This is a genomic window from Lysobacter antibioticus (assembly GCF_001442535.1).
Taxonomy (GTDB): Bacteria; Pseudomonadota; Gammaproteobacteria; order Xanthomonadales; family Xanthomonadaceae; genus Lysobacter; species Lysobacter antibioticus.
Genome location: NZ_CP013141.1, coordinates 5059009 through 5101330, shown reverse-complemented (window position 1 = coordinate 5101330; position 42322 = coordinate 5059009). Strand labels below are relative to the sequence as shown.

Annotated in this window: 26 protein-coding genes, 1 tRNA gene and 3 pseudogenes; 18 read left to right on the top strand and 12 right to left on the bottom strand. The window is 65.3% G+C overall.

Features of this window, described 5'->3' with window-relative positions; translation table 11 throughout:
* Position 1: 1 nt before the first annotated feature.
* A pseudogene (xseA, locus tag GLA29479_RS20580) lies at positions 2–1138 on the bottom strand (exodeoxyribonuclease VII large subunit); the annotation flags it as partial.
* A 224-nt stretch (positions 1139–1362) separates the two neighbouring features.
* Here xseA and ispG point away from each other — a divergent pair.
* From ispG to GLA29479_RS26240, 17 genes and pseudogenes are all read left to right on the top strand, one after another.
* Complete coding sequence (gene ispG / locus GLA29479_RS20575; RefSeq protein WP_057920125.1) at positions 1363–2634, top strand: flavodoxin-dependent (E)-4-hydroxy-3-methylbut-2-enyl-diphosphate synthase; 1272 nt, start codon at positions 1363–1365, stop codon at positions 2632–2634.
* Positions 2609–3349 carry a phosphatase PAP2 family protein gene (locus GLA29479_RS20570; RefSeq protein WP_082638855.1) on the top strand — a complete coding sequence of 247 codons (741 nt, stop codon included), beginning with the start codon at positions 2609–2611 and terminating at the stop codon, positions 3347–3349. The genes ispG and GLA29479_RS20570 overlap by 26 nt, the downstream gene beginning before the upstream one ends.
* Positions 3350–4218: 869 nt before the next feature.
* A complete protein-coding gene (locus tag GLA29479_RS20565) occupies positions 4219–7518 on the top strand; it encodes a S8 family serine peptidase (protein ID WP_057973292.1) in 3300 nt (1099 codons plus the stop codon).
* Positions 7519–8072: 554 nt separating this feature from the next.
* Positions 8073–11363, top strand: a complete 3291-nt coding sequence (locus GLA29479_RS20560) for a S8 family serine peptidase (RefSeq protein WP_082638854.1) — start codon at positions 8073–8075, stop codon at positions 11361–11363.
* A gap of 73 nt (positions 11364–11436) precedes the next feature.
* A pseudogene (locus tag GLA29479_RS20555) lies at positions 11437–12444 on the top strand (hypothetical protein); the annotation flags it as partial.
* A gap of 93 nt (positions 12445–12537) precedes the next feature.
* Positions 12538–12774: pseudogene (locus tag GLA29479_RS26175) on the top strand (YadA-like family protein); the annotation flags it as partial.
* A gap of 299 nt (positions 12775–13073) precedes the next feature.
* Entirely contained in the window at positions 13074–16358 is a 3285-nt protein-coding gene (locus tag GLA29479_RS20550; protein WP_057972693.1) for a S8 family serine peptidase, read from the top strand.
* Positions 16359–16852: 494 nt separating this feature from the next.
* Entirely contained in the window at positions 16853–20173 is a 3321-nt protein-coding gene (locus GLA29479_RS20545; protein WP_057972692.1) for a S8 family serine peptidase, read from the top strand.
* A 344-nt stretch (positions 20174–20517) separates the two neighbouring features.
* Positions 20518–25080 carry an RHS repeat domain-containing protein gene (locus GLA29479_RS20540; protein ID WP_144436656.1) on the top strand — a complete coding sequence of 1521 codons (4563 nt, stop codon included), beginning with the start codon at positions 20518–20520 and terminating at the stop codon, positions 25078–25080.
* Positions 25077–25850, top strand: coding sequence for a hypothetical protein (locus GLA29479_RS20535; RefSeq protein WP_057972690.1), 774 nt, complete (start codon positions 25077–25079; stop codon positions 25848–25850). Before GLA29479_RS20540 ends, GLA29479_RS20535 begins: the two co-directional genes overlap by 4 nt.
* A gap of 14 nt (positions 25851–25864) precedes the next feature.
* Positions 25865–26812: an RHS repeat domain-containing protein gene (locus GLA29479_RS23955; protein WP_082638852.1), complete on the top strand. Its 948-nt coding sequence runs from the start codon at positions 25865–25867 to the stop codon at positions 26810–26812.
* Positions 26813–26937: 125 nt separating this feature from the next.
* Positions 26938–27306, top strand: coding sequence for an OmpA family protein (locus GLA29479_RS23950; protein ID WP_169795703.1), 369 nt, complete (start codon positions 26938–26940; stop codon positions 27304–27306).
* 45 nt (positions 27307–27351) lie between these two features.
* Positions 27352–27810: an OmpA family protein gene (locus GLA29479_RS23945; protein ID WP_082638850.1), complete on the top strand. Its 459-nt coding sequence runs from the start codon at positions 27352–27354 to the stop codon at positions 27808–27810.
* A 36-nt stretch (positions 27811–27846) separates the two neighbouring features.
* Positions 27847–28350 (top strand): OmpA family protein, encoded by a 504-nt coding sequence (locus tag GLA29479_RS26170; protein WP_082638849.1) that lies wholly within the window; start codon positions 27847–27849, stop codon positions 28348–28350.
* A 187-nt stretch (positions 28351–28537) separates the two neighbouring features.
* Positions 28538–29065, top strand: coding sequence for a hypothetical protein (locus GLA29479_RS24875; protein ID WP_144436655.1), 528 nt, complete (start codon positions 28538–28540; stop codon positions 29063–29065).
* 218 nt (positions 29066–29283) lie between these two features.
* The gene (locus tag GLA29479_RS23935) at positions 29284–29871 is read left to right on the top strand and encodes a DUF416 family protein (RefSeq protein ID WP_082638848.1); all 588 of its coding nucleotides are present in this window, start codon (positions 29284–29286) and stop codon (positions 29869–29871) included.
* Positions 29872–30104: 233 nt separating this feature from the next.
* Positions 30105–30431: an OmpA family protein gene (locus GLA29479_RS26240; RefSeq protein ID WP_057972689.1), complete on the top strand. Its 327-nt coding sequence runs from the start codon at positions 30105–30107 to the stop codon at positions 30429–30431.
* Positions 30432–30684: 253 nt separating this feature from the next.
* Here the strand turns inward: GLA29479_RS26240 and GLA29479_RS20525 are convergent, their stop codons facing one another.
* On the bottom strand, positions 30685–31053 hold the full coding sequence (locus tag GLA29479_RS20525) for a hypothetical protein (protein WP_057972688.1): 369 nt from the start codon (positions 31051–31053) through the stop codon (positions 30685–30687).
* A 338-nt stretch (positions 31054–31391) separates the two neighbouring features.
* Between GLA29479_RS20525 and GLA29479_RS20520 the strand changes: the two genes are divergently transcribed.
* Complete coding sequence (locus GLA29479_RS20520) at positions 31392–32462, top strand: GGDEF domain-containing protein (RefSeq protein ID WP_425599955.1); 1071 nt, start codon at positions 31392–31394, stop codon at positions 32460–32462.
* A gap of 30 nt (positions 32463–32492) precedes the next feature.
* Here the strand turns inward: GLA29479_RS20520 and GLA29479_RS20515 are convergent, their stop codons facing one another.
* The 10 genes from GLA29479_RS20515 to GLA29479_RS20470 form a co-directional block, all read right to left on the bottom strand.
* Complete coding sequence (locus GLA29479_RS20515) at positions 32493–33107, bottom strand: hypothetical protein (RefSeq protein WP_057972686.1); 615 nt, start codon at positions 33105–33107, stop codon at positions 32493–32495.
* Positions 33108–33136: 29 nt separating this feature from the next.
* On the bottom strand, positions 33137–34540 hold the full coding sequence (locus tag GLA29479_RS20510; protein ID WP_057918574.1) for a pectin acetylesterase-family hydrolase: 1404 nt from the start codon (positions 34538–34540) through the stop codon (positions 33137–33139).
* Between the two features lie 436 nt (positions 34541–34976).
* Entirely contained in the window at positions 34977–35864 is an 888-nt protein-coding gene (locus GLA29479_RS20505; RefSeq protein WP_057973291.1) for a DMT family transporter, read from the bottom strand.
* A gap of 20 nt (positions 35865–35884) precedes the next feature.
* The gene (gene murB / locus GLA29479_RS20500; RefSeq protein WP_057972685.1) at positions 35885–36925 is read right to left on the bottom strand and encodes a UDP-N-acetylmuramate dehydrogenase; all 1041 of its coding nucleotides are present in this window, start codon (positions 36923–36925) and stop codon (positions 35885–35887) included.
* A gap of 57 nt (positions 36926–36982) precedes the next feature.
* Complete coding sequence (locus GLA29479_RS20495) at positions 36983–38041, bottom strand: quinone-dependent dihydroorotate dehydrogenase (RefSeq protein WP_057918572.1); 1059 nt, start codon at positions 38039–38041, stop codon at positions 36983–36985.
* A gap of 164 nt (positions 38042–38205) precedes the next feature.
* Positions 38206–38496 carry a DUF4190 domain-containing protein gene (locus GLA29479_RS20490; RefSeq protein ID WP_057972684.1) on the bottom strand — a complete coding sequence of 97 codons (291 nt, stop codon included), beginning with the start codon at positions 38494–38496 and terminating at the stop codon, positions 38206–38208.
* 172 nt (positions 38497–38668) lie between these two features.
* On the bottom strand, positions 38669–38890 hold the full coding sequence (locus GLA29479_RS20485) for a hypothetical protein (protein WP_144436654.1): 222 nt from the start codon (positions 38888–38890) through the stop codon (positions 38669–38671).
* A gap of 158 nt (positions 38891–39048) precedes the next feature.
* The gene (locus tag GLA29479_RS20480; protein WP_057972682.1) at positions 39049–39240 is read right to left on the bottom strand and encodes a hypothetical protein; all 192 of its coding nucleotides are present in this window, start codon (positions 39238–39240) and stop codon (positions 39049–39051) included.
* A 123-nt stretch (positions 39241–39363) separates the two neighbouring features.
* Entirely contained in the window at positions 39364–40896 is a 1533-nt protein-coding gene (gene amaB / locus GLA29479_RS20475) for an L-piperidine-6-carboxylate dehydrogenase (protein WP_031373777.1), read from the bottom strand.
* A gap of 98 nt (positions 40897–40994) precedes the next feature.
* Positions 40995–41071, bottom strand: a tRNA-Arg gene (locus tag GLA29479_RS20470).
* Between the last annotated feature and the right edge of the window lie 1251 nt (positions 41072–42322).

Sequence of the window (42322 nt, the reverse complement as noted above, 5' to 3'; positions counted from 1 at the left end):
GCAGGCGCCGGGCGATCGCCGCCTGCGGGCGGTGGGCGAGGGCGCTCAGGCGTTCGCGCAAGCGGGCGATGCGGCGCTGCGGTTGGTGCGCGCGCAGCACGGCGTCGGCGTGGCGCAGGCGCGCGCGTTCGCGTTCGAGCTGGCGGCGCCAGGCCTGTTCGAGACGGCGCAGCGCGTCCTGTTGACGGACGCGCAAGGTCGCCAGTCGTGCCTGTGGACGCAAGGCGTTCAAGCGCAAGCCGGCGCGGTCGGCGCGTTGCATGGCCTGGCGCAGGCGCTGCAGTTGCAGGTTGCGCAGGCGGGCCTCCAGCACGCGCAGGCGGTGCAGCAGGTCTTCGCGTTGCGGCACCAGCAGCTCGGCGGCGACCGAAGGCGTCGGTGCGCGCACGTCGGCGGCGAAATCGGCGAGGCTGAAATCGGTCTCGTGGCCGATCGCCGAGACCACCGGCACCTCGGAGGCGGCGATCGCGCGCGCCAGGCGTTCGTCGTTGAAGGCCCACAGGTCCTCCAGCGAGCCGCCGCCGCGGGCCAACACGATGACGTCGTAGCGTTGCGAGGCCTGGGCGCGTTGCAGCATGGCGACGATCTGCGCCGCGGCGGCATCGCCTTGCACCGGTACCGGCAACACCTCGGCCTCGACCAGCGGGAAGCGCCGGGCCAACACGCTGAGCACGTCGCGGACCGCGGCGCCGCTCGGTGAGGTAATCACCGCGATGCGCGAGGGGAAGCGGGGCAGCTCGCGCTTGCGTTCGGCGTCGAACAGGCCTTCGGCGCTGAGCCGCGCCTTGAGTTCCTCGAACGCGCGCCGCAACGCGCCTTCGCCGGCCTCTTCCATATGGTCGAGCACGAGCTGGTAGTCGCCGCGGGCTTCGTATAGGGTCAGCCGGCCGCGCGCCAACACCCGCAGGCCTTCGCGCGGGACGAACTTCAGCCAGCTGCTCTTGGGCTTGAACATCGCGCAACGGACCTGGGCGCGCGCGTCCTTCAGGGTCATGTACAGATGCCCGGACGACGGCCGCGACAGGTTGCCGAGTTCGCCTTCGACCCAGATCACCGGGAAGGTGTCCTCGAGCAGGTTGCGCGCCAGCGTATTGAGCTGGCTTGGCGTGAGGACGTGATCGGGGTCGCTGGGGGGCATGAGGCAGGCAGGGGAGGCAGCTGGCAGGCGAGGCGAGGGCGCGGCGCCGCAAGGGCATCGACAGTCGCAGGCGCCGATAGTATCGCGCTGGGCCGCCCCGGTCTCCGCGCCCGTTCGCGGCTTCGCAACGCGCCAGGGCCGTTCATGCAACGCTTCACCTGCGCGACACGTAAGTCCGGCCCTCGGCGCTACAAAGTCCGGCCCTCGGCGCTACAATGGCGGGCATGAATTCAGACCTCGTCCTGCCCTGCGCTCATTCCGGTTTTGGCCCCCTCCCGCGCCGTCTGACCCGTACGGTCAAGGTCGGCGGCGTCGAAGTCGGCGGCGGCGCCCCGGTGGTGGTGCAGTCGATGACCAACACCGATACCGCCGACGTGGCCTCGACCACCAAGCAAGTGGCCGAACTGTGGCGCGCGGGCTCGGAGATGGTGCGGGTGACCGTCAACACCGCCGAGGCGGCCGCGGCGGTGCCGCGCATCGTCGACAAGCTGGCGATGATGGGGATCGAAGTGCCGATCATCGGCGACTTCCACTACAACGGCCATCAACTGATGACCGCCGAGCCGGCCTGCGCCGAGGCCCTGGCCAAGTACCGCATCAACCCCGGCAACGTCGGTTTCGGCAAAAAGAAGGACAGCCAGTTCGCCACCCTGATCGAATTGGCGATCAAGCACGGCAAGCCGGTGCGCATCGGCGCCAACTGGGGCTCGCTCGATCAGGCCCTGGCGGCGAAGCTGATGGACGAAAACCATGAGCGCGCCGAGCCCTGGGATGCCGGCCGGGTGTTGCGCGAGGCGCTGATCCGTTCGGCGCTGGACTCGGCCGCCCGTGCGGTCGAACTCGGCCTGGCGGCCGAGCGCATCGTCCTCAGCGCCAAAGTCAGCGGCGTGCAGGAATTGATCGCGGTGTATCGCGAACTCGCCAACCGCAGCAACCACGCCCTGCACCTGGGCCTGACCGAGGCCGGCATCGGCAGCAAGGGCATCGTCGCCTCCAGCGCCGCGCTCGGCGTGCTGCTGCAGGAAGGCATCGGCGACACCATCCGCATTTCGCTGACGCCCGAGCCGGGCCAGGCCCGCAGCAATGAAGTCATCGTCGCCCAGGAACTGCTGCAGACCATGGGCCTGCGCGCGTTCACGCCGATGGTCACCGCCTGCCCGGGTTGCGGCCGCACCACCAGCACTTTCTTCCAGGAACTCGCGCAGAAGGTGCAGGAACACGTGCGCGCCAAGATGCCGGAGTGGAAGATCACTCATCCGGGCGCGGAGAACCTCACCCTGGCGGTGATGGGCTGCATCGTCAACGGCCCGGGCGAATCGCGTCACGCCAACATCGGCATTTCGCTGCCGGGCACGGGCGAAGCGCCGTCGGCGCCGGTGTTCGAAGACGGCCAGAAGACCGTGACCCTGCGCGGCGAGAACATCGCCACCGAATTCGTGGCCTTGATCGACACTTACGTCGAGCGCAATTATGGCGCCCGCTCCGCAGGCGTCTGAGTCCAGCGTCGCCGCCCGCGAGGGCGACGACACCCTCCGTCAGGAAGCGCGCTTCGGCGTCGCGCTGCTGCGCCGCCATGGCTGGTTGCTGTTGCTGGTCTTCATCGGCCTGCTGATGCCGTTATGGGGCTTCGCCGAACTCGCCGACGAGATCCACGAGCAGGAAGCGATCGTCTTCGACGTGCCCATCCTCGAATTCGCCCACGGACTGGCGCGCGAGGGCTACGACCAGTTCTTCGTGCTGATCTCCCGGATCGGCTACCTGCACGGCGTGGTGCCGTTCGACATCGCCCTGGTCGCGGCGCTCATCGCGCGGCGCCGTTTCCGCGAAGGCAGTTTCGCCGCGCTGGCGCTCGGCGGCTCGGCCCTGCTGAACATCGCCGCCAAGCAGTTCTTCGCCCGCGAGCGGCCGTCGCTGTGGGAGTCGATCGCGCCCGAGCACAACTACAGTTTTCCCAGCGGCCACGCGATGGGCTCGATGACGCTCGCGGTGACCTTGATCCTGTTGAGTTGGAACACGCGCTGGCGCTGGCCGGTGCTGGCGATCATGGCGCCCTTCGTGCCCCTGGTCGGCTTCTCGCGCCTCTACCTCGGCGTGCATTTCCCCTCCGACATCCTCGCCGGCTGGGCGGTCGCCACTGCCTGGGTGGTGGCGGTGTACCTGATCGTCTACCGCGGCGCACAGCTGCGGCCGTGGACGCTGAAGCGCTCTTGAGCCGCCAGCGCTGCGACATACACCCGTGCCGGCCTGACAGGCGCCTGCGCCATCACTCCGGTCCGATCCCGGGCGGTTCCTTGGCCGTGTGAGACGCATGGCGGTTTCGTCGTGTCGGTATCGGCCGGCCCGGCTTCGGCAGGCTCAAGTTCGTCTTTCTGCATTGCATTGGAAATACCGATTTCACGGTTAGTGGATTGGGCTGCCCTTCGCATGCGTGCCGACTATCGCGGAAGCCGTCCAATTTCCCGGCTGAGGCATGAACGAGCTTCGAGCAGCTACGCGATCGTTTTCATTTTGTTACCGAGCCCTCAGGGTGATGCTGAGGCCATCGAGAAATCTCCGCCGCCCCCGTTTCATCTGCGCCAAATATCGCGCATGCGATGGAGCATGGCTTCGCATCGGGCGGGGTCGGGCCGCCAGGCGTTTCGAACACGCCAGCATTTCGGTTTGTTTTCCTCTAAGAAAAAACAGAAGGTTTTGTGGGGTCGGACAGATCTTCATCTGCGCCATATATCGCACAAGCACTCTGTTGCAGCATCGCGTAAGTGGCTGAATCGACGAGTTCTTCATGGAAATATGCGTTTTTCAGACTTCATTCTCTCCGAAAAGTAAATGTCACACTTTCGCGTATTCGTATCGATGTCCTCCGCATGTGTGATGTGCGCTGAGAAATAAGTTTTTCCCCTGGGTAGGGTGATCGCGCGACGCCGGCGTTGTTCAAGTAGTGGGGAATATGCCGGCGAAGTTGCGAATGCGGTGCAAGACGATCGCAAGCCTGGAATGTTCCCTGCGTGCGCGACTGCGCGCTTCCGCGGAAACGGAGCGGTGCACTCGTTCTTATGGGCAACTTGCAGGGGTTCTTGGAAATGCCGAAGGTATTCAACAGGACATCGATCGCGATTGCGATCGCGGGGGCGGCTGCGATCGCCGGCGCGACGGTGGGCTTGTCGGGCAGCGATTCCGATCGTGGCCTGGCGATAGGCGGGGCTCCGATGCCGAGCCGTCAGACCGACACCGCGGTGGCGCAATACGAGCGCTACATCGTGGTCTATGACGAAGCGCCGTTGAGCACGTACAAGGGCGAAGTGGCGGGATTGCCCGCGCCCGGGCGGCTGGCCGGCGTCGGCCGCATGCGCGGGTCGAAGGGCCGCGATCGCATCGACGTGCGCAGTCCTGCAGCGATCCAGTACGTTCAGTATCTGGGCCACGTGCAGGCTCGCCACGAGCGCAGGATCGACGCCTTGCTTGGTCGCCGCATCAAGGTCCAACACCGCCTGCGCCATGCGCTGAACGCGGTGGTGACCGAACTGACCGTGGCCGAGGCCAAGCGCCTGTCGGTCTTGGCGGAAGTGCAATTGGTCCAGCCCGATGTGGCGTACGAACCCGCGACCGATACCGGCCCCGCGCTGGTCGGCGCGCCGGCCTTGTGGAACGCGAGCCCGAGCCAGTACCGCGGCGAAGGCATCGTGATCGGCATTCTCGATACCGGCATCAACTACGCCAGCCCGGCATTCGCGGCGGTGGACGAGAGCGGCTATCGCCACGTCAATCCGCTCGGCGCAGGCAAGTATTTGGGCACCTGTGCGCCCGGCGGCGCCGACGAGGGCCGTTGCAACGACAAGTTGATCGGCGGCTACGACTTCATCTGCGGCGAGCCCGGCAACCAGTGCGACAAGCCTGACGTACTGGAGGAGCCCGGTTTCGGCGACAACATGGACCATGGCAGCCATGTCGCTTCCATCGCCGCCGGCAATGCCTGGACCGCGCGTTACAAGGACCGGGCGGTTTCCATTTCCGGGATGGCGCCGCGCGCCAATATCGTCGCGTTCGACGTCTGTTCCAAGCCTGCGGTGGGCGGCGGCTGTTTCGAGTCGGCCGCGGCGCGCGCAATCGATCAGGCGATCGCCGACGGTGTCGTCGACGTTCTGAACTTCTCCATCAGCGGCGGCAAGAACCCCTGGGGTAATGCGGTCGCGCTGTCGTTCCTCAACGCCACCGACGCCGGCATCTATGTCGCCGCGGCCGCCGGCAACGACGGCGCGCAGGGGGCTTTCAGCGTGAACCACAACGCGCCCTGGGTCGCCACGACCGCGTCGGTCCAGCACGGCCGCGGCAGCTTCGATTTCCTCTTGCAGCTGACCGGTCCCGGCGCGATTCCGCCGGCACTGCAGGCGGTGTCGTTGACCGAAGGCAGCGGCGGCACCGCTCTGGCGGCGGCATTGCCGAACACCACACCGTTGCGTGTGAGCCCGGGCTTCGATAGCGCCGACGATGGCTGCGCGGCCTATCCGGCCGGCGCTTTCCAGGGCGCGATCGCGGTAATCCGGCGCGGTACCTGCACTTACGTCATCAAGGTCAACCATGCCGCGGCCGCCGGTGCCGCGGGCGTTGTCGTCGTCAACAATGTCGCCGGTACCATCGCGCCGCCGGTGCCCGGCACCGCCATCCCGGCATTCGGCGTGCCGATGGCCGAGGGTAATGCGATCCGCGATTTCGCCGTCGGCAACGGCAATACCTCCACGGCCGGCATCGGCTATCCGCCGACGCCGGTGCCCAACACGCCCGACGTCCTGGCCGCCTCCAGCGGGCGCGGCCCGGCCGGCGAGTACGACGTGGTCAAGCCCGATCTCGCCGCGGCCGGCGTAGCGATCGTGGCGGTGAAGTCCGGAGCCACGCTCGCCGGCAACGAGAATCTGGTCGGTATCTCCAGCGGTACCTCGATGGCTTCGCCGCAGCATGCCGGCGCCGCCGCCTTGGTTCGTCAGGCGCGCCCGACCTGGACCGTGGCCGAGATCAAGTCGGCCTTGATGATGACCGCCAAGCAAGAGGTGTTCAAAGAAGATTCGGTGACGTCGGCCGACGCCCATGCGATGGGTGCCGGCCGGATTCAGGTCGACCAGGCGATCAAGGCCGGCCTGCTGCTCAACGAGACCAAGGCGAACTTTCTCGCCGCCGATCCGGCCATCGGCGGCAATGCCGCGGCCCTCAACCTGGCCAGCATGGGCAAGTTCAACTGCGTCAATTCGTGCACCTTCACTCGTACGTTCCGCAACGTCTTGAACACGCGCCAGAGCTGGACCGCGAAAGTGCAGGGGCTGTCCGCGGTGGTTTCGCCGGCTTTGTTCACCCTCAATCCGGGCGAAAGCAAGGCGGTGAAAGTCAGCGTCAGCGGCGGTTCGCTGGCGACGACCGGGGCCTTCAGTTTCGGCAAGCTGGTGTTGAGTCCGTCCGGCGGCGATACCGCGCAGCCGGTACTGCGCCTGCCGATCGCCGTGGCGATACGGCCGGCCAAGGTGGCCCTCGAGCCCGCGCAGGTCGCCTTGAACTTGCCGGTGGGCGGCAGCGGCAGCGTGAACTTCCGTACCCGCAACGTCGGTGGCGTGGCCCTGGACTATCAGATCGACAACACCGGTTCCGGCGGCCGCACGCTGGTCGCTCAGGGCGTCAATCCGAACCGAAGAGGTTTCTACAGCAACCGCAATACCGATGTGACCACGCGCGGCCGGGCTTCGCTAGCGGCCGACGATTTCACCCTCGACAGCCCGACCGGCATCGCCCGGATCCTCGTCAATGGCTTCACGACCGGCGGCGGCAAACTCGAGAACGCGACGAACCTGGACTGGTCGATCTTCCGCGACCTCAACGGCAACCCGGAAGGTAACCCGGAAACCACACCGCAACTGGCAGTGTGGCGATACACCGCCGCGCCGAACTCGGCCGGCGTGTCGATCAGCGGCGACGCGATTCGCCTGAACCTGGCAGCCGCCGGCCAGAACCTCAACCTGGCTGTCGGCCGTTACTGGCTGGTGGCATCCGCCCGCACGCCGACCGCCACTTCATGGGCCTGGTTCGGTTCGCTGGACGGCGACAACGTGTTGCGCACGCTGTCCGTCGCCGCCGACGGAACCGGCGCCTGGCGGGCGGGCGACGGGCACGCCGGGTTGTCCTACACCCTGGAGGGTACGAACGAGTGCGGCAAGAGTTGGATCGGTGCGCCGAACCGCGCGTTCGGCCGCATTCCCAGCAGCGGAACCGTCGATACGCAGGTGCAGATCAACACCTCCGGCCTGGCTGCGGGCAGTTACGTGGGCTACATCTGCGTGGCCAGCAACGATGCCTCGATGCCCAAGGCGGCCTTGCGCGTCGCCCTGACCGTCACGCCCTGACGCGATGCCTTTGGTGCGGCGTTTCGTCGCCGGACCCTCGACGATCGGCTCGGCCGGGCCCGCGCAGGCCCGGCCGCCTCTCGTTTCCGCGCCTCATCTTCGATCACCACTGTCGATGCACGGTGACGTTGATCGAGGCGTCGGCGGCAAGATCTGGCGCGCTGCGAGGGCGTCGTGGTTTGCACATCCCAAGCGGTCGCCACCAGTCACGCCGTGGTGTCGTATCCGACCGCCAACACGACGGCCGCTGGATGACGGGCTGCTGGTGCCGCGTCTTTACCTGATCTGAAGTCCATCGGCAAGGGTTTCGGCGGCCATCGCTTGGCTGGTTTCGCCAAGAGTGGCAAGGTTATCCTGCAAATAATGTGTGATCTGGGTGGGGGGATCCCGTTCCGTCAGCGTTGTGACTTCAGGGGGAAGGAACAACGCCGCATTTGGCCGTGTCCACGCCGGCGCCGCGACAGATCCACCTCCCCCTACACGAGTGCGCAATGCCGGCCGCATTGGCCAGGCGTTGCGCTTAGCGCATGCGTCAGCAAAGAGGGGCTAGGGGAATGCGGAAAGTGATGAAGAGAACTTCCATTGCGGCGGCGATCGCCGCGGTTGCCGCCGTCGCGGGGGCGAGCGCGCTGATGTCGGGCCGCGATGTCGGCCCGAGCGGGCCGATCGGCGGCGCACCGCCGCCGCCGTTGCCCAGCGAGGCAGCGTTGGACGGTTATCAGCGCTATATCGTGGTTTACCGCGAAGCGCCATTGGGCAGCTACAAGGGCGAAGTGCGCGGTCTGCCGGCGCCCAAGCGCCTGCCCGGTACGGTCGCCGGCAATGGACGCATCGACGTCCAAAGCGCGGCGGCGCGCAGCTACGTGCAGCATTTGGGCGATGTCCAGGCCCAGCACGAGCAGCGCATCCGCGGCGTGCTCGGCCGCAGCCCGCGCATCGACTTCCGCATGCGTCACGCCCTCAACGGCATGGTCACCCAGCTCACCCCGCGCGAGGCCGATCGCCTCGCCCAACTGGACGAAGTGCGCTTCGTCGAGCCGTACAAGGAATACGAGCAGGCCACCGACGTCGGCCCTGCGCTGATCGGCGCGCCGGCGCTGTGGAACGCCGCTCCGACCGGGTTCCGTGGCGAGGGCATGGTGGTCGGCATCATCGATTCGGGCATCAACTTCGGCAGCCCGGCCTTCGCCGCGATCGACGACAGCGGCTATCGGCACGTCAACCCGCTCGGCGCCGGCACCTACCTGGGCAGTTGCGCGCCCGGCGGCGTCGACGAAGGCCGCTGCAACGACAAGCTGATCGGCGGCTACGATTTCGTCTGCAACGCGCCGGGCAACCAGTGCGGCGTGGCCGACATCCGCGAAGAGCCCGGCTTCGGCGACACCAACAGCCACGGCAGCCACGTCGCCTCGACCGCGGCCGGCAACGCCTGGACCGCGACTTACCGTGGCCACAACATCCGTATTTCCGGTGTCGCGCCGCGCGCCAACATCATCGCTTACGACGCCTGTTACACCCAGATCTCCACCGGCCGCGGGCTGTGCCCGAACACCGCCACGGTGCGTTCGATCGACCAGGCCATCGCCGACGGCGTGGTCGACGTGATCAACTACTCCATCGGCGGCGGTTCCAATCCGTGGAGCGAAGCGACCTCGCTGTCGTTCCTCAACGCCACCGATGCCGGCATCTATGTCGCCGCCGCTGCGGGCAACGATGGCCCGGCGTCGTACAGCTCCGGGCATCTGGAGCCGTGGGTCGCGACCACCGCAGCGTCGCAGCACGGCCGCGGCACCTTCGCATGGGTGCTGTCGGTGTCCGGCCCGGGCAACGTGCCCGACGACTTGCAGGCGATCGAACTGACCGAGGGCAGCGGCGGTACGCCGTTCGCCGTCGCCATTCCGGGCAACACCCCGGTGCGTGTCAGCGCCGGCATCGACACCGCCAACGACGGCTGCGCCGCGTTCCCGGCCAATGCCTTCCAGAACTCGGTCGCGGTGGTTCGCCGCGGCACCTGCAACTTCACCGACAAGGTCGCCAATGCCGCAGCCGCGGGGGCCGTCGCGGTGGTCATCGCCAACAACCAAGCCACGGGTCTGACTCCGACGGTGACCGGCGCGACCGTTCCGGCCTTCGTCGCCAGCCAGGCCGACAGCAATCTGCTGCGCGACTTCGCCAACGCCAACGCCAACACCAGCGTCGGCGCGATTCCGTTCCCGTCGGTGATCGTCAACAACACCCCCGACCAGCTCGCCGGTTTCAGCTCGCGCGGCCCGGCCGGCAGCCTGGATGTGATCAAGCCCGAAATCACCGCGCCGGGCGTCGACATCCTCGCCGTCACCGCCGGCACGGCGATCAGCGGCAGCGAAAACCTGGTCGGCCTGAACAGCGGCACCTCGATGGCTTCGCCGCACCATGCCGGCGCCGCCGCGCTGGTGCGCCAGGCACGCCCGAACTGGACCGTGGCCGAGGTCAAGTCGGCGCTGATGATGACCGCCAAGCAGGAAGTGCTGAAGGAAGACGGAGTCACTCAGGCCGATGCGCACGCGATGGGCGCCGGCCGTCTGCAACTGGAGCAAGCGATCCGCGCCGGTCTGGTGCTCAATGAGACCACCGCCAACTACCGTGCGGCCAATCCGGCTACCGGCGGCGAGGTCTCGGCGCTGAACCTGGCCAGCATGGCCAAGTTCAGCTGCGCGGGCTCCTGCTCATTCACCCGCACCTTCCGCAACGTGCTGCCGACCCGGCAGACCTGGACCGGCAAGGTGCAAGGTTTGAGCGCGTTGGTCTCGCCGTCGCTATTCACGCTCAATCCGGGCGAGACCAAGACCGTCAAGATCACGGTCAGCACCAGTTCCTTGCCCTCGAACGGCAACTTCAACTTCGGCAAGTTGGTGCTGACGCCGTCCGGCGGCGACACCAGCCAACCGTTGTTGCGCCTGCCGATCGCGGTCGCGGTGCAACCGCCGCGCCTGGACGCCACCCCGGCCACCGCGCTGACCCTCATCCAAGGCAGCAGCGGCAACGTGACCTTCCGCCTCGGCAACATCGGCGGTTCCAACCTGGATTGGCAGATCGACAACACCGGCAGCGGTGGACGCACGCTGGTCGCCCAGTTGCCGAACAACGCCAATGGCCGTCGTTCCACTCGCTTTACCGACGCGGCCACGGTCGGCGCGCGCGCGCAGCTGTCGTCGGACGACTTCACTCTCAGCGATGCGACCGGTATCACCCGGATCGTCGCCGATGGTTTCGTCAACGGCGGCTCCCTGGCGACTTCGACCAACATCAACTGGTCGATCTTCCGCGACGTCAACGGCAACCCCGAAGGCAATCCGGAATCGACGCCGCAGTTGGCAGTGTGGAGTTACACCTCCACGGCGACCGGCGCCGGCGTGTCGACCTCGGGCTTCGCCACCATCAACCTCAACCTCGCCACCGCCGGCCAGAACGTCGATCTGCCGGCTGGCCGCTACTGGTTGGTGGTGTCGGTGCGCGCGCCTTTGGCGACCAGTTGGTTCTGGTTCAACGGCACCAGCGGCGACAACATCTACCGTAGCGCGATCATCAACCCCGACGGTAGCGGTGATTGGACGGCCACGGCCGGTGCGCCCGGCATGGCCTATCAGCTGCAGGGTGCCAACGACTGCGGCGCCACCTGGATCGGTGCACCGTCGCGCGCGTTCGGTCGCCTCGCGGTCGGCGCCAACGTCGACACGCAAGTGCAGATCAGCGCCGCAGGCCTCGTACCTGGCAGCTACTCCGGCTATGTCTGCGTGGCCAGCAACGATCCGCTGCGTCCCAAGGCGGCGCTGCGGGTTGCCCTGACGGTCACGCCCTCGCCGTAACGCTCCGGGTGCCGGACCCGCACTCGGTCCGGCACCTCAAAACCGGGCGCGGCCGCCTGCGCGGTCCGCGTCGATGCTTCTTTCCGCCGCCGCGCCGATGCACGGATCCGCGGCGGCGCACGACATCCTACTGGGGGACAGTTTGAACATTTCGCACAAGACTCTACTCGCCGCCGCTCTGTCGCTGGCCTGCACCACCGTCTGGGCCGGCGAGCCCTGCGTGCTCGACGACGGCTTCGGCGGTACCACCACCGGCGGCGCCACCGCCGCCGGCGGCAGCGCCATCGCTTGCGGTCAGGGCGCCAGCGCCGACGGCGACTTCGCCGTGGCCACCGGCGCCGGTGCCACCGCCAGCGCGGTCGGCGCCGTCGCGATCGGTGCGGGCACCACGGCCGCGGGCGACCAAAGCACTGCAGTGGGCACCGGCGCGACCGCTTCGGCCGCCAACAGCAGCGCGATCGGCGACAGCGCCACCGCGGCTGGCGAATTTTCCACCGCGAGCGGCTCGGCCAGCACGGCCGGCGGACGTTTCGCCACCGCCAACGGCGCCGGCAGTTCGGCCAGCGCAGACAACACCACCGCGGTGGGCGCCAACAGCTCGGCATCGGCCGCCGGTTCGGTCGCGCTGGGCAGCGATTCCATCGCCGACCGCGCCAACAGCGTGTCCTTCGGTGCGGCCGGCAGCGAGCGGCAACTGGTCAACGTCGCCGCCGCGACCCAGGACACCGATGCGGTGAACCTGTCGCAGCTCAACACCCTGAGCGGTGCGTTCGGCGGCGGTGCGAGTTTCGCTGGCGGCGTGTTCACGCCGCCGACCTACGTGATCCAGGGCGGCAACTACAACGATGTCGGCGCGGCGTTCTCCGCGGTCGACGGCCGGCTGACCGATCTGTACACGCGGGTCGGCGCCGGCGTGGCTTCGTCGGTGACCTATGACGACGCTTCGAAGGCCCAGGTGACCTTGCAGGGCGGTGGCGGCACCCGCGTGTCCAACGTCGCCACCGGCACCGCGCCGACCGATGCGGCCAACGTCGCCCAGGTCCAGGCCGGCGACGCGCAGACTTTGCGCAGCGCCAACACCTACACCGATGCACGCATGAACCAGATGCTGGCGGCGCCGACCGCGGCGATCAACGAACTGCGCGACGACATGAACTGGCGTTTCAACAAGCAGGACGAACGCATCGACAAGATGGGGGCGATGACCTCGGCGATGGTGCAGATGTCGGCCAGCGCCGCCGGCCTGCGCACCCAGAATCGCATCGCGGTCGGCGCCGGTTTCCAGGGCGGCGAGCAGGCCTTGTCGATCGGCTATCAGCGCGCGATCAGCGACCGCGCCACGGTGACCGTCGGTGGTGCGTTCAGCGATTCGGAGAGCTCCGCGGGCGTGGGTGTGGGCTTCGGCTGGTAAGGCGGTTCGCATGGTTGTCGTGTAAGCCGGGGCCGTCGATGTTCCAGCGTTGAAGCGCGATTTCCGAAGGCGACAAGTAAAGGGCGGCGCTCGTGAGGGCGCCGCTTTTTTTTGCCGGCGCCCAGCCTCCCGGACGGGCCACGGCGTCGCAGCTTCGGCGATCGGCCGGGCGCAGCTTGGTTGTGCTTTTGCAAGCCACCGCAATGCGCGCGGCCGCAGCGGACATCCGCGCGGTGCAATGCGAACATCGCGGCCGGGCGGTGCGCTCGTATCGTCCAATCACCCGGGGAGACAACAGGATGTCGAAGCAGATTTCGATCGCCGTGGCGGTAGCCGCGGCGGCGGTGACAGCGCTCGCTTTCGCGGCCATGAAGGTGTCGCGCGAAGAGGCAGGAAATTCGGGGTCGGTCGGCGGCGCTCCGCCGCCGAGCTTGAGTACGGGCAGCGGCAGCGATGCCGTGCGCTACGTCGTGGTTTATCGCGAGGCGCCGCTGAGCGCCTATCGCGGCGAATCGGACCATTTGCCGGCAGCGGCGCGACAGCGGGCCGGCCATGCCGGCCGCGGACGGTTGGACGTGCACAGCAATCGCGCACGCGTCTATCTGGATTACCTCGAGCGCCTGCAGGCGCGGCACGAAGCCGAGATCGGCCGCGCGCTCGGACGCCGCCTGCACGTCGAGCGGCGTCTGCGCCACGCGCTCAATGGCGCGGTACTGCGCTTGAGCGCGGCCGAGGCTGCGCGTGTCGCGGAACGCCCCGAAGTCTTGTTGGTCGAGCCGTATCGCGAGTACGCCCAGGCCGGCGACACGGGGCCGGCGTTGCTCGGCGCACCGGCGTTGTGGAATGCCGTCCCGACTTCGTTCCGGGGCGATGACGTGGTGATCGGCGTGATCGACTCCGGCATCAATTTCGGCAGCCCGTCGTTCGCCGGCGTGGATGAGGCGAATCATCAACACGTCAATCCGCTCGGCAGCGGAAATTATCTCGGTTCCTGCGCTCCCGGCGGCGTCGACCAAGGGCGCTGCAACGACAAGCTGATCGGCGGATACGATTTCGTGTGCGGTGCGCCGGGCAATTTTTGCGGCATCTCGACGGTGCGCGAAGAACCCGGTTTCGGCGATAGCCAAGGCCACGGCACGCAGGTGGCGTCGGTGGCCGCCGGCAATGCGCGCACGGTCCAGTACAAGGGCCGCGACGTCGCCATCTCCGGTGTGGCTCCGCACGCCAATCTGATCGCTTACGACGCCTGTTACAGCGTGGTCTCGACCGGGCAGGGTTATTGCCCGGCAGTGTCGGTCGTCGCGGCGGTCGACCAGGCCGTGGCCGACGGTATCGTCGACGTGCTCAACCTGTCGATCACCGGCGGTCTCGAACCTTGGGGCGAAGCGGTGTCCCTGGCTTTGCTCAACGCCACCGAAGCCGGCATCTATGTGGCCGTGCCGGCAGGCAACCTGGGCGCGGAGGCGGGCAAGGTCGAGCATATCGAACCCTGGGTCGCGACGACCGCGGCCGCGCAGCATGGGCGCGGCGAGTTCGCTTCCTTGTTGCAGGTCACCGGTCCCGCACCGGTGCCGGCGGCATTGCAGACGATCGTCCTGGGCGAAAGCAGTACCGGCGTACCGCTGACTGCGGCGATAAGCACGAGCACGCCGTTGCGCGCGAGTCCGGGCATCAACACCGGCTCCGATGGTTGCAGTGCATTCCCAAGCGGGACGTTCCAGGGCGCGATTGCGGTCATGCGCCGTGGCACCTGCACCTTCTCGATCAAGGTCAACAACGCCGCTGCCGCCGGTGCGGTCGCGGTGGTGATGGCCAACAACGTGCCGGGCACGTTCGCGCCGACCTATCCGGGTACGACCATCCCGGCCTTCCACGTTTCCGCCGCCGATGGCACGCAGTTGCGCGATTTCGCCATGAGCCAGGCGTCGGCGACCGCGGGCATCGGCTATCCGGCAACGCCGATCCCGAACACGCCCGACGTGTTGGCGGGCAGCAGCGGCCGTGGGCCGGCGGGCCGTTTCTCCGTGCTCAAGCCCGACCTGACCGCACCCGGCGTGCTGGTGCTGGCGGCGACATCGGGTACGGCGATCAGCGGCAGCGAGTCGGCGGTCGCGTTGGCGAACGGCACTTCGATCGCGGCCGCGCACAATGCCGGCTCGGCGGCGTTGCTGCGTCAGGCACGGCCGCAATGGAGCGCGGCCGAGGTCAAGTCGGCGTTGATGATGACCGCCAAGCCCGAGGTGTTTCTGGCCGACGAGTACACGGTCGGCAATGCGCATGCGATCGGTGCCGGCCGCATTCGTGTCGATCAGGCCTGGAGCGCCGGCCTGGTGCTCGACGAAACCGCGGCGAACTTCCGCGCGGCCAACCCGGCCAACGGCGGCGACCCGGCGAACTTGAACCTGGCGAGCCTGGCGCAGGCGAAGTGCCCCGACAGTTGCAGCTTCACCCGGGTTTTCCGCAACACCTCAGCGGACGCGCAAACCTGGGACCTGGTTCTGCACGGTTTTCCCGGCTCGATCGCGCCGACCCAGTTCACGCTGGCGCCGGGCGCGAGCCAGACGGTGCTCGTCACCATCGACAGCAGCGGCGTGCCGAAAGACAACTCGTGGCGCCACGGCCGTTTGGAACTGAGCTCCGGCAGCGGCAGTACCCAGGCCGTTCTGCGTTTGCCGATCGCGATCGCGGTGCCGCCGCCGGCGATCGCGTTCAATCCGGCGCAGGTGTCGTTGAGCGTGGCCGCGGGCAGCAACGCGACGGTGCCGTTCCGTGTCGAAAATCGGGGCGGCTCGTCGTTGCTGTATCAGTTCCAGCTCGGTGGCACCGCACTGCGTACGCTGGTGGATACCAGCGCCTCGCCCATCGCGTATGGAGACATGAGCACGATCTTCACCGATCCCAACCTCAATCCGCCGGCGGCCTTCGCCGCCGAGGATTTCACCCTCACCGAAACCACGCGCATCGGCAAAGTGCTGGTGCGAGGCGCGAATAGCGGCGGCTCGCCCGTGGCGAGCGTGGCCATGATGTTGGGGTGGAGCGTGTATCCGGATTTCAACGGCAACCCATCCGGACACCCGATGACGGTCGGCAATCCACCGGCGGTCTGGAATTTCTCCACCGCTTCGATGACCGCGCCGGGTCTGCGTCTCAAGGGAGGCGATATCGGCTTGGATCTCGCCGCGGCCAATCAAACCCTCGAGCTCGCGCCTGGACGCTACTGGTTGGTGCCTTACGTGCGCACGGCGCAGGCCACGCAATGGATCTGGCAGCAATCGAACTCGGCCGGCAGCAACGGCTATCGCACCATGCGTCTCGGTGTCTACAGCTGGAGAAATGGCTTGCCCGGGCCCGGCGGGACCGGACTGGCCTGGCGCGTCGAGACGCAGCATGCCTGCGGAGCGAGTTGGATCCTCACCAACCTGGGCAGCGGCCAAGTCGGGATCGGCAATGGCGACGACCATGACGTCACCGTCGTCAGCAACGGTCTCGCCCCAGGGCATTACGTCGGTTATGTCTGCGTCTCCAGCGACGATCCCGAGCGCCCCAACTCGGCCTTGCGCGTAGAGTTGACCGTGACGCCCTGAGGCCGCACCGCAGCGCGTCTTACCGCCGCTCGTGCTGCGATGCAAGGTGAACGCCGCGATTCTGCCGCGATGCAACAAAACGATGGCGCCCACGGGGCGCCATCGTCGTTTGCGGCAGGCCTCGCCGAGGGCGACAGGTTCGTTCGGCTTCGCCGCCATCGTTGGCCGGTACCGGCCGCACGCCCGGCCCTGCCCGGGAACTGAGGTTTCAGCACTGCAACATACCGAAAAAGCATCTGTAGGCGCATCGAAAATGTGTTACTCATCACGCCGCAACGTTCGAGGCTCCAGCAGGCTGCTGGCTTGGGAGGGGAGGCAACGCCTCGTTGCGTTTGCGGTAGTTCCGGCGCTTGGAAGGGCGCTGGGGGGCTGCGGGCACGGAGCAGGGCCGCTGTTCGTCGCCGACGATCTTTACCTTCCTGAATTCGAACCGCGACATGCCTGAGGGGGCAGGCGTGGGGCGGTTTCTTCGCGAACGGACGAGGAGATCTCTCATGCCAACTGCACTGAACCGATTGACGATCGCCATCAGCCTGGTCGGGCTGGCGGCGCTCGCGGGGGCCGCGATCCGCGGCCTCTCCAACGACAGCCCGGCCGATGCCGGCGCGATCGGCGGCGCACCATCGCCGAATCGTGTCCATAACGGCCTGGAAACCCAGACCAGCCGTTACATCGTGCTGTACAAGGAAGCACCGCTCAGCACCTACCACGGCGAAGTCGCGGGCCTGCCCGCACCGCAACGCCTGGCCGGCGCGCAGAACGCGAACAGCGCTGCCGCCAAGAGCGCGAGCGGCGGCAGCAATCGCATCGACGTGCACAGCGCACAAGCGCGCAGCTACGTACGCCATCTCGATACCGTGCAGCGCGATCACGAGCGCGGCATCAGTTCGCTGATCGGCCGTCCGCTCGCGATCGAGCGCCGCATGCATCACGCCGTCAACGGCGTGGTCACCCGCATGACCCAGAACGAAGCCGCGCGCATCGCCAAGCTGCCCGGGGTCGAACTGGTCGAGGAATATCGCGAGTATCCGCTGGCGACCGACGTCGGCCCGCAGCTGATCGGCGCGCCCGCCTTGTGGAACGCCAGCCCGACCCAGTTCCGCGGCGAAGGCGTGTTGGTCGGCGTGCTCGACACCGGCATCAACTTCGGCAGCCCGGCGTTCGCCGCGGTCGACGACACCGGCTATCAGCACATCAATCCCAACGGCAGCGGCAACTACCTCGGTTCCTGCGCCCCCGGCGGCGTCGACGAAGGCCGCTGCAACGACAAGTTGATCGGCGGCTACGACTTCGTCTGCGGACCGCCCGGCAACACCTGCGGCGTCCCGGGCCTGCGCGAAGAGCCCGGTTTCGGCGACACCAACAGCCACGGCAGCCACACCGCATCGACCGCGGCCGGCAACGCCTGGACCGCGAATTACAAGGGCCGCAACATCCGCATTTCCGGTGTCGCCCCGCACGCCAACATCATCGCCTACGACATCTGCTACACGATCATCGCGACCAACCAAGGCCAATGCCCGAACACCTCGGCGGTGGCCGCGGTCGACCAGGCGATCGCCGACGGCGTCGACGTCATCAACTACTCCATCGGCGGCGGCGCATCGCCGTGGGGCGAGTCGGTTTCGCTGGCCTTCCTCAATGCGGCCGATGCCGGCATCTACATCGCCGCTGCCGCCGGCAACAGCGGCCCGGGCCCGAGCACCATGGGCCACCAGGAACCGTGGACCTCGACGACCGCCGCTTCCCAGCACGGCCGCGGCACCTTCGCCTATCTGTTGCAGGTGACAGGTCCCGGCACCGTGCCGCCGGCGTTGCAAGCGGTGGTATTGACCGAAGGCTCGTCCGGCGCGGCGTTCACCACGTCGTTGCCGCCGACCACGCCGGTCCGCGTCAGCGCCGGCATCGACACCGCCGCCGACGGTTGCGCCGCGTTCCCCGCCGCCACCTTCCAAAATGCGGTCGCGGTGGTGCGTCGCGGCACCTGCAACTTCAGCATCAAGGTCAACAATGCCGCCGCCGCGGGTGCGGTCGCGGTGGTGATCGCCAACAACCAGCCGGGCGTCACCTCGCCGAGCGTCCCGGGCACGACGATCCCGACCTTCCTCGCCGCGCAGACCGACAGCGATGCCTTGCGCAATTTCGCCACCGGCAACGGCAATACCACGACCGGTGGGATCAACTTCCCGCCGACGCCGATTCCGAACACGCCCGATGTGCTCGCAGGTTTCAGCTCGCGCGGTCCGACCGACGGCCTGGACCTGATCAAGCCCGACGTGACCGCGCCCGGCGTCAACGTGCTCGCGGTGATTTCCGGCACCACCCTGACCGGCAGCGAGAACATCGTCGGCCTGCTCAGCGGTACCTCGATGGCGTCGCCGCATCAGGCCGGCGCCGCCGCGCTGCTGCGCCAGGCCAAGCCCGATTGGACCTCGCACGAGATCAAGTCGGCCCTGATGATGACCGCCAAGCAGGAGGTCTTCAAAGAAGACGAAGTCACGCCGGCCGATGCCTTCGCGATGGGCGCGGGCCGCATCCAGGTCGATCGCGCCTTGCGCTCGGGGCTGGTGCTCAACGAGACGACGGCGAACTTCCTGGCGGCCGATCCGGCCACCGGCGGCGACGTTTCCAAGCTCAACCTGGCCAGCCTGGACAAGCGCGAGTGCTACGGCTCGTGCACGTTCAAGCGCACCTTCCGCCACGCCCAGGGCAAGCCTGAGTTGTGGTTGGCGCAGGTCAAGGGGCTCGACGGCATCGCCTTCCCGCCGGTGTTCCTGTCGGCGCCCGGCCAGAGCACGACGGTGCACGTGATCGTGCTGAGCACGGGCTTCGCCAAGGACGGAAGCTGGCACTTCGGTCAGCTCGACCTCAAACCGCTGTTGACCCGCGCATCGCCAGATCTGCATCTGCCGATCGCGGTCGCGGTGCAGCCGCCGGCGATCGCGCTGAGCCCGGAGCAAGTGTCGCTGAGCCTGAGGGCAGGCAGCCGCGGCTTCGCCGACTTCAGCATCGGCAACACCAGCGGCTCGCCGTTGGAGTTCCAGGTCGACAACACCGGTTCGGCATCGCGCACGGTCGTCAGCGCCAGCAGCGAAGGCGTCGCCAGCGGCTTCCGCAGCACGATCTACACCGATCCGGCGTCGGCCGGCGGGTTGCCGGCGCAGTTCTCCAGCGACGACTTCACCCTGACCGACACCACGCGCCTGTCCAAGCTGTTCTCGGAAGGCTTCGTGTCCAGCGGTGCGTCCCTGGCGAGCACGGCAACCAACATCAGTTGGAGCGTGTATGCCGACAACGGCGGTAATCCCAGCAGCAACCCGTTGGCCGGCAATGCGGTGTGGAGCTACACCTCCGCGCCGAACGGCGCGGGCGTGACCCTGGACGGCGCCAACATCGCGCTGGACCTGGCCGCCGCCGGGCAGAACGTCGAACTCGCTCCGGGCCGCTACTGGCTGGTGGTGAATGCGCGTACCAGCTTCGCCAACCGTTGGGTGTGGTTCGCCTCCAACAGCGGCGACAACCAGTTCCGCACCATCGCGCCGGACGCGGGCGGTGTCGGCACCTGGTTGGCCGGTGCCGGTTTCGCCGGGCTGGCCTACGACATCCAGGGCCTGAGCGCTTGCGGTGCGCCGTGGATCGGTGCGCCGACGCGCGCCTTCGGCACCGTGCCGGGACACGGCACGATCGCCAATCGCGTGCGCATCAACACCGCCGGCCTCGCGCCGGGCGGACACGTGGGTTATGTCTGCGTGGCCAGCGACGATCCGGTGCGGCCGAAGGTGGCGTTGCGCGTGGCCTTGACCGTCACTCCGTAACGATCGCAGGCTGAAGCGTCATCCAGACCGGGCCCGTTCGCGGGCCCGGTTTTTTTGTGCCTGCGTGGCGGCGAGGGTGCCTGCGATGTGGTCGCGCATCGATCGATGATTATCGATCGGCCGCTTCTGTTTTCTCGCCTTCGACAGCTATCGACTGCCGACGGTTGGGCGTCGATAGATGTGTCATCTGCACATTCATGTTCAACGAATTCATCCTCCGTTTCCTGCGGTACTTCGAACGCTTGCAAAGCACATTTCATACGAAGAAAGATTGCGACGGGAAGCGGACAAGGTTGCCCGCATCGAAGGTTTCAGCTGCAACGGCTGACTGGCACGGATGAACCATGAAAACTGCAAACGGAACTACCGATCGCAATCACTGGTTGCGGCGCGCCTTGGTCTGGACGGCGTTTTTCGCACTGGCGTTGACGCTCGGTTCGGTACGGGCCCAGGGGACCGATTGGCCTAACGAATACGCCAAGCGGGTTCGTTCCACCGAGAACGTGTCGCCGCTGGGCGACGAAGCGTTCGGCGACAAAGTAAGCCTGTTCAACGGCACTGTCCGCTTCAGCCACGATCTGGTCGCTTTGCCCGGAAACAGCGGGTTGCGCGTGGCGCTGGGTATTTTCCACGACCCGCACGACATCACCCAGGGGCAGCTCAATGGCAATTGGGACCTCGACATCCCTTATGTCGGCGCTGTCCACGAGAGCAAGAGCTCTCAGCAGAATGGCTGGGTGCCGGTACCCGCGAACGTCAACAACGGCTATGTCGAGTTCGACCGCTCGATGTTCTGGAGCGGTAACCGGCTCACCATCGATGGCGGCGGCGGTGGGGACTTGCTGAGCATCCCGGCGGACCCGAAGCGCGTCAAACCGGTGAACTCGATCAACTACACCTACGCCACCAAGGACGGTTGGTTCTTCTCCGAATTGCCCAGCGTACAGAACGGTCCCGGCAAGGGACTGATCGGCTATGCGCCGGACGGCACGAAATACACCTTCGATTGGCTGGTCTACCGCCGTTACTCGTCGATCACCCATCCCTGGGGCTACAACGTCCCCAACGCCCTACTGCATCGCTACAAGCTCAAGCTCTACGTCAGCAAGATCGAAGACCGTTTTGGAAATTGGGTCAAGTACGAATGGGAGCTAGATCATCCCAAGCGTATCTATGCCAGCGACGGTCGCGAGATCAGCATGACCTATACGGACTCGGCGCCGTATCTATTCACCGGAAACTTTCAGACCAATATCCTCACCGCGACCGTGAACGGCCGGCGTTGGACGTTCACCTATCCTTATGGCTATGGCGGCAACGTCCAGAACCCGGATGGGACCGAATGGAAGTACGACGGACCGGCGCAGTTCAATACGCACCGCCTGGACGTGGCCGAGTACCTGTTGAACCCGGAGACCAACCAGACCTACCCGAAGAAGAACGTTCCGTGCTCGCCCGGTTCGATCTTGAAGGATACGACTTCACGAGCCAGGATCACTCATCCGTCGGGCGCCGTAGCGGAATACATTTTCAAAGGCATGCGGCACGGCCGAACCAGTGTGCCTTACCTTTGCGAGACCGGAAGCGACGAAGGAAACAGTCAGCGCAACCGCTACTCCACTCATCACGACACCTGGTCGCTAATCGAGAAACATATTTCCGGCCCCGGTGTCGCCGAGCAGGTTTATACCTATTCCTACGACGGGTTGGGCGAGGGCTACGAGACCCAGGACGAGTCGCGTTGGGACATCGGGCCGGATTGGAACGCCAAGTACGCACCGCCGGCACCGAACTACAAGACAGTGACGGTGACCGAGCCGGATGGTACGCAGAACGTGCATACCTTCGGCCGCGACCGGGATATCAACGAAGGGCTGCTGTTCAGCGTCGTCACCCGTAAAGCCGGGGTGATCTACAAGGTCGTCCAGAACAACTACCTTTCCGACGCGGAAGCGGCGAATCAGCCGTTTCCCGATTGGATGGGTTCGAACGGGGATGAATATTCCGACCGGCTTCCCAATGCCAATCGGCCGTTGAAGTCGGTGGTAACCACGCAGGACGGCGCCACCTTCAACCGCAGCTTCAACAGCTTCGATGCATTGGTCCGTCCTCTCAGTGTGAGCAAGTGGGCGTCCGGCACATCGAGCGATCGCAGCCGCACCGATACGACGGCGTATCACGATGACCTGGCGCTATGGGTGCTCGGCCAAGTCAAGAGCGAGACCAACGCCGATACCGGCTGGGTGATGTCGGAGACGCGCTACAACGATAACGCTCAAGCGATTCAAAGACTGACCTTCGGCCGCCTGGTCGAAAGCTATGCCTATCATGCGGATGGAACGCTGGCCGAGGTCAGGGACGGGCGCAACAATGCGGTCTCTTTGAACGGCTGGAAGCGGGGACTGCCGCAATCGATCCAATATCCCAACCAGACCGGTGAGTCCGCGGTGGTGGACGATAACGGCTGGATCAGTTCGGTCACCGACGAAAACGCGTTCACTACCGCCTACTCTTACGACCCAGTGGGGCGGCTGGCATCGATCAACTACCCAGGTGCGGACTCGAACGCTTGGTACCCCACTAACATCACCTTGTCGCGCCGGGATATGGCCGAATACGGCCTGCCGCCCGGGCATTGGATGCAGAGCACCGTTACCGGAAATCGGGCGAAGAACGTCTTTCTCGATGCGTTATGGCGGCCGGTACTGACCCATGAATGGGACGGCGCCGATCTGTTCGGCACCATACGCATGACCGCAGCGCGCTACGACGAGAAGGGGCGGCCGACCTTTTCGAGTTATCCGGGGCTGGACTGGGGGACCGGGCCTGCACAGGGTACGCACACCGAGTACGACGCCCTCGGGCGCGTCGTATCGATCAAGCAGGACAGCGAGCTCGGTCAACTGACGACGCGCACCGAGTACTTGGCCCAGTTGATGACGCGAACGACCAATCCGCGCCAGCAACAGACCGTCACGCTGTTCCAGGCATACGACCAGCCTGCCTACGACCTGCCAGTTGGTGTCGTGCAAGGCGAGGGGATCGCCACTGAACTTCATCGCGATCTGTTCGGCGCGATCGAGAGCATCAAACGGAGAAACTCGGACGGAAGCGTGCAGGCGGTGCGCCAGTACGTGTACGACGACCGCAAGCGCCTGTGCAAATCGATCGAGCCGGAAACCGGCGCCACCGTCGTGGATTACGACGCCGCCAACAATGTGGCGTGGTCGGCGTCCGGCGTGGCGGCGCCTGCGGCGAACAATTGCAACCGCGACGAGGCGCTGGCCTCCGGCCGGGCCGTCACTCGCAGCTACGACAGCCGCAACCGGGTCAAGACGCTCGCATTCCCGGACGGCCGCGGCAATCAGTGGTGGGACTATTACCCGGATGGCCAGGTGAAGCAGATCGTCACCAACAACACCAGCGGCGCGGCTTCGGTCACCAATAGCTACGAATACAACAAGCGCCGCTTCTTGACCCGCGAGCGCCTGCAGTTCGATGGCATCGATTGGGCCATCGGCGTGGCGTACAGCAACGAAGGTCATCTCGACTCGCACACCTATCCCAATGGGCAGGCGGTTGCCTATGCCGTGAATGCATTAGGGCAGCCGCGACAGGCGGGTGCTTATGCGACGGGCGTGGCCTACTTCGCCAATGGAGGCATGTCCAGGTTCACCTACGGTAATGGCATCGTCCACACCTTGGAGCAGAACCTGCGCGGCCTGGCCGAGCGCAGTCGCGACGCCGGCAACGCTGCCGTCCATGACGACAGCTACGACTACGACGCCAACGGCAATGTGGCGGCTGTCAGCGACGGTTTGCCGGGTGCCCGAGGCAACCGCAGCATGACCTACGATGGCGTGGATCGGCTGACTGCCGCGAGCTCGGCCATGTTCGGCTCGGCCAGCTATGGATACGACGTATTGGACAACCTGCGCACGGTCGACGTCGCGGGGCGCAGTCATACCTACTACTACGATGGCTCCAATCGCCTGACCAACGTCCAGCTGACCGGTACCGGTCAATCGGTGATCGGGCTGGGTTACGACGTTCAAGGCAATCTGGATAACAAGAACGGCCAACAGTTCAAGTTCGATTTCGGCAATCGTTTGCGCGAAGCCGTCGGCGCCGAGACCTATCGTTACGACGGCCATGGCAGGCGGGTATTGGCGACCAGTCCCACCTTTGGCGGCATCGTTTCGATGTACGGCCAGGATGGCGTGCTGCGTTATCAGCGCGATTTCCGCAAAGAAAAGGACATCGCCTATATCCAGCTCAACGGCAGCCTGGTCGCTCGTGCCAGCACCCCGGTCGCACCCGACGTGCCTGTGTTGACGGCGCCGAGTTTCGTCGCGCAGAGCAGTTTCGAGGTGAGCTGGAGCCTGACCACGGCCCAGGGCAGTTACGAGCTTCAAGAGCAAGCCAATGGCGGGTCCTGGCAAGGGATCTACAGCGGCGCGGAGCGCAGCCGGACGCTGTCCGGGCGAGCCGACGGCAGCTACGGTTATCGGGTGCGGGCCTGCAACGCGGTGGGTTGCGGTGGTTGGAGCGCGGTCGCGACCGTCGTGCTGCAGCGTCCACCGTCTTCGGCGCCGTCCTTGTCCGCGCCGGGTACTGCTCTCAACGGCCAGTACAGCGTGGGTTGGAGCAGCGTCGGAGGGGCCACCGATTACGTGCTGGAAGAAAGCGCGGACGGGGCGTCATGGACGACCGCATACAGCGGTACCGGGCTGTCCAAGGCGTTCGCCGGCAAGGCGGCGGACAGCTACCGCTATCGCGCGAAAGCTGCAACCCCACCGGGTGCGGGCCTTACTCGGCCGAGGGTACAGTCCAGGTCATCTATCCACCCGCCACGGCGCCCTCCGTCTCAGCGCCGGCGCAAAGTGATCAGGGCAGCTTCACCGTGAGCTGGAGCAGCGTCGCGAGTGCGGGCAGCTATCAGTTGGAACAAAACGCGCTGGGGCAAGGGTGGGCGCTGATCCAGGACGGCGCGGCGACCAGTCGGACTATCTATGGTGGTTCCACCGGCACCTATTCCTACCGAGTGCGTGCCTGCAATGCCGCCGGCTGCGGCCCCACGTCCGGCGACGCCAACGTCTATGTCATAGGCCCGCCGACGGCCGCACCGGGGATCAGTGTCCCGGCCAGCAGCAACAACGGCACCTTCTGGGTCGGTTGGAACGGTGTCGACACGGCAACGACCTACCAGCTCGAAGAGAGCGCTGGCGGTGGCGCTTGGACCCTGATCTATCAAGAGAACACCGGCGGCGCGACGATCTGGGGGCGGCCGGATGGCACCCGCGGCTATCGCGTGCGCGGATGCAACGCCGCCGGCTGCGGCCCGTACTCCCAGCCCGGATTCATCAGCATCGACCATCCGCCGGGCACGCCGGCGATCAACTTGGCGGATTGGCTGCGCAATACGCTGCGCGGCAAGATCGTGATGGATACCTGCACGATCCGTTGGGGAGCGGTGGCCAAGGCGACCAGCTATCAACTCCAGTCCACCGACAGCGGTGCGGTGCTGTACAGCGGCGCGGCCACACAGATCCAGTCCAGTTCCAGCGGCCAGTACTGCGCCTACAACTACGCCGTCCGCGCCTGCGGCTCCGGTGGCTGCTCGGCCTGGTCGAGTCCGCCGTACCCGGCGACGCGCCGAACCGAAGCGATGGACTGAACGGAGGCGATGACATGAAATGGATCTCGAACCTCGTCGCGGCGGCTCTGCTGAGCTTCGCCTCGCTTGGGGCGCAAGCGGAGACCGTCGTCGAATACATCCATACGGATGCGCTCGGCAGCCCGGTGGCCGTGACGGACGTCAATCAGAATGTTGTTGAGCGCAGCGAGTATGAGCCGTATGGTCGACTCTTGAATCGTCCGGTATCCGATGGTCCCGGATATACCGGTCATGTCAGTGATGCCGCGACTGGTTTGGCCTACATGCAACAGCGCTACTACGACTCGGAAGTAGGGCGTTTCCTGTCCGTCGATCCTGTTGCAGCAAACTCGAAAACGGGTGGCAACTTCAATCGCTACTGGTATGCGAACAACAATCCTTACCGCTTTATCGATCCTGATGGACGATATGTGTGTTCAGGGAGTAAGTCTCATTGTACAAGCCTCGAAAAAGCCCTCGAGCGCATTGCTTCGGCTGCGAGTAATCCCCGGCTTACTTCGAGTGAACGAAGTGTCATGGCCAGAATCGCGGGCTTTTACGGAAAGCCAGGGGAGGACAATAAAGTAAGTGTTTCATTTGGTGCGTTAAAGGGCCCCGGCGGAACTGCTGCTTTCCGCGCAGATGGGGGGGCGCATATTACGCTTGATATCATGCAAGCTACGAAAAAAACTGAAAACGATACGTTGAACGTTTTGGGTCGGGCTGCTGCTCACGAGGGGGAGCACGGTGCGAATGATCGGGCTCGCGGAAGACCAGTTGCAACACGGGCAGAACGTAAACAGGAAGAGGTTGCTGGCTATAGTGCCCAGGCTTATTTTCAAAAATCGGCTAATTTCTCTGAGTCTTCAAGTGATGGCTGGATTTTTTGGAAGGGTATGATAAGTAAGGAGAATATTGAGCGGCAGGCAGAAGGTTCTGTCAATACATCCTGTGTATCGAGCAGGGAAGGGAGTTGCAAGTGATGATGAGGAATTCCACGTGGCGCGCAAATTGGTTAATTCTTTCGATCTCGTCATTGTTCGTGTCTTGTTCGTCTTCGAGTGAAATTGGCCGAGCAGAAGTAGTGCCCCTGCATTCCGGTTTGGAGATGACCGCTGTCGAGATCAAGTCCGGTCATCCCAAAGGCAGGGAAAGTCTCGAGTCAATATTGGGAGATCCGAAGGAGTACTTCTTAAATGCGCTGAAGCGAGACGCGAAGATAATAAAAAACCACTCGCACGTGAGGTTTGAGGTGCTTGGCTTCACGGATGATATGGAGTGCATCGATAGCCAATGTCGAGATCTATCTATTCGAAGGGCGAGGCTGGTATACGATTGGCTGATTTCTAACGGTGTGGCGCCTGCATCACTAAAGCCTCCTGTCGGTCATGGCAGCGAGATGCCAATCGCAGACAACGGTACGGATGAGGGGCGGGAGAAAAATCGGCGCGTGGAGATAAATGTCAGCGTCGACTGACTGCGCCTGTGTAAGTACGGCAAAAGCTTTTTTGTGGGGGCTGATATGCGTCGCCAGATTGCGATGGCTGTTCCGATGTTTTTGGCCTGTTGTACAACGCAGGTAAAAGAAGCTGGGTCTGGGCTAGGAAATGTTCGCGCCACTTCTTTTGAATTCAACAGGGTCGAATTTAAGGTCGGCCGTCCATTGGTGGATGACTTGATTGTCGATGTCTTAAGGGAGCCAAGTTCGGAGCAGATCAGGCTTTTGAAAGAAAATTCTGATGCCTTGAAAGAAACGCGGGGGCTCGGCGCCGAAGTCATAGGGTTTGTTGATGGGAAAGAGTGTGTTCAAGCTGCTTGTTTGGAATTGTCCATGCGACGGGCAACGTACGTTTACGATTGGCTTGTTGAACAAGGAGTACCCCCGTCCAAGTTGAAAGGACCAGCGTCAGGGGGGCTGACTGGCCGATTGGAGATGGTTCAACTGAGGACGGCAGGCAGATTAATCGTCGTGTTCAATTAGATGCTATGCCAATAGATCCCTAAAGGTTCATTTGAAATGGCTAATAATGTTAGGCCTCCACCACATGGAGTGGTGGTTGCCCATCTGCTCTTGTTTTTCGTTTTTTGTTCCGCATGCAAGGGGGCTGGAGGCGAGTATGACGAAAATAGAGTTGCATTGGCCTCCGGGATAGAGATAGTCCCTGTGCGCATGAAGTCCGGGCATCCAACGAATAACGAAAGCATTGAGGCGGCGTTGGCTGAGCCTGAGGGGTTTTATAAGCGAGCGCTCCAATTAAACGTTGAAGCCATCAGAGGTACGCCTCAGCTGAGGTTTGAGGTGCTCGGCTTTACCGATAGAATCGAGTGCCGCGAAAATTGCCAAGAACTATCCGCTCGCAGAGCAAAGATGGTGTATGACTGGCTGCTTGCAGCGGGAGTTTCTTCATCATCATTGACAACACCTGTCGGTCATGGAAGTAACATGCCAATAGGCGACAACGAAACGGACGAAGGACGGTCGCGGAATCGTCGCGTAGAGATAAATCCGACTGTCGATTAGCATGCCTCCGAATGATGTAGCAAAGGGCTCGGCAATAAGGCGGATCATATGGTTGCAGGTGCTTTGCAAGCTCAGTCAGGCTGGAAATTTGCTGAATTAACCTACTTTTAGGCGGTGGGATAGTTTCGGAATTGGTGGCAGATGCCGTGGGCGGTTTTTTCAGGCAGTTCAAGTCGGATGATTGGCCATGCGAATCATATCGTTCTTTGTTCTTTGGCTCATGTTTTTTGGTGATAGTTTTGCTCAAGAAGGAGGTGATGTTCGTCCCCTTGAGGAGGTTTTCGCAAAATCGGAATTTATATTCTTTGGCGCGGTGGTTGGATCCGGGATCGGGTCTTGCGCGGGCTATGAAGGCCGGCGCTCCTATTACATGATTAGAGTGACTGAGGTTGCGAAGGGGAAGCTTGAGAATCGTGATGTCAAAGCTTGTGGGGACGCGCCATTGTTGCTTTCGAATCGATATTTGGTGGCGGCCAATAGACATCCTGGTGGTGACATAGTCTTCGAGCCGGACGCTGTGTTGTTGGTTTTTCCCTTGGACGAGTTCTATCGGCTAATTTCGTTTGACGGTCCAGTAGTGGCGTCCGACCGCGGCGACGCATACGCGGTTGGCCTGCGCGAGCCGAATTTCATAAAGCGCTTTGGAGCTTCCATCGGGATGAAGAAGCAATGCCATCGTTCTTCAGGTGGCGGTAGCGAAAAGGGCTGTAAATAAGGGCTGGAATGCACAGGTTGGTCGGTGGGCTGGAGTGGTGGGCTGAGGAGAGTTCTCGGCTAAGCATTGATGTCTTGGTGTTTAACTCGGTTGTGTACGCGTGATACGGGATTGGCCCTGAAGTGTGTGCCCAAGATGCGTGGGATGTCGTAAAGCTCTGGGTGCCGATGGTTGCTGGCTCTAGTTGACGAATTACCTGAAGGGTGCGCTAGATCAATATGGCCACAGATATGTGTGTGGGCGCTTTACGCGCTCAACCCGAATGGAAAACTATCGCGTTCATGGCGACGTGCTGCGAACGCATGGTTCCCAATTTCTACCGCTTTTACGCTGAGACAGGCTTTGGCGATCCTGGTGTTCTTCAAAATGCCCTCGATCATGTTTGGGTATGGGTAAAGGATGGCGTACTGCCTGAGAATCGAGTCGATTTGATTTCTTCCTGCGATAGACAAGCGCCTGATACAGAGAATTTTAGCTCCGAATTCACTTCGGCAGCGCTTGATGCAGCTAACGCACTGTCGATTACGTTAGAGGCTCTAGATGAGCCTGCTTCAGAGAAGGCGGAAGTGGTCGCAGAATTGGCGATAGATACCGTGGACGGTTTGGTCCAGGCACGTGAAGAACTAGATCCGGCCGATCCGAGTTTCGAAAATCGGATTCGTTCGTCGGGGCTGATGCGCGCCGAGCTTTCTGCGCAGTCGGCGTGCGTTGATTGGCTGCTCGCGAGTGATGACAGGAGCGCCGTTGTCCAACTTAGGGAGTTACAGGCGAGCTGTTTTGATCGGGATGTTCAATCATCTGTATGAAGTGGCTGGCCAGACTCATCTTGGGGCGATCAAATGGATAAGAACATAAGATCTGGAGCTGCTACGGTTCGCATCGCTACGCCGACATTGAGGGTGCAATGAAACTATCTGCCTGATCTGCCTGATCTGCCTGATCTGCCTGGTTGCTGACGGCCTGTTTATTGGTGTTTTCTGCGAGCGTTAACTGCACTTCGTTCGACCTTCGTGGCGCATCTTTCAAGTCGGGTCATCCCATGAAGGGAGAAAGTATCGAGACCTCGGTCCAAGATAAGGCGGATATTGCTGCTCTGGAGGAATCCATTGAGTCACTAAAGCGCTTCCCGCAAATTCAGTTCGAGATCGTAGGCCATACGGATCATTACGAATGTGAGTGGAATATGTGCAGCGATCTCGCCTTGAGGCGTGCGCGTCTTGTGTACAAGATGGTATTGGACTCCGGGATCGACCCTTGGCGAATCATTGCGCTGAGGGAGTACTCGTTCAATCGTCCAATCGCAAGCGGGCATGAGGACTACAGGAAAAACCAACGAGTCGAACTTAATCTTGTAGAAGACCCCTAGGGGCTCGTTCCCGGCCTGGCGGCGGTTGCAGTGTTGAATACCCAGGATAGTGTCTGCCGAGGTGAAGCCGAGGGTTGCCGTCGGTTATTCGCTCGAAGCAGGGTGGCTGCAGTAGGTGAGTTGTAATCTACGAAAGTCGGGCGATAAACACGATGATCTGTGCGGCCATGCCGGCGCGGTTCGCGCCGGCGCCGTATTCAAAGCGCTATTCAAAGCGCTATTCAAAGCGCTATTCAAATTGATCGGCTAAGCCTCACCACTCGCGCCATTCCTCGGTGATGTCGTCCTGGCCCGTGCCCACGCCGGCGGTCGCGGCGACACGGATGATCAGCTCGCACAGGCCTTCGCGCTGGTCGGTCTCGATCAGGCTGTGGCCGCAGCGGGCGTTGAGGGCGTTCAACGCGAGCACCGCGTCTTTGACCGCGCCGCTGGCGCGGGCGTTGTCGCCGCCGGCGTTCGCTATGGCGTCGAGGAAACGATCGATGATCCCTTCGCAGTCGTCGATGTCCGATGCGGTGTATCCCGCGTCGCTGCCGTCTTCCTTGAGTTCTTCCATGTAGCTGCGCATGCCGTCGAGGATCTCGCTCTTGAGTTCGACGTAATCGTTCGTTTCCACTTGCACGTGGCCCTCTCTATGGCGGTGGGTGCGGTCGTTCGCTGCAATCGGTCGCGGGCCGCATGGCCCGCATGGCGCATCGATTGTAGCCGGCCGACGTTGCAGCCGATGCGACCCGGCGCCGGTACGGCATCGCGCAATGGCCGTGACCGTGGTCGGCGAAACCGGACCCGGCTCGAGTCCGGAGCGGATCGGTGCTTGCGCCCGGCGCGGATTCGCGGCAAGGCGGCGGACCTTGATCCGTGCCCGATCGGGCTCGGCAGCGGCACAGCCTTGCTAGACTGCGCCGGTCGTAGCCATGACAGGGGATGGCTTCGACCCGTCCGACGCCTGGAAACCGAGTCGTGCAGAAACCCGAGATTCCCGCCAACGAAGCCGCACGCCTGGCGGCGTTGCGCAGCTACGACATCCTCGACACCGCCCCGGAAAAGGATTTCGACGATCTGGTCGCCATTGCGGCCGCGATCTGCGACGTGCCGACCGCGCTGGTCAGCCTGATCGACGCCGACCGCCAGTGGTTCAAGTCGCGCATCGGCATGGCGGCCAGCGAGACGCCGCGCGAGTTGGCCTTCTGCGCCCACGCCATTCTCGAGCCGAACCGGACCATGGTGGTGCCGGATACGCACAACGATGCGCGTTTCGCCGACAGCCCGTTGGTCGTCGACGACCCCAATATCCGCTTCTATGCCGGGGCGCCGTTGATTGCCCCGGGCGGGGAGGCGCTCGGCACCCTGTGCGTGATCGACCGCCAGCCGCGCGAGTTGCGCCAGCACCAGTACGTCGCTTTGCAGGCCTTGTCGACCCAGACCTCGCGCTTGCTGGAACTGCGTCGGGTCAGTCATGCGCTGGCGCGGCAGCTGCAGGAGAGCGACTGGTACGAGCACAAGCTGCTGCAGTATCAGAGCGAGCTCGAAGCCAGCAACGCCGATCTGACCGCGCTGACCCGCACCGATCCGCTGACCGGTCTGCCGAACCGGCGTGCGTTCGCGCTGGCGTTGGAACAGGCGCTGGCGCGGCACGAGGCGCCGGCGACGCTGCATGTCGCCGTGCTCGACATCGATCACTTCAAGACCATCAACGACATCCACGGCCACCCCGAGGGCGACCGCGTCCTGCTCGCGGTGGCCGAGGCCTTGCGCCTGTACGCGGCCGCGCCGGGCGGAGTCGCGCGTTACGGCGGCGAGGAGTTCCTGATGATGTTCGAGTGCGGACAGGCGCAGGCGCAGCTGCAATGCGAATACGTGCGCGAGGCGGTCGCGAACCTGCCGGTCGGCTTGCCGTTGACGATCAGCATCGGCCTGGCCACGCACCGCGCCGGCGAGGACACGGCGGCGACCTTCGCGCGCGCCGACCAGGCCTTGTATGCGGCCAAGCGCGGCGGCCGCAATCGGGTGGTGGTGGCCGAAGGCGATTGAGCGCGCTGCCGCCAGCCGGCAGTACTATCGCTATCGATAGGCCCGTTCGCGCTCGGCCTGCAGGCGTTGGCGCAGGTACTCGTCGCGGCTGAGGCCGCCGGGGATGCGCTGCATCGCCATGACCTCGGCGACCACGTCGCGCTCGCGTTGCTTGTAGTCCCGGAAACGCGGGTCTCGCTGTTGCTGCTCCTGCCACTGCGCATTACGGCGCGCGGCGTCGGCGCGGTAGCGCTGGGCGAGGGCTTCGACCTGCGCGGCCTGTTCGGCCGGGTCGGCGACGGTGGCCTGGATCAGCCCGACCCGCAGCAGCATGGTTTCGCCGGCGGAGAGTTCGCCGGCGTTCTCGTAAGCATCGATCTTGCGTTCCAACACCTGTGCCCGCTGGTTGCGCACGACCGGGCCCAGGTTGCGCGCATCGCGGAAGAAGCGCTGCGCATCGCGCTGGAACTGCTGACGCTGACGATAGTCGCGGGTCTGCGGCGTCGCCAGCAGGGCCTGCATCTGCGGCGGCGCGTCGGTGCTCCGGCCGTTGCTGGCCGGTGCGGTGTCGGCTTTCGCCTTCGATAGCGGCAGCCAGCCGCTGCCGACCGCCGCGGCGATGGCCACGGCGGTCAGGGCGAGCACCCACAGGATGGTCGTGCGCATAGGGGTCTGCTTCGATCAGGTTGCCTCCGTCAGGCCAGCAGTTGGTCGACCAGCCAGTACAGCAGGTTGAACGGCTTGGCCTTGTCGCGGCTGTCGTTCTGTTCGGACGCGTCGCGCACCTTGCCGTTGCCGTCGAGCACGCTGTCGATGAAGTGCTTCAGCTCCAGGCTCTGCTCTTGCACGTCGCCGTTCTTGAAATCGACGATGGTCGTGCAGTGGCTTTCGTTCAAGGCGCGGTATTGCGGGAAATAGCCGCCGAAGTTGTCCAGGCCGTTGAGCCGGTCCGACAGGCGCTGGGTATCGCCGGCCCACTTGGCGTGGATCAGCGCTTCCTTGGCGGCCTGGTTCGGTGCCGACTGGATGTCGTCGTGGAAGCGTTCGTAGGAGTACGAGGAGTAGTTCAGGTCCTGCCAGAAGTGGGTCGCGCCGAGACGGTCGCTGCCGTGCTTGTTGGCGAGCGCGGGATAGATCGAACCGAGTTCGTCGAGGTCGAGTTGCGGCAAGCCGCTGGCGAGGTAGGCCAGCGGGCCGTTCGGCGCGTCCAGGCCCCAGGCGCCGCGGATATGCGCCATCAACGGCTGCGAGGGATATTGCGCCGGGTTGCCGTTGCGCGGGGTCGGGAAGATCGGGCCGGAGTCGTCGATCAGGAAGGCGCGGGTCGGTGCGAGATCGCGGCGCAGCGGGTCGTAGTTGATCAGGCTGCCGGCGCCGCCGGCGCTGCAGCCGGTGCTGAGCATCTGCCCCGGTCGCGGCAGGTTGTCCTTGAGCCAGGCGGTGAGCGCGCGCGAATTGCGCAGGCCGTTGTGGTGCCAGACCAGCGGTTGCGCTTGCCCGCTCGGGTCGTTGTAGACCGCGACCTTGTCGCCGCCGTAAAGGTCCCCGGTGCAGTAGGGCACGTAGACCATGTTCCAGCCCTGGGTCTTGACCCCGTCGAAGGGGCTGACCCGGGTCACGAACGGGCTGACCAGGCTGGCGCCGGGGTTGAGTAGCTTCATGTAGTCGTCGGGCACGCCGTTGGGATTGCGCGCGCCGCGCACGCCGCCCTGGCCCGAACAGCTCGCGTAATCCCAGCACGCGCCGCCGCCTTCCATGTAGATGATGGTGTTGGTGGTGTCGGGCACGCGATTGACGAAGATCTTGTACGGCGAGCCGTTGCCGCAGACCGCGCCGGTCTCGGCCGGCAACTGCACCGTCTGCCATTGGTAGTAGGCGCCGGGATCGAAGCCGTCGGCGCGTGCGGCGTCGCGACTGAGCAGCGGGTACTGACCGCTGCGCTGCGCTGGCTGGACTTTGTTGTCGGGTTTGGGCGGCGAGAACAGGTTGCGGATGGTTTCGAAGAAACCGTAATCGCCTTGCTCGGCATGCGAGGGCAGGCTGGACAAGGCGACGGCGCCGCCCAGAAGGGCGACGGCCACGTGACGGCTCAGTGCCATGATCTCTCTCCTTGGATCGTCATGAAGGGAGGAGCGGGTCGCGTTACCGGCGCGCGCTAGGGCGTGCGCGTGGCCGGTTCCCCTCCGTACTGCCGCGTCTGGATAGCGTCCGCCGTACGGCCGCGTCAATCGCGCCGGCGTGCGCCGGACCCGATCCGAGCAGGTTGACCGCTAATGCGGCCGCGCCTGTCCGCTAATGCCCGGACCGCGATCACGGAATCGCCTCGGGCCGTTCGTGCCTTCGTGCGCTGCAACAAGCGTTGCCGAACCCGGGCGAGCCAGCTCAAGCCGCGGATGCAAATACGCAGAGATGACTGCCCTCTTCGTGAGAGGCGGGTTGTTCCCCTTTGAAAAAGGGAGGGGAGGGGGATTTGCGTCAGGTCGCGACAACCATCTAAACCAAGACGACCACAACCACGCCAACCGCCTACCCAACTCACTCCCCAGGCACCGCCCCCGCCGTAGCCGCGGCCGACGCCGCGCGCCGCGCCAGCACCGCTTCGCGATGAGCGATATAGGCGTTCGAGGCCAGGATGATCGCCGCGCCGGTCACCGTGTAGGCGTCGAGGCTTTCGCCGAACCATAACCAGCCGGCCGTTGCGACCAGCGGCAGTTGCATGAAGCTGATCGGCGTCAGCGCAGAGACTTCGCCGAGCTTGAGCGCATGCGTCCACAGCACTTGCCCGCCGGTGCCGAACACGCCGGCGGCGACGATCCACCACCACACCGTGCCCTGCGGCCACTGCCAGACGAACAATGCCGGGATCAACGACATCGGCACCCAAAACGCATAGGTGTAGAGGACGATGGTGTTGGCCGAGTCGATGCGCGAAAGCTGCTTGATCTGGATCGAGATCACTCCGCCGAGCACCGCCGCGAGCAAAGCGGCGAGGCTGTCGATGGAGAAATCCGCCGAGCCGGGGCGCACGATCACTAGCACGCCGATGAAACCGGCCAGCACCGCGAGCCAGCGCCGCGCGCGCACTTGTTCGTGCAGGAACAGCACCGCGGCGATGGTGACGAAGATCGGCGTCGAATAGGTCAGCGAAATCGCCTGCGCCAGCGGCAGGTGGCCGATGGCCCAGAAGCCGGCCAGCATCGAGCAGATGCCGATCAGGCAGCGCACGAAATACTTCGGCAACTGCCGGGGGCGCAGTTCCGCGCGCTGCGCGCCGAGCAACAGCGGCAGCACCGCGAGCAGGCCGAACAGGTTGCGGAAGAAGGCGATCTCGAAGGTGTGCAGCGAGTGCGAAGCGAAACGGATCGCGATGGTCATCACGCCGAACGAAATCGTGCTGGCCAGCATCAGGCTGGCGGCCCGCATCGGATGCGCCGGCGCGGCGCTCACCACGAGGCGCCGATCAGGCGCGGTTCCGGTTCGATCGCGACGCCGTAGCGGGACTGCACCGAGGCGGCGATGCGGCGGGCCAGGTCGAGCAACTGCACACCGCTGGCCTCGCCGTGGTTGACCAGCACCAGCGCATGCGCGGCCGACACGCCGGCGTCGCCGTGGCGATGGCCCTTCCAGCCGCAGCCGTCGATCAGCCAGGCCGCCGACAGCTTGCGCGTGCCGGCATCGTTGCCGCGGAACGACGGCATCGAGGGGTGCTCGACGAGCAAGGCCTCGGCCTGCGCCAGCGGCACGATGGGGTTCTTGAAAAAACTGCCGGCATTGCCGAGTACGGCCGGGTCGGGCAGCTTGCGGCGGCGGATCGCGATGACCGCATCGGCGACCGCCTGCGGCGTCGGCGCGTGCACTCCCATCGCCGCGAGCTCGTCGCCGAGGCCGGCGTAGTCGAGCTTGAGCGCGGGCGTGCGCGACAGCGAAAACTCGACCGCGCTGATCAGGTAGCGGTCCGGCGATTGCTTGAACAGGCTGTCGCGGTAGGCGAACTCGCATTGCGCATTGTCGAAGCGCAGCCAACGCCGGGTGGCCGGCTCGAAGGCCTCGACCGCATGCACGAAGTCGCGCACTTCCACCCCGTAGGCGCCGATGTTCTGGATCGGCGAGGCGCCGACCGTGCCCGGGATCAGGGCCAGGTTTTCGGGGCCGGCGAAACCCTGCGCGAGCATCTGCATGACGAAGCCGTGCCAGGGCACGCCGGCGTCGGCGCGGACGATCGCGCGCTCGCCGTCGTCCTCGACGATGCGTACCTGGCGGCCGCTGAGTTCGAGCACAGCGCCGCTCGGGTCGCCGGCGAACAACAGGTTGCTGCCGCCGCCGAGCACCAGGGCCAGGCCGCCGCTCAATTCGGGGCGGTCCAGCGCCTCGGGCAGAGCCGCTGCATCGTCGACGCTGACCAACCATGGCGCGCGCGCGGCGACGCCGAAACTGTTGCGGTCTTTCAGCGAGGCATCGCGCAGCACGCGCACGCTCGGGTTCATGCGCTCATGCCTGCGAACCATGCCTGCGAATAAGAAATCGGATGGATGACAGCGGACTCAGATCGTCGGTGGGACATTGCCGCGGCTGGGCGCTTCTTTACGGCGGCGGATCGCTTCGACGCATTCGTGGACCAGCGCCGGCCCGCGATAGACCAGGCCCGAATAGCACTGCACCAGGCTCGCGCCGGCGGCCATCTTGGTGACCGCGTCGGCCCCGGACAGGATGCCGCCGACGCCGATCATCGAAATGTTTTCCGGCAGGCGCGTGCGCATTTTGCGCAGCACCGTGGTCGACTGGCTCATCAGCGGTCGTCCCGACAGTCCGCCGACTTCCTTCGCGTGCGGGCTGTCTTCGACGCCGTCGCGCGCGATGGTGGTGTTGGTGGCGATGACGCCGTCGACCTGCAGCTCGCCGAGCACGCGGCCGGCGGCTTCGATGTCGTCGTCGGACAGGTCGGGCGCGATCTTGACCAGCATCGGCACGCGCCGGCCTTCGCGCGCGGCGAACTTCTCCTGCGCCTCGCGCAGGCTGCCGACCAGGCGGCGCAGCGACTGCTCTTCCTGCAGCTCGCGCAGGCCGGCGGTGTTGGGCGAGGAAATGTTGACGGTGATGTAGTCGGCCAGCGGATACACGCGTTCGAGGCAGTAGAGGTAATCGCTCTCCGCGTTCTCGTTCGGCGTGTCCTTGTTCTTGCCGATGTTGATGCCGAGCAGGCCGCGCTTGCGCCGCGCCTTGGCGACGTTGCGCACCAGCGCGTCGACGCCGTCGTTGTTGAAGCCCAGACGGTTGATCACCGCCTGCTGTTCGGGCAGGCGGAACATGCGCGGACGCGGGTTGCCGGCCTGCGGCTTGGGCGTGACGGTGCCGATCTCGATAAAGCCGAAACCCAGCGAGAGCAGGGCGTCGACGTGGGCGCCGTTCTTGTCCAGGCCGGCGGCCAGGCCGACCGGATTGGGGAAGCTGAGGCCGAAGACTTTGGTCGGCAGCGGCTTGGGCGGCCGTGCCATGAGGGGATTGAGGCCGCTGCGATAAGCGGTTTCCAGCGCCGTCAGGCCTAGGCCGTGCGCTCGTTCGGCATCCAGTCCGAAGAGAAAGGGTCGGGCAAGGCTGTACACGAGGTCGTCGGGGGCGCTCGGGGACGGGGACGCCGATTATCGCCCAAGCGGGTGGCCCGGGGCGAGCACGGCGTGTGGCGGTTGGCGACGGCGGGGCTGGACCGCACGCCGGCGGGATGGGCGGCCGTTGCGCGATGCGGCCGGAGACGCATCGCGCGGGGGCGTCAGTGCTGGCCGCTCAGCGCCAGGACCGTGGCCAGGCCGCCGAAGAACAGCACGATCACGATGAGGCTGAGAAGGGCAATGATCACCGAGCCCCAGCCCAGGATCAGGCCGCCGATGGCCAGGCCGTTGCCGTCGTAGCGGTCCGGTTCGCGGCGGATCTGGCCGCGTGCCATGTGGCCGGTGATGATGGCGCCGAGGCTGCCGACCAGGGGCAGCAGGGTCCAGCCGAGGATGCCGGCGATCAGGCTGATGATGGCCAGGACGTTGGTCTGGCGGACGGGCATTCGCATGGGGGGACGGTCCTTCGTGATTGGATCGGGCCACAGGATACGACGGGTGCGGCGTCCTGGGCTTGTCCTCGGGCGGGCTCGTCCTGCCGCCGGCATAGCGCCGCCCCCAACGACGCAAGCCGCGGCCAGGCCGCGGCTTGCGTGCGAGCGACAGCGATGTTCGAGCGCTCGATCAGTCCGGCGGATAGCTCATCGCGCAGCCGTTGGCGGTCTCGCAGGCCCACATTTCTTCGAGGCAGGGTTGGGTGTCGTCCGGATGGCTGCTTCGGCAGGCGCGGTAGCCGTCCAGGCAGTGATCGCATTGCGGCGCCGCGTAGGCGGTCAGCGCGGCGGCGAAGCCGAAAACGCCGAACGCCAACGCGCTCAAGCGGATGCTGCGGTTCCGTGTGTCCACAAGTCGTCCCTCACCGTCGCCAGTCCATCTGGCGAGCCCATGCTAGGGGCGGAGGTGCGGCGATTACGCCGAATGCGTCGCGGTCTGCGGCCGTGGATGTAGCGGAGTTCTGAGCTTGCTATCACAAAACGGCGTGACTGCCAGCGGGCTGCGTTGCGCTAGCCCGGGCCGCTGGAATCGATGGGCTCGACCAGCACCTCGGCCGGCCTCAGGCAAAACCGCGGAGAGTTACCGCCGAACCACAGGTAACCGTAAGCGTCGATGCGCAGTACCGGCAGCGACCGGCCTTCGAAGCGGCGCAGCTCCGCGACCTCGGGCTCGGGCAGATCGTGGATCAACCAGTCGGGCAAACAGGGAATGCATACCCGCGTGCCCGCGCCGATGGGCTGGCCCGCGGCATCCGTTGCCGCCAGGGGAAACCCCGGCGGCAACGGGCCTTGCGTTCGATCGGAGAACGGCATCGCCGCCCGCGCTTACAGATCGAACTTGATGCCCTGTGCCAGCGGCAATGCGTCGGAGTAGTTGATCGTGTTGGTCTGGCGGCGCATGTAGGCGCGCCATGCGTCCGAACCCGACTCGCGGCCGCCGCCGGTTTCCTTCTCGCCGCCGAACGCGCCGCCGATCTCGGCGCCGGAGGTGCCGATGTTGACGTTGGCGATGCCGCAATCGGAACCTGCCGCCGACAGGAAGGCTTCGGCAGCCTTGAGGTTGGCGGTGAAGATCGACGACGACAGGCCCTGCGGCACGTCGTTCTGCAGGGCGATGGCTTCGTCCAGCGTCTTGAACTTCATCACGTACAGGATCGGCGCGAAGGTTTCGGTCTGCACGACTTCGGCGTCGTTGCTGAGGCCGGTGACGATGGTCGGCAGGACGAAGTTGCCCTTGCGCTCGATCTGCGCGCCGCCGGTCTCGACCTTGCCGCCGCTGGCCTTGGCCTTCTCGACCGCATCCAGGTAAGCCTGCACCGCATCGCGGCTGTTGAGCGGGCCCATCAGGTTGGCCGGGTCGGTCGGGTCGCCGATCTTCTTCTCGACCTGCTTGAACGCGGCGACCAGCTTGGCCAGCACGTCGTCGTGGATCGACTCATGTACGAACAGACGGCGGGTGGTGGTGCAACGCTGGCCGGCGGTGCCGACCGCGCCGAACGCGATCGCCGGGATCGCCAGTTTCAGGTCGGCCGAAGCGTCGACGATGATGGCGTTGTTGCCGCCGAGTTCCAGCAGCGAGCGGCCCATGCGGCGCGCGACGCGCTCGCCGACCACGCGGCCGACCTTGGTCGAACCGGTGAAGCTGACCAGCGCGATGCGCTTGTCGTCGACGAAGTTCGAGGCCAGCTCGGTGCCGGCGTCGTTGAACAGGAAGAAGATGTCCGGGAAGCCGGCGGCGCGCAGCGCCTCGTTGCAGATCTTCATCGAGGCGATCGCCGACAACGGGGTCTTCGGCGAGGGCTTCCAGATGGTGATGTCGCCGCAGATCGCCGCGATGAACGAGTTCCAGGCCCATACCGCGACCGGGAAATTGAAGGCCGAGATCACGCCCACCAGGCCGAGCGGATGCCACTGCTCGTACATGCGGTGGCCCGGACGCTCGGAGTGCATGGTCAGGCCGTACAGCTGGCGCGACAGGCCGACGGCGAAATCGCCGATGTCGATCATTTCCTGCACTTCGCCGTCGCCTTCCGGCTTGGACTTGCCCATTTCCAGCGCGACCAGCGAGCCCAGCGCGTCCTTGTGCTTGCGCAGCGCGTCGGCGCACAGGCGGATCGCTTCGCCGCGGCGCGGCGCCGGCGTGGTGCGCCACACCGCGAAAGCGGCCTGGGCGCGCTCGACGATGGTGTCGTAGTCGCTCTGCGAGGACGCCTGCACGCGCGCCAGCACTTCGCCGTCGGTGGGGTTGATCGGCTCCAACACGCCGGCGTCGGCGGTCTTCGACCATTCGCCATGACCGAGGTAGGTGCCGGACTCGTTGTCTTTGAGTCCCAGGGCGGCGAGAACGGGGTGGGTCATACCGAAAGCTCCAAGTGATGGTCGCGCCGTGGCGTGGCGAGACGGAAAGGGGACGCCCTCGCGGGCGCCGGCAGCGCGCATATGCGGCGCTGCGTGGTTGGCGACCCCGACACGATTCGAACGTGTGACCTTCCCCTTAGGAGGGGGATGCTCTATCCAGCTGAGCTACGGGGCCGTTGCGATTTCACGGTGTAGCCGGCTGCTCTACGACCGCGCTGCGCCTGAGTGCAGCGAGCCGGAGGATTGTACCCGGGGCGGCAGTGGCCCGGCCACGACCGCATCCGCCGGTCGAGTCGGGGACGCCGCGTTGCCGTGCTTGAGCGCTAAACCACGACGGTTGCGGCCGGATTCGCCGCATGGCGGCTCGTCTTGCCGGGGCTCGGCCATAACCAGCCCGATCGAGCGGAGCGGTGCGCCCGAGTCGGCAAGCTCGGCGGTGACGAGCCGCAGCCGGGACCGTGAGAACCCCGGCCCGGGTTGTCGGACCAGCGGTACGGGAAATCCTAGTCATTTGACTTAATGTGTCGTCTAGCACAGTTAAAGATGCGACGAGGTCCGCTATCGGGCTCGTTTCACGTTAGCTGTTGCCAACGAAGCGTCTCAGGGAGTGGCGCTTCTGTCCCGGGTACCGGCTGCGGCTGGCCGCTCGCGTGGCCTAGGGGTAGGCCGCGAGCGGCAAGGCTCAGGACGATTTTTGCAGGGGAGCACCGCGTTCGTCGCGCACAGGCCGTGCACGCGATCGCGTGTGCGTGGGTTTCGTGCAACCGCACTGGGGTTCGCCTAGGGGGCGATTTGATGGTTATGAAGAGTTTGCGATTCCGTGCCGGCGCGACCGCGCGCTTGCGTCTCGATCCGGCCCTGCGCGCGGCTCGCGGTGCCATCCTCCTCGGCGGCCTGCTGTTGCTGGCCGGGCTCGGCATGACCGGCACTGCCCAGGCGCAGAGTTGCGGCGTCGGCGAAACGCCGGCGGCGTTCGGCTTCACCGGTGGCGAACAGACCGCCACGGTGCCGGCCGGCGTGCATTCGCTGACGGTCTATCTCAGTGGCGCTCAGGGCGGCGCCGGCCGCAGCGGTGCTGGCGACGATGTCGGCAGCAACCCGAATTCTCCGGGCGGCGCGGGCGGCCTCGGCGGCCGAGTGCGCGGCACCTTGGCGGTGACGCCGGGCGCGGCGCTGTCGATCTGGGTCGGCGGGCAGGGCTCGCAGGCGGTCAATCCGGGCGGCATCGGCGAGGGCCTCGACGGCATCGGCGGCGGCGCCACCGACCTGCGCGTCGGCGGCAACGGCATCGGCAACCGCGTCGGCATCGCCGGCGGCGGCGGTGGCGGCGGTAACGCCGGTTGGAGCAGCGATGATGTCGTCGCCGGCGGTACTGGCGGCGTGGGCGGCGGCGGTACGGGCGGCGCAGGTGCCGACGTGCCGGGCG

Excerpts from the sequence above, each read along its gene's own strand:
- GLA29479_RS24875 (WP_144436655.1), top strand. The coding sequence starts at position 28,538 with ATGCGAATCATATCGTTCTTTGTTCTTTGGCTCATGTTTTTTGGTGAT.
- GLA29479_RS20505 (WP_057973291.1), bottom strand. The coding sequence starts at position 35,864 with ATGCGGGCCGCCAGCCTGATGCTGGCCAGCACGATTTCGTTCGGCGTG.
- GLA29479_RS26240 (WP_057972689.1), top strand. The coding sequence starts at position 30,105 with ATGAAGGGAGAAAGTATCGAGACCTCGGTCCAAGATAAGGCGGATATT.
- GLA29479_RS20550 (WP_057972693.1), top strand. The coding sequence starts at position 13,074 with ATGTCGAAGCAGATTTCGATCGCCGTGGCGGTAGCCGCGGCGGCGGTG.
- GLA29479_RS20540 (WP_144436656.1), top strand. The coding sequence starts at position 20,518 with ATGAAAACTGCAAACGGAACTACCGATCGCAATCACTGGTTGCGGCGC.
- murB (WP_057972685.1), bottom strand. The coding sequence starts at position 36,925 with ATGAACCCGAGCGTGCGCGTGCTGCGCGATGCCTCGCTGAAAGACCGC.
- GLA29479_RS20490 (WP_057972684.1), bottom strand. The coding sequence starts at position 38,496 with ATGCGAATGCCCGTCCGCCAGACCAACGTCCTGGCCATCATCAGCCTG.
- ispG (WP_057920125.1), top strand. The coding sequence starts at position 1,363 with ATGAATTCAGACCTCGTCCTGCCCTGCGCTCATTCCGGTTTTGGCCCC.
- GLA29479_RS20560 (WP_082638854.1), top strand. The coding sequence starts at position 8,073 with ATGCGGAAAGTGATGAAGAGAACTTCCATTGCGGCGGCGATCGCCGCG.
- GLA29479_RS20510 (WP_057918574.1), bottom strand. The coding sequence starts at position 34,540 with ATGGCACTGAGCCGTCACGTGGCCGTCGCCCTTCTGGGCGGCGCCGTC.
- GLA29479_RS20545 (WP_057972692.1), top strand. The coding sequence starts at position 16,853 with ATGCCAACTGCACTGAACCGATTGACGATCGCCATCAGCCTGGTCGGG.
- amaB (WP_031373777.1), bottom strand. The coding sequence starts at position 40,896 with ATGACCCACCCCGTTCTCGCCGCCCTGGGACTCAAAGACAACGAGTCC.
- GLA29479_RS20565 (WP_057973292.1), top strand. The coding sequence starts at position 4,219 with ATGCCGAAGGTATTCAACAGGACATCGATCGCGATTGCGATCGCGGGG.
- GLA29479_RS23950 (WP_169795703.1), top strand. The coding sequence starts at position 26,938 with ATGACCGCTGTCGAGATCAAGTCCGGTCATCCCAAAGGCAGGGAAAGT.
- GLA29479_RS23945 (WP_082638850.1), top strand. The coding sequence starts at position 27,352 with ATGCGTCGCCAGATTGCGATGGCTGTTCCGATGTTTTTGGCCTGTTGT.
- GLA29479_RS23935 (WP_082638848.1), top strand. The coding sequence starts at position 29,284 with ATGGCCACAGATATGTGTGTGGGCGCTTTACGCGCTCAACCCGAATGG.
- GLA29479_RS20515 (WP_057972686.1), bottom strand. The coding sequence starts at position 33,107 with ATGCGCACGACCATCCTGTGGGTGCTCGCCCTGACCGCCGTGGCCATC.
- GLA29479_RS23955 (WP_082638852.1), top strand. The coding sequence starts at position 25,865 with ATGAAATGGATCTCGAACCTCGTCGCGGCGGCTCTGCTGAGCTTCGCC.
- GLA29479_RS26170 (WP_082638849.1), top strand. The coding sequence starts at position 27,847 with ATGGCTAATAATGTTAGGCCTCCACCACATGGAGTGGTGGTTGCCCAT.
- GLA29479_RS20570 (WP_082638855.1), top strand. The coding sequence starts at position 2,609 with ATGGCGCCCGCTCCGCAGGCGTCTGAGTCCAGCGTCGCCGCCCGCGAG.